The 57671-nt window shown below is 61.1% G+C and carries 52 protein-coding genes, 2 tRNA genes and 4 pseudogenes (2 of these 58 only partly in view); 41 read left to right on the top strand and 17 right to left on the bottom strand.

The window, feature by feature from the left end; translation table 11 throughout:
- On the bottom strand, positions 1-202 hold the start of the coding sequence (locus tag A3A9_RS0124375; protein ID WP_033838768.1) for a Y-family DNA polymerase. 1319 nt of this gene lie to the left of the window's left edge; only the first 202 of its 1521 coding nucleotides appear in the window; it begins with the start codon at positions 200-202; the stop codon falls past the left edge of the window.
- Positions 117-878, bottom strand: coding sequence for an ImuA family protein (locus A3A9_RS0124380; protein WP_027061119.1), 762 nt, complete (start codon positions 876-878; stop codon positions 117-119). Before A3A9_RS0124380 ends, A3A9_RS0124375 begins: the two co-directional genes overlap by 86 nt.
- 267 nt (positions 879-1145) lie before the next feature.
- On the opposite strand from A3A9_RS0124380, the gene dinB reads away from it, so the two are divergent.
- The gene (gene dinB / locus A3A9_RS0124385; protein ID WP_082222204.1) at positions 1146-2186 is read left to right on the top strand and encodes a DNA polymerase IV; all 1041 of its coding nucleotides are present in this window, start codon (positions 1146-1148) and stop codon (positions 2184-2186) included.
- 12 nt (positions 2187-2198) lie between these two features.
- Here the strand turns inward: dinB and ligD are convergent, their stop codons facing one another.
- The 3 genes and pseudogenes from ligD to A3A9_RS46520 all read right to left on the bottom strand — a co-directional run.
- Positions 2199-3095: a non-homologous end-joining DNA ligase gene (gene ligD / locus A3A9_RS44880; protein WP_033838784.1), complete on the bottom strand. Its 897-nt coding sequence runs from the start codon at positions 3093-3095 to the stop codon at positions 2199-2201.
- 88 nt (positions 3096-3183) lie between these two features.
- Entirely contained in the window at positions 3184-3852 is a 669-nt protein-coding gene (locus A3A9_RS46325; protein ID WP_275451180.1) for a hypothetical protein, read from the bottom strand.
- A 70-nt stretch (positions 3853-3922) separates the two neighbouring features.
- A pseudogene (locus A3A9_RS46520) lies at positions 3923-4120 on the bottom strand (DNA ligase D); the annotation flags it as partial.
- Between the two features lie 114 nt (positions 4121-4234).
- On the opposite strand from A3A9_RS46520, the gene A3A9_RS0124395 reads away from it, so the two are divergent.
- From A3A9_RS0124395 to A3A9_RS0124465, 15 genes and pseudogenes are all read left to right on the top strand, one after another.
- Positions 4235-4432: a DUF3606 domain-containing protein gene (locus A3A9_RS0124395; protein WP_027061121.1), complete on the top strand. Its 198-nt coding sequence runs from the start codon at positions 4235-4237 to the stop codon at positions 4430-4432.
- 18 nt (positions 4433-4450) lie between these two features.
- Positions 4451-5228: pseudogene (gene xth, locus A3A9_RS41290) on the top strand (exodeoxyribonuclease III).
- 130 nt (positions 5229-5358) lie between these two features.
- Complete coding sequence (locus tag A3A9_RS0124405) at positions 5359-5868, top strand: hypothetical protein (protein WP_152536171.1); 510 nt, start codon at positions 5359-5361, stop codon at positions 5866-5868.
- A 33-nt stretch (positions 5869-5901) separates the two neighbouring features.
- Complete coding sequence (locus A3A9_RS0124410; protein WP_082222205.1) at positions 5902-7467, top strand: AAA family ATPase; 1566 nt, start codon at positions 5902-5904, stop codon at positions 7465-7467.
- Entirely contained in the window at positions 7467-8315 is an 849-nt protein-coding gene (locus A3A9_RS0124415; RefSeq protein WP_027061124.1) for an HNH endonuclease, read from the top strand. Before A3A9_RS0124410 ends, A3A9_RS0124415 begins: the two co-directional genes overlap by 1 nt.
- Complete coding sequence (locus tag A3A9_RS0124420) at positions 8312-9382, top strand: hypothetical protein (RefSeq protein WP_051371107.1); 1071 nt, start codon at positions 8312-8314, stop codon at positions 9380-9382. Before A3A9_RS0124415 ends, A3A9_RS0124420 begins: the two co-directional genes overlap by 4 nt.
- Positions 9383-9599: 217 nt before the next feature.
- Positions 9600-9803, top strand: a complete 204-nt coding sequence (locus A3A9_RS0124425) for a ribbon-helix-helix domain-containing protein (protein WP_027061126.1) — start codon at positions 9600-9602, stop codon at positions 9801-9803.
- Positions 9790-10959 carry a DNA cytosine methyltransferase gene (locus A3A9_RS39360; RefSeq protein ID WP_033838771.1) on the top strand — a complete coding sequence of 390 codons (1170 nt, stop codon included), beginning with the start codon at positions 9790-9792 and terminating at the stop codon, positions 10957-10959. The genes A3A9_RS0124425 and A3A9_RS39360 overlap by 14 nt, the downstream gene beginning before the upstream one ends.
- 72 nt (positions 10960-11031) lie before the next feature.
- Complete coding sequence (locus tag A3A9_RS41855) at positions 11032-11979, top strand: Eco29kI family restriction endonuclease (RefSeq protein WP_051371109.1); 948 nt, start codon at positions 11032-11034, stop codon at positions 11977-11979.
- Complete coding sequence (locus A3A9_RS39370; protein ID WP_082222206.1) at positions 11951-12412, top strand: very short patch repair endonuclease; 462 nt, start codon at positions 11951-11953, stop codon at positions 12410-12412. The genes A3A9_RS41855 and A3A9_RS39370 overlap by 29 nt, the downstream gene beginning before the upstream one ends.
- Before the next feature lie 24 nt (positions 12413-12436).
- A complete protein-coding gene (locus A3A9_RS0124445; protein ID WP_027061127.1) occupies positions 12437-14788 on the top strand; it encodes an ATP-binding protein in 2352 nt (783 codons plus the stop codon).
- Positions 14785-16461: a DEAD/DEAH box helicase family protein gene (locus tag A3A9_RS0124450; RefSeq protein ID WP_027061128.1), complete on the top strand. Its 1677-nt coding sequence runs from the start codon at positions 14785-14787 to the stop codon at positions 16459-16461. Before A3A9_RS0124445 ends, A3A9_RS0124450 begins: the two co-directional genes overlap by 4 nt.
- On the top strand, positions 16458-16988 hold the full coding sequence (locus tag A3A9_RS0124455; protein ID WP_027061129.1) for a hypothetical protein: 531 nt from the start codon (positions 16458-16460) through the stop codon (positions 16986-16988). The genes A3A9_RS0124450 and A3A9_RS0124455 overlap by 4 nt, the downstream gene beginning before the upstream one ends.
- Positions 16989-16990: 2 nt before the next feature.
- Positions 16991-18121, top strand: a complete 1131-nt coding sequence (locus tag A3A9_RS39375; RefSeq protein WP_051371124.1) for a PIN-like domain-containing protein — start codon at positions 16991-16993, stop codon at positions 18119-18121.
- Positions 18090-19181 carry an HNH endonuclease gene (locus A3A9_RS0124465; protein ID WP_245279114.1) on the top strand — a complete coding sequence of 364 codons (1092 nt, stop codon included), beginning with the start codon at positions 18090-18092 and terminating at the stop codon, positions 19179-19181. Before A3A9_RS39375 ends, A3A9_RS0124465 begins: the two co-directional genes overlap by 32 nt.
- Here the strand turns inward: A3A9_RS0124465 and A3A9_RS0124470 are convergent.
- From A3A9_RS0124470 to A3A9_RS0124485, 4 genes and pseudogenes are all read right to left on the bottom strand, one after another.
- Positions 19178-19549: pseudogene (locus A3A9_RS0124470) on the bottom strand (tyrosine-type recombinase/integrase); the annotation flags it as partial. The gene A3A9_RS0124465 and the pseudogene A3A9_RS0124470 overlap by 4 nt on opposite strands.
- On the bottom strand, positions 19550-20791 hold the full coding sequence (locus tag A3A9_RS0124475) for a tyrosine-type recombinase/integrase (RefSeq protein ID WP_027061132.1): 1242 nt from the start codon (positions 20789-20791) through the stop codon (positions 19550-19552).
- Between the two features lie 674 nt (positions 20792-21465).
- Positions 21466-21897 carry a type II toxin-antitoxin system VapC family toxin gene (locus A3A9_RS0124480; RefSeq protein WP_202596407.1) on the bottom strand — a complete coding sequence of 144 codons (432 nt, stop codon included), beginning with the start codon at positions 21895-21897 and terminating at the stop codon, positions 21466-21468.
- Complete coding sequence (locus A3A9_RS0124485; protein WP_027061134.1) at positions 21897-22196, bottom strand: hypothetical protein; 300 nt, start codon at positions 22194-22196, stop codon at positions 21897-21899. The genes A3A9_RS0124480 and A3A9_RS0124485 overlap by 1 nt, the downstream gene beginning before the upstream one ends.
- Positions 22197-22593: 397 nt before the next feature.
- Between A3A9_RS0124485 and A3A9_RS45315 the strand changes: the two genes are divergently transcribed.
- A complete protein-coding gene (locus tag A3A9_RS45315; RefSeq protein WP_063827790.1) occupies positions 22594-22842 on the top strand; it encodes a hypothetical protein in 249 nt (82 codons plus the stop codon).
- A 21-nt stretch (positions 22843-22863) separates the two neighbouring features.
- Positions 22864-23961 (top strand): annotated as a pseudogene (locus A3A9_RS45845) (recombinase family protein); the annotation flags it as partial.
- A gap of 24 nt (positions 23962-23985) precedes the next feature.
- On the opposite strand, the gene A3A9_RS45850 reads toward A3A9_RS45845, so the two are convergent.
- Positions 23986-24342 (bottom strand): hypothetical protein, encoded by a 357-nt coding sequence (locus A3A9_RS45850; RefSeq protein ID WP_027061137.1) that lies wholly within the window; start codon positions 24340-24342, stop codon positions 23986-23988.
- Between the two features lie 153 nt (positions 24343-24495).
- Positions 24496-24570, bottom strand: a tRNA-Asn gene (locus A3A9_RS0124505).
- Between the two features lie 222 nt (positions 24571-24792).
- On the opposite strand from A3A9_RS0124505, the gene A3A9_RS0124510 reads away from it, so the two are divergent.
- From A3A9_RS0124510 to A3A9_RS0124530, 5 genes are all read left to right on the top strand, one after another.
- Positions 24793-25080 (top strand): hypothetical protein, encoded by a 288-nt coding sequence (locus A3A9_RS0124510; protein ID WP_027061138.1) that lies wholly within the window; start codon positions 24793-24795, stop codon positions 25078-25080.
- 478 nt (positions 25081-25558) lie between these two features.
- Positions 25559-25632, top strand: a tRNA-Cys gene (locus A3A9_RS0124515).
- A 91-nt stretch (positions 25633-25723) separates the two neighbouring features.
- On the top strand, positions 25724-26392 hold the full coding sequence (locus tag A3A9_RS0124520) for a protein-L-isoaspartate O-methyltransferase family protein (RefSeq protein ID WP_027061139.1): 669 nt from the start codon (positions 25724-25726) through the stop codon (positions 26390-26392).
- Positions 26393-26561: 169 nt separating this feature from the next.
- Positions 26562-27962: a TolC family outer membrane protein gene (locus tag A3A9_RS0124525; RefSeq protein ID WP_202596408.1), complete on the top strand. Its 1401-nt coding sequence runs from the start codon at positions 26562-26564 to the stop codon at positions 27960-27962.
- Between the two features lie 272 nt (positions 27963-28234).
- The gene (locus tag A3A9_RS0124530) at positions 28235-29095 is read left to right on the top strand and encodes a PopZ family protein (RefSeq protein WP_027061141.1); all 861 of its coding nucleotides are present in this window, start codon (positions 28235-28237) and stop codon (positions 29093-29095) included.
- 59 nt (positions 29096-29154) lie between these two features.
- Here the strand turns inward: A3A9_RS0124530 and A3A9_RS0124535 are convergent, their stop codons facing one another.
- On the bottom strand, positions 29155-29787 hold the full coding sequence (locus A3A9_RS0124535) for a bleomycin resistance protein (RefSeq protein WP_027061142.1): 633 nt from the start codon (positions 29785-29787) through the stop codon (positions 29155-29157).
- Between the two features lie 265 nt (positions 29788-30052).
- On the opposite strand from A3A9_RS0124535, the gene A3A9_RS0124540 reads away from it, so the two are divergent.
- The 5 genes from A3A9_RS0124540 (at position 30053) to A3A9_RS0124560 (ending at position 38882) form a co-directional block, all read left to right on the top strand.
- Positions 30053-32836 (top strand): valine--tRNA ligase, encoded by a 2784-nt coding sequence (locus tag A3A9_RS0124540; protein WP_027061143.1) that lies wholly within the window; start codon positions 30053-30055, stop codon positions 32834-32836.
- Positions 32837-33193: 357 nt separating this feature from the next.
- The gene (locus A3A9_RS0124545) at positions 33194-34411 is read left to right on the top strand and encodes an OmpP1/FadL family transporter (protein ID WP_027061144.1); all 1218 of its coding nucleotides are present in this window, start codon (positions 33194-33196) and stop codon (positions 34409-34411) included.
- 385 nt (positions 34412-34796) lie between these two features.
- Complete coding sequence (locus A3A9_RS0124550; protein WP_027061145.1) at positions 34797-36029, top strand: OmpP1/FadL family transporter; 1233 nt, start codon at positions 34797-34799, stop codon at positions 36027-36029.
- Positions 36030-36319: 290 nt separating this feature from the next.
- Positions 36320-38044 carry a dihydroxy-acid dehydratase gene (gene ilvD / locus A3A9_RS0124555; RefSeq protein WP_027061146.1) on the top strand — a complete coding sequence of 575 codons (1725 nt, stop codon included), beginning with the start codon at positions 36320-36322 and terminating at the stop codon, positions 38042-38044.
- The gene (locus A3A9_RS0124560) at positions 38031-38882 is read left to right on the top strand and encodes a tetratricopeptide repeat protein (protein WP_027061147.1); all 852 of its coding nucleotides are present in this window, start codon (positions 38031-38033) and stop codon (positions 38880-38882) included. The genes ilvD and A3A9_RS0124560 overlap by 14 nt, the downstream gene beginning before the upstream one ends.
- Before the next feature lie 102 nt (positions 38883-38984).
- Here the strand turns inward: A3A9_RS0124560 and A3A9_RS0124565 are convergent, their stop codons facing one another.
- The 5 genes from A3A9_RS0124565 to erpA all read right to left on the bottom strand — a co-directional run bounded on the left by A3A9_RS0124565 (position 38985) and on the right by erpA (position 41452).
- Positions 38985-39302 (bottom strand): hypothetical protein, encoded by a 318-nt coding sequence (locus A3A9_RS0124565; RefSeq protein ID WP_027061148.1) that lies wholly within the window; start codon positions 39300-39302, stop codon positions 38985-38987.
- A 90-nt stretch (positions 39303-39392) separates the two neighbouring features.
- Positions 39393-40187 (bottom strand): exodeoxyribonuclease III, encoded by a 795-nt coding sequence (gene xth, locus A3A9_RS0124570; RefSeq protein WP_027061149.1) that lies wholly within the window; start codon positions 40185-40187, stop codon positions 39393-39395.
- Positions 40188-40193: 6 nt separating this feature from the next.
- Positions 40194-40586: a VOC family protein gene (locus A3A9_RS0124575; RefSeq protein WP_027061150.1), complete on the bottom strand. Its 393-nt coding sequence runs from the start codon at positions 40584-40586 to the stop codon at positions 40194-40196.
- 1 nt (position 40587) lies between these two features.
- The gene (locus A3A9_RS41860; RefSeq protein ID WP_027061151.1) at positions 40588-41100 is read right to left on the bottom strand and encodes a hypothetical protein; all 513 of its coding nucleotides are present in this window, start codon (positions 41098-41100) and stop codon (positions 40588-40590) included.
- A 4-nt stretch (positions 41101-41104) separates the two neighbouring features.
- Positions 41105-41452, bottom strand: coding sequence for an iron-sulfur cluster insertion protein ErpA (gene erpA / locus A3A9_RS0124585; RefSeq protein WP_027061152.1), 348 nt, complete (start codon positions 41450-41452; stop codon positions 41105-41107).
- A gap of 76 nt (positions 41453-41528) precedes the next feature.
- Here erpA and A3A9_RS0124590 point away from each other — a divergent pair, with 76 nt between their 5' ends.
- The 13 genes from A3A9_RS0124590 to A3A9_RS0124650 all read left to right on the top strand — a co-directional run.
- Entirely contained in the window at positions 41529-42743 is a 1215-nt protein-coding gene (locus tag A3A9_RS0124590; protein WP_027061153.1) for a deoxyguanosinetriphosphate triphosphohydrolase, read from the top strand.
- Between the two features lie 62 nt (positions 42744-42805).
- The gene (argS, locus tag A3A9_RS0124595) at positions 42806-44563 is read left to right on the top strand and encodes an arginine--tRNA ligase (RefSeq protein ID WP_027061154.1); all 1758 of its coding nucleotides are present in this window, start codon (positions 42806-42808) and stop codon (positions 44561-44563) included.
- Positions 44564-44666: 103 nt separating this feature from the next.
- Positions 44667-48131 (top strand): SPOR domain-containing protein, encoded by a 3465-nt coding sequence (locus A3A9_RS0124600; RefSeq protein ID WP_027061155.1) that lies wholly within the window; start codon positions 44667-44669, stop codon positions 48129-48131.
- A gap of 165 nt (positions 48132-48296) precedes the next feature.
- On the top strand, positions 48297-49316 hold the full coding sequence (gene nagZ, locus A3A9_RS0124605; RefSeq protein ID WP_027061156.1) for a beta-N-acetylhexosaminidase: 1020 nt from the start codon (positions 48297-48299) through the stop codon (positions 49314-49316).
- Between the two features lie 62 nt (positions 49317-49378).
- Entirely contained in the window at positions 49379-50203 is an 825-nt protein-coding gene (locus tag A3A9_RS0124610) for a segregation and condensation protein A (protein ID WP_051371126.1), read from the top strand.
- Entirely contained in the window at positions 50176-50940 is a 765-nt protein-coding gene (gene scpB, locus A3A9_RS0124615) for an SMC-Scp complex subunit ScpB (protein ID WP_027061158.1), read from the top strand. Before A3A9_RS0124610 ends, scpB begins: the two co-directional genes overlap by 28 nt.
- A 181-nt stretch (positions 50941-51121) precedes the next feature.
- On the top strand, positions 51122-51343 hold the full coding sequence (locus A3A9_RS0124620; RefSeq protein ID WP_013895102.1) for a twin-arginine translocase TatA/TatE family subunit: 222 nt from the start codon (positions 51122-51124) through the stop codon (positions 51341-51343).
- A 31-nt stretch (positions 51344-51374) separates the two neighbouring features.
- Positions 51375-52202 (top strand): Sec-independent protein translocase protein TatB, encoded by an 828-nt coding sequence (tatB, locus tag A3A9_RS0124625; protein WP_027061159.1) that lies wholly within the window; start codon positions 51375-51377, stop codon positions 52200-52202.
- Complete coding sequence (gene tatC / locus A3A9_RS0124630; RefSeq protein WP_027061160.1) at positions 52199-53074, top strand: twin-arginine translocase subunit TatC; 876 nt, start codon at positions 52199-52201, stop codon at positions 53072-53074. Before tatB ends, tatC begins: the two co-directional genes overlap by 4 nt.
- A gap of 104 nt (positions 53075-53178) precedes the next feature.
- Entirely contained in the window at positions 53179-54483 is a 1305-nt protein-coding gene (serS, locus tag A3A9_RS0124635) for a serine--tRNA ligase (RefSeq protein ID WP_027061161.1), read from the top strand.
- Positions 54483-55241, top strand: a complete 759-nt coding sequence (gene surE, locus A3A9_RS0124640; protein WP_027061162.1) for a 5'/3'-nucleotidase SurE — start codon at positions 54483-54485, stop codon at positions 55239-55241. The genes serS and surE overlap by 1 nt, the downstream gene beginning before the upstream one ends.
- Positions 55238-55891: a protein-L-isoaspartate(D-aspartate) O-methyltransferase gene (locus tag A3A9_RS0124645; protein WP_027061163.1), complete on the top strand. Its 654-nt coding sequence runs from the start codon at positions 55238-55240 to the stop codon at positions 55889-55891. The genes surE and A3A9_RS0124645 overlap by 4 nt, the downstream gene beginning before the upstream one ends.
- 281 nt (positions 55892-56172) lie before the next feature.
- Positions 56173-57671 carry the 5' portion of a peptidoglycan DD-metalloendopeptidase family protein gene (locus A3A9_RS0124650; protein WP_027061164.1) on the top strand. Its footprint extends 22 nt past the window's final position, so only the first 1499 of its 1521 coding nucleotides appear in the window; its start codon is at positions 56173-56175; its stop codon lies off the right edge, out of view.

Here is a 57671-nt window from a genome sequence, read left to right on the forward strand (position 1 = left end):
GGACCTGCGCCTTGCTTGCGGGGATGCCGACGCGCAGGCCAGCCGCGCGCGCCGCCGCATCCACGGCCAGCACGAGGCGCCGGTTTCCCTGCCGGCCGAGCATCACGATCGGGGTCTCAGCCGAGGGCGCGGACTGGCCCAGGGCGCGCCTTAGGCGATCGGTCGGCCAAGTCGGAAAATAGAGCGAGACGACCCTTGTCATCGCAGGCTTCCACTTCAAAGTCGGCGCTTTCTCCAGCCCGCACCCGGATCAGCTCGAGTTGCCAGCGCGCGCGGCCGACGCCGGGGACTGGCAGGGGGCGGGAGGGAAGCGCAGTGACGCGCCAGCGGCTGACCGCCGCGGTCGGTTGTCCAAAATCGGTTGCCTCGGTCTGCCGGCGCCAGCGGCGGATGGCGATGCCGATGGCGCCAGAGGTTTCGGCGGCCAGTTGCAGTCGACGGGAGGCGGTCATCGAAAGGCGGGCCAGTTCGGCCACGACGCATCCTAGGCCGCCATGGCGAAGCCCCTCCTCGAAACAGGCGAGCACCGAAGCCTCGTCGCCCGCCTCGACATAGACGACGCGGCCGGGCAGCAGCCCGGCCTGGGCGAGGGCAGGGGCGAAGAGATCCTGCCGGGTGACACACCAGAGCACCTTGCCCTTGGTGCGCGCGGCGACGCCGGCGGCGAACAGCGCCGCCGCAGCCCCATCGATCGCCCCGTTCCGGCCGCCGGCAACCTCGTGCAGCGCGCCGAGCGCCAACCCGCCTCCCGGCAGGACCTTGTCGATCGAGGCGACGCCGAATGGCAGCGTCGCGCGGTTACGCGCCGGCCCGCCTTCGAGGCGCGCGATTCGCTCGCGAAGCGCGGCGATAGCAGGGCTGGCGGCCGGCTGACCCATGAACGAAACACTCTCAAACTGTCTTCCCAATGGATTTTCGGGGCTGATATGTTCCTTATTTGTTCTCTTTGGTGTCCGAGAGTCAATCGGACTCGTTGCGCCGCTCCGAGAGTTGATCCCAGACTGTCCTTGATCGAGGTGCGGTCTATCTTGATATGCCACAGGTGATGCAGGGACGGCGAAGTGGGCGAGCAAAGCGATAGAGACCAACAAGTTGATGCGCCGGGGGAAGGGACGGCCATCCTTCGCAGGATCATCCATGTCGACATGGATGCCTTCTTCGCCTCGGTCGAACAGCGCGACAATCCGGACCTGCGCGGCAAGCCAGTGGCGGTCGGGGGCTCGGCGGCGCGCGGTGTGGTGGCGGCTGCGAGCTACGAGGCCAGAAAGTTCGGGGTGCGATCGGCCATGCCCTCGATTACCGCGAAGCGTAAATGCCCAGAGTTGATCTTCGTGCCGCCGCGCTTTGACGCCTACCGGGCCGTCTCCCAGCAGATCCACGCGATCTTCGCCGAGCACACGCCACTCATTGAACCGCTCTCACTCGATGAGGCCTATCTCGACGTCACCGACAATCTGCAGGGCATCCCCGTCGCCACGACGATCGCGGAAATGATCCGCGCGAAAATCAAGTCCGAAACCGGCCTGACGGCCTCGGCCGGCGTTAGCTACAACAAATTCCTGGCCAAGCTCGCCTCCGGCCAGAACAAGCCCGATGGGCTGTTCGTCATCACTCCGAAGCAGGGTCCCGCCTTTGTCGAGGCCTTGCCCGTGCGGAAGTTTCATGGCGTTGGCCCGGCGACCGCAGCCAAGATGGCTCGGCTCGGCATCGAAACTGGTGTCGACCTGCGCGCAAAGAGCTTGGCCTTTCTGGAGGAGAAGTTCGGGAAAGCGGGTCCATACTATTACTGGATCGCCCGCGGCATCGACGAACGCCCGGTGCGGGCCGACCGCGAGCGCAAGTCCGTTGGAGCCGAGGACACCTTCGCAAGCGATTTGTTCGATCTCGAAAGTGCCCGCAAGGAGCTGGCGGCATTGGTCGCCAAGGTCTGGCGATATTGCGAGGCAAGATCGATCCAGGGTCGCACGGTGACATTGAAGGTGAAATTCGCCGACTTCCAGCAGATCACGCGCAGCCGCACGATCGGGGGTGTCATCGAGGGCGAAGCCGACCTGGCGACCGTCAGCGGCACCCTCCTCGATCAGGTATTTCCTGTCAGCAAGGGGATCCGCCTGCTCGGGGTGACACTTTCAAATCTCACCGGAACGCGAACCGAGGCCGATCGGCAGATGTCGCTGACGATCTAGGACTGGCTGCACCTATCGGACTGCTTTTCGGATCCGCTCTGTCAGCGTTTGTTCGACATCGAAATAGCCCTCCCAGGCGTCGGACTTCTGAGCCCGGGCGGCGGCAGCGAAAACATCAAATGCGCTGGCGCTCTCGAATGTCGGCAGTTCATCCCAAGTGACGGGCACGGCGCATGACGCACCGGATCGCGCCCGGGTCGACCACGGGCAAATTGCCGTGGCGCCCTGTCCGTTGCGGAGATAGTCGATGAACATGCGGCCTTTGCGTCTCGCCTTGCTCATGTTCGCGACGAAGCGGGACGGATCCGTGCGGGCAAGCAGTTCGGCGAAGTCCTGGCAGAAGCTCTTGACCGCTTCCCAGTCGGCCTCGGGAACGAGTGGAACGACGACGTGGACACCCTTGCCACCGGACAGCAGCGGCCAGGATTGGAGGCCGAGGGCGTCCAGAACGCCGTGGATGTCGAGTGCGGCCTCCTTGACGTCAGCAAAGCCCAGGCCCTCGTCGGGGTCGATGTCGAAGATTATCCGGTGCGGCAGGCTCGGCTGCTGGCGCAGGCTGCCCCAGACGTGGAATTCGAGCACGTTCATCTGGACGCCGGCGATCAGCCCTGCCAGGTCGTCGACCCAAACGATCCGGCTTTCCTTGCCGGACATCTTCTCCAATTGGCCATCATGGATAGCCTTGGGCATGCCAGGCAGCTTGTGCTTTTGAAAGAAAGTCTTTTGCAGGTCACCATCGGTGTCGCGTACGAGCGACAGGGGCCGATCCTCGATGTGCGGCAGCATCTTCTCGGCCACGGCGGCGTAGTATGCGGCGAGCGCGGCCTTGGTCACCTCAGTGCCGGGGTACATGACTTTGTCAGGATGGGTCAGCGTCACGCCGACCGCACCAGCGATCTCCTTGCCCATCGCGGGATCAAGATTGGCGCCGGCGGTGGCCGGCGCCCTCGGCATTTCCATCACGACCTGGTCAGCGCGCTTGTCTTCGCGCATGCCCTCAAAGCTGGGGTGCCGCAGGCTGCCGTCCGGAATAGGTCACCTCAGCAACGAGCTCGGGTTTGACCCACACGGCGCGGCGCGCAATGTCGCGTGGCACGGATGCGAAGGCGGGTTTGTCGAGGCGGCGTTTCTCCAGCTGCGCGAGGATGGCCTTGCGCATCGCCTGGGTAAACCCGGTGCCGACGCGGCCCCGATAGATCAACTTGCCGTTCTCATAGGTGCCAAGGATCAGCGACGCCATCCCGTGGCCAGTGTCGCTTGGACGATAGCCGCCAACCACGAATTCCTGTCGTTTTGTGCACTTGATCTTGAGCCAGCTCGCGGTGCGGTCGCCGACATAGCGGCCGTCCGCGCGCTTGGCGATGATGCCCTCATGGCCGCCGGCGCACATGGCCCCGAAGACTTGTCTGCCATTGTCAGCGATGTGGCTGGAAAACTGCAGGCTGTCGTCGGAAGCCCGCTCGCCCAGTAGCGCCGCAAGCCGTTCCTTGCGCTCGAGCAGGGGCCGGTTGGACAGGTCCTTCCCGTCCAATTCGAGCAAATCGAAGGCATAGAACTTGAGCGGCAGGCCAGCAGCGATGCCCGTCTTCAAAATGGAGAAGTTGGTGCGGCCTTCGCTGTCGATGGCGACGATCTCGCCGTCGATCAACGCTGCCCCTTTGGTCAATGTCCGACGGCGGCAGGATCACCTTGAACTGGCGCGTCCAGTCGTGGCCGTTACGGGTATAGACCACGACTTCCGAGCCGGAGACGGCGACCTGCGCGCGGTAGCCGTCGAACTTCATTTCGAAAAGCCAGTTGGCGCCCACTGGTATTTCGCCGGTCAGGGTACAGAGCTGGAACGGGCGAAACTTGGGGAGGGCGTATCGCGGGGTAGATTCTGAGTCTCTGCGCGGTGTGCGCTTCTTGCTGGTGGTAGCCTCTACGGCCGACATGGTAAACTCAAATACATGGTGCGATTCAATACTCCCGGCTGTGATTTTGTTCCACAGGCGCGTTGATGCATCGAACCGGAAGAGTTCGGTCGCGTTGTTCGGGACTGGAACCCAATCCTTGGAGGACGAAATGGCTACTACTCAAACAACTCGTGGCGCAGCCAGGACCGCGCGAAGGTCGCTGGCGGGCAGGATCATGAGGTGAAATACGAGGCGGGCAAGACCGGGGCCAGCAAGGCCGACGTGAAGTCGGCGGTGAAATCGGTCGGCAACAGTCGCAAGAAGGTCGAGGACAAGCTGCGCAAGAAATAAGTCCGGCCACACCGGCGGATGGTTCGCATCGCCACCTTCAATGTGAACGGCGTCAACGGTCGGCTGCCGGTGCTCCTCAAATGGCTGGCGGCCACCAACTACGACATCGTGTGCCTCCAGGAACTGAAAACGTCCGACGAGAAGTTTCCGATCGAGGCCATCCGCGAGGCTGGGTACAGCGCCATTTGGCACGGACAGAAATCCTACAACGGAGTGGCCATTCTATCCCAGGGAACAGACCCGGTCGAACGCCGGCGCGGCCTTCCCGGCGACCTCGATGACACCCATAGCCGCTACCATCGAGGCCGACGTCGACGGGCTCGTTGTCGGCTGCCTCTACCTGTCGAATGGGAATCCGGCGCCTGGTCCCAAGTTCGACTACAAGCTGCGCTGGTTCGACCGTCTGATCACCTACGGACAAGAGCTGCTCGAATCGGGGGCGCCGACTGTGCTGTGTGGAGACTACAATGTCGTTCCAACCCCCATCGACGCGGTGGCGCCGCGACGATGGCTCGGCGATGCGGTCTATTTCCCCGAGAGCCGACAAGCCTATGCCGAGATGCTTGACGATGGATGGACCGACGCGGTTCGGCCCGTCCATCCGGAGAAGGGCGTCTACACCTATTGGAATTTCTCCTTCGGCGGCGGCTACGACAGGAGCTCAGGCCTGCGAATGGACCATCTGCTCTTAAGTCCGTCGTTGACACCGCAGCTACGAGGGGCCGGGGTGGATGACAAAGTGCGAGGGTGGGAAAAGCCAAGCGACCATGCCCCTACATGGATCGAACTCGACTAATCTTACGAGGCTGTGCGGGTGCGAATAATGCTTCCAGGCGCCGTGCCGTACGACCCGACTGAAACCCATTTCTTGCCGTGGTATGCTTTGAGTGCTCTTCCCGAGCATAGGCAGTCATGGGGCCGTTTCATTGACAACAAGCGAAAGCATCGAACTTCATTTCAACGACGCGGATAGCAAACTCTACGGCAAACTGCATGCTGCGCGGCACGACTTGGCTGCTGCTCAGAGCTACGGGCTGTTTCTCCTAAAGAAGCGGTGGAAAGCTAAACCTTGGAGTCGCGGATCCACATACCTGCAGCAATCCGCGTTCGTGACTGCGATGGTTACCTCGTATGGTCGCGCGTTCGGAGGCAGCAGAGGATGGCCACAATTTCCCAAGGAGCTTCTGGATGCCTACGACACCGCAGAAGGTGCTCTGCACAGGAATGTCATCCGCCTGCGTCACCAGGGTTACGCTCATTCTGACTCGCAGAGCTATTTTGTTCGACCGTGGCGGTCGGACTACCATACCGACATCGAGCAGGTGCCCATCTTGGAGTTCGATGCGGCGAGTACCCAAACGCTCGTGACGATGTCTCAGAAGATGATGGCAGCCGTCGGCACGGCGATGCATCGAATAAAGGATCGGTATCCCTAGATCCGTCCCTGCCTTTCTTGTCGAGATGCTGGTATGAATTTCTATTCGCGGCGGGGGGAGAGCGTGTTTTTTACAGTATTGCCAGTCGGCGGCCGGCCACCGACCAACGCTCGATCGCGCGCATTTCTTGTCACCGACAATTGGGACGACTGGTTCGAATTTGCGACCATGTATTTCCTGACCTATGTCGACGCCGATGGTGAGCGTCAGGACGTCGGGTCGGTGAAAATCGGCGAACTCGGGATGGGGAAATCTCAGCGGCGTCCCGACATTCCAGAGCGCTTCGATGCCTTGGAGGAGCAGTTCTTCTCTTTGGGGCAAGACGATACCTATTATGAGGCATTGAACGAACTCGGGCCCGATCTTCGCGACCGGATTCTCGAAGGCCTCAGAGACGTCGCTCTCGATGCAGATCTTTTTGAGCGCGCCCTGCAAGAGCGTGTCACTGGATTATCGCTGCTTCGTTCCGTGTCGCCACAGGCGGTGCGTGGGCAGTACCGCCGGATGGCAAGCGGTGGGGCTCGCGTTACACCTTTCGAATTCTCATACCGGATGGCTCGCGATCGCAGGTCGTCCGCGAGGCGAATGGAGCTGACGTTTGGGGTTTTTCCCGAAGCTCAGCCACCGACCAACATCCATGTCATCACAGGTCGGAACGGGGTGGGCAAGACGTACCTGCTGAACTCGATGACGGAAGCCTTCTTGGACAGTGAGGATCGCGCAAAGGGGCGCTTCGTGGTCAATGACGAAGACGAAGCCGCCGGCTCGTTCACAGGGCTCGTGTCGGTCAGCTTCAGCGCGTTTGACGATTTCACTCCACTCAGCGTTCCGAGAGACAGATCTTCGGGTCCGCAATATTCCTACATTGGCCTCAAGCGGATCGGAGTGTCCTCCAGCGGCAGGCCATTGGCACCGAAGAGCCCCAACTACCTGGGTCGGGATTTCAGTGAAAGCGTCCAGATTTGTCGGCAGGGCGCCAGGGTCTCCCGTTGGAGGCGAGCCCTACAAACCCTGGAAGCGGATCCCATCTTCAGAGACGCGGACGTCGCCCAGCTGGCAACTGAGGATGAGGAGGACATTGCTCCAGAGGCGTCGCGTCTGTTCGCAAACCTCAGTTCCGGGCACAAGATCGTTCTGCTGACGATTACGCGTTTGGTCGAGACGGTCGAAGAGCGGACCCTGGTGCTCCTCGATGAGCCTGAGGCACATCTCCATCCACCGTTGTTATCCGCATTCATTCGCGCGGTCTCGGACTTGCTGATCAATCGCAATGGCGTGGCGATTATTGCAACGCACTCCCCCGTCGTGTTGCAGGAAGTGCCGATGAGTTGCGTCTGGAAGGTTCGACGCAACGGACGCACAGTCGTCGCCGAACGGCCGGAGATTGAGACTTTTGGTGAGAATGTTGGAATATTGACCCGCGAGGTCTTTGGTCTCGAGGTGACGGATTCGGGCTTCCATCGCATGCTGCGAGATCAGGTGGCATCGGGCGGCGACTTCGACGAGATAATCGAACACTTCGGCGGCCAACTTGGACTCGAGGGGCTGGCGATCGTTCGGGGCCTGATCGCTGCGCGTGACGCGAATGGCGATGACTGATGTGGAAATTGCCAAAGCCCGAACAAACCGCCGAAGACGTGTTCACGACGACGATCAGCAAGGTGGCAAATGCAGACCTCAAGCAGCGTCTCACCGGCATTACCGCCGCAATCGTCGAGGCATCGATTGAGTTCGATGACGCAGCCTCCAGCAATGAAATTCACACCATTGCCCCAAGCACCAACATTGGCCTTGTAACCGTCAAGGAAATGTCGCGAGTCTACTCGGGGAGGCTCGCGGCGAAGGGAGCTCCTGGGCGGGAAATCTACGATGCGTTGATGGCTGTGCCAAAGCACGGTCGATGCCCGCTCTGTGGCCAACACGTGGTCTCAACGCTCGACCACTACCTGCCGAAAACTCAGTTTCCGGCGCTCGCTGTAGCTCCGTGGAATCTAATTCCGGCCTGTCATGATTGCAATAAAGCTAAGGCGGACGTTCGGCCGTTGACGGCGAGCGATGAGACGATTCATCCCTATTACGACGATATTGAGGGTGAGCGCTGGCTTGTCGCTGAAATCGTAGATGGCACCCCCGCCGCTCTACGGTTCTTCGTTTCTCCACCGGCCGGCTGGAGCGAAGTTTTGACTGCTCGAGTCCAACGCCAGTTTCAGATGCTCAGTCTTGCGGCTCGATACGCCGCGAAAGCGGCCCAGGAACTCACCGAACTGAGCGACCTGATGACCACAAACTACGCAGATGGCGGGGTGGACGAGGTGCGTTCGCTTCTGCAAAAGACGGCAAATAGCTGTCGGTTAGTGAATGTGAATGGCTGGCGCACGGCCTCCTACCAAGCTCTCTCCGACAGCGACTGGTATTGCCAAGGCGGCTTCGCGATGAGTGCGGCATGAGAAGGATTATCAACGGGGTCGTGTACGATACTGACACTTCCAAGCGATTGGCTCGAGGCGATCATGGCGACGACAGGTCGGATGCGTCCTGGACGCTTTATCGGACGCCGACCGGCGTATTCTTTGAGCTGGTGGCAGGTCATGATGGTGTGTTGGAGGGGTTCTTTCCGCTAACCGACCAAGAAGCGCGCAAATTTCTAGAACGCCATGCCAATGATCGGGTCGAGGAGTATTTGGGACCCGCTCGCGAGGCGGCCCGACCGCTCTTTTCCCGCAGGACGATTATTGCGGCGGCCGACGTTCTGGAAAGCCTCACCCAGGCTGAAATCAGTGCGCTGCTCACCGATTTTGGACCGAGTGTCTATGAGCACATCGGGGGTGGGAGCGCTAAAGCGCGCATGGTTGAGTTGAAGCGGTTTATCGATAGAAATCCGAGACACTCGGTTGACGATGGACTGCTTGAAAACGTGCTGGTAGAGCGCGCGACCGCGCGCCTTCCAGCAATTGAGCCGGAGTATGAATGGTCGACGGCGAGGGTTGAAAGGCCTGAGTTTCAGAAGCTGCGCTACGCCCTGGAGCAAGACGGGTATAGGATTGTGGGTGGCACGCTCCGCCGCAGCCTCCCTAGCGATATTGGACTCCCACAAACCGACTCCGAGTTGGTGGCGCTTCTAAAGAAGCATCGGTTCGAGACGTCCCTCGGTCATCTTGTTCAAGCACAGGATGCCCACGCCCGTGGAAACTGGGCATCCGCGAATGCTCAGCTCCGATCATTCTTCGAGGGGCTGCTGAACGAGATCGCCACTGGCCTAGACGCGAAGGTGGAAGAGTTGAAGGAGAGTGAGAACAAACGCGCATATCTGGCAAAGGTTGGCTTCTTGGCCGAGGACCTCAACGAGTGGGGATCAAACGGAAAAAACTTTACGAACGGTCTTCTTCGGCGCCTTCACCCGGAAGGATCTCATCCAGGACTGTCAGGCAAGGACGATTCCACATATCGGCTGCACCTAGTGCTTTTGACCGCTGCCCTGCTCATGCGTCGGTATGATGGCTGGCCGCGCACGTGAGGGTGCAACAACGTTTGAGCCGCCATGGTGGCGCCGCACTGGGCCTCACACCCGCTTGACCAAAAGACCAAGGAGCAATATGTTCCGCATTTGTTCTTCTCCCGGATGCTTGAGTCGAGGATAAGGCAGCCACGACAACCCGCGTGGGTTGAAAAATTAGCGATTCGGCGTCAAGATAATGTGCCGCGGATTGCCGCGGATTGCCGCGGAGACCGGTTTGGGTAAAGACGGTCGCGACGCCGAGCGTGTAACCACTACGTTGACGCGCGCGCAAAAGGCAGAGCTCGATCGACTTGCGAAGGCGCAAGGCGTGAAAGTTGCCTGGCTGGTCCGACGATCGGTCGAGAGGTTTTTGGAAGAAGCCGCTGGCGGGCCGATGTTGCCGCTGGACTTTAAAGGGGGCGAAGATGCAAAGCGCTGAACTCTTCGCCGGCTGTGGGGGGCTGGCCCTCGGAATGTCCCGAGCAGGATTCCAGCACCAGCATATGGCGGAATTTGATCAGGACGCTGTGGCGACGGTCCTGCACAATAAAACAAAGGGCGTGGAGCACGTCCGAGATTGGCCGATGGGTCTTCAAGATGTGCGGGAGATCGATTGGACGAAGCTGACCGCGCTCGATTTGGTTTCGGGTGGGCCTCCGTGCCAGCCTTTTGGAATTGGCGGAAAGAAGCATGGTCAGGACGATCATCGCGACATGTGGCCGGAAGCTATTCGAGCGGTGCGGGAGGCAGGGCCTCGATCATTTCTCTTCGAGAATGTCAGGAACCTTGCTGGTCCGCGTTTCCGCCCGTACCTCGAATGGATCATCGCCCATCTAGAGCGGCCAGGGTTGGTCCGGACATCGAACGAGTCGCATGCTGAGCACCGCGCGCGACTGGCAGCGTCCAAGTCTCGCAAGGAATTCAATGTCGTGTGGCAGCTTGTGAATGCTGCTGATTATGGCGCCGCGCAAATTAGGCATCGCGTTTTGATCTTTGGCATCAGAAGCGACCTCGATGTTCCCCCCGCGCTTCTGATTCCGACCCATAGTCGCGATCGGCTTCTCTGGGAGCAATATGTTACCGGCGAGTATTGGGTGCGGCACGGCCTCAGGAAGCGCCAAAGTCCCATACTCCAACAGGATCGCGCACGCGTTGAGAAATTGAGGCGGTCCAACATCGAGCCGGTCGGATCCGCTTGGATCACGGTTCGTGATGCCTTGGATGGTCTCGGTGAGCCGGACGGAAGGAGCAACCATATCCTTCAGTTGGGCGCGCGGGTATATCCAGGCCACACGGGAAGTCCTTTGGACCTGCCCGCGAAGGCGCTCAAGGCTGGAGACCATGGTGTTCCTGGCGGCGAAAACATGATGGTCCGAGATGACGGGTCAGTTCGCTATTTCACCACGCGTGAAGCTGCGCGGCTGGTGGGGTTGCCGGACGACTACGAGTTTCCGCGTTCCTGGACAGAAAGCATGCGGCAGCTGGGTAACGCGGTCCCTGCTCCCTTGGGAGCGGCGGCGGGTCGCTGGCTTGCCACACAGCTCGACCACGCAAGGGCCAGCGACGGCCTAGCTTCCACACGTCGCGCCGCGTAGCATTGATTTTTGTATCAGCCGGAGGGCGAGTCGCAGCCGCTAGACCTCGTTCGGCTACGAAGGGGTTAGTGGATGGCGTTGGCACCAGATCGAGCCGCCATAAAGGCACTTGAGGACGCGCTCGCGGCGGTGCTCTTGGCTGCCGGCGGCAATCCTCCTCAAGCGGTGGTTCGTCGGATCCGTGAAGGTTTGGCCGCACACGCCGACGCGGTTGAGGCCGTGCGCTCGTCTACAGATCCAATACGCATGCCTCGCGCGACCTTCGACCCAGCCGACCCAAAGGCGATTGGGCGAATGGTCTCGATCGCGCTCATTGCGCAGCCGCTGGTCGCGCTAACTGACGTCCGGCCTGCCTACGGCTCGGGTGTCTACGCGATTTACTATCGCGGCGATCACCCGCTCTATGGATCCATCTCAGGATCTGAAACGCCGATCTATGTTGGTAAGGCCGATCCGGCGAAAGATGATGCCAGCACGACGCGGGAGCAGGGCGCGAAGCTGACAGCCCGCCTGTTGGAGCATGCGGGGACAATCGGGACCGCGGAGGGCTATTCTGACAAGCTGCCGGCCCATCTATCGCTCATAAAATTGGCGGACTTTGTCTGCCGCCGCCTTGTGTGCGCGACGAACTCCCAACTGGTAGCCGAGAAGCATCTCATTCGTACCTTTTGGCCGATCTGGAACTCAGAGACCAAGGCCTGCTGGGGAATGAGCAAGCACGGCGACGCGGCTAAGACGCGAGCCAACAAGCGCTCCCCATGGGACGTCGTGCACCCGGGGCGTCTCTGGGCATTGGATGAGCGGCTGATAGACTCCCTGACGCCGGATGAGATTTCCAAGCGGATCGCCGCGACCTTGGAGCGTGTGCCACCGCGACAGGATCACGCAGCGTTACTGGAGGAGATGCTGGCCGGGTTCCGCCAGGACGACGCAGTGTTGGCGAACCCCGATATTCCGCCGGTGGGCGAGGAGGTCGCGGGTCCCGAGCCGGATGAGGCTGGTGGTGTCGACGACGAGTGAGACGGAAGCCGCAAGAAGCGTTCAGATGTCGCGCATTCGAGGGCGGGACACGAAGCCGGAAATGCGCGTGCGCAAGGCGCTCCATGCGGTGGGATTGCGATATCGTCTGCATGCGGGGGATTTGCCCGGAAAGCCTGATCTTGTGTTTCGAAGCCGACGGATAGCCCTGTTCGTGCATGGATGCTTCTGGCACCAGCATCCCGATCCGAATTGCAAGCTCTCAAGAATGCCAAAGTCGAAGCTCGATTTCTGGCGCCCAAAACTCGAGGGCAACAGATTGCGCGACGAAAAAACGCGATCCGCCCTAGAAGCGCGAGGTTGGACCGTCGTCGAGGTTTGGGAATGCAAGATTAAACCTGATGACTTGCGGCAACTGGTTGCTAGACTTCAGATAACAAAGCCGCTGAGCGCGGCGGAGAAAAAACCCGATTGAAAGTCGGGTAGTAGGGGCGGGGAAATGACTCAGGAACTGGATCTTACACCGGCGCCGCGCGTGCTGCAGATGCTCGGCGAGATCAATCTTGAGCAATGGCGATGTCTGGCCGAGCTCATTGACAATTCTATTGATGGTTTCATCGATGCTGCCAGAGCCGGGATACTGATCGCCCGGCCTGAAATCACGGTCGCCATCCCAACCGCCGACACCGAAAACGCGCGGGTGTCCGTCAAGGACAACGGGCCCGGCATGTCCCTGGAGACGTTAGAGAACGCGCTTCGGGCGGGTTGGTCGGGAAATGATCCACTGTCAAAGCTCGGCCTATTCGGTATGGGTTTCAATATCGCCACCGCGCGTCTTGGTATCGTAACAGAGGTCTGGACCAGCCGGCGGGGGGATCCGGAACAAGTCGGTGTTCGCATCGACCTAGAGGAACTGCGAGCATCCGGAAATTACAAAGTGCCCCGTCAAGTGCGAGCCAAGTCGAACCATGAGGATCATGGGACCGAGATCGTGGTCACTCGGCTCAAGCCCGAACAACGCGCCTATCTGGCAAGAGCGAACAACCGCACGACCATCAAGAAGCATTTGGCCAAAACATACTCCGCGTTGTTGTCGAGTTCAGAAGCGGGTGTGATCCGGCTGATGCTGGGCGGCGTGAGGGTCACGCCGCTCCGCCCTTGCGTCTGGGATTCGAGCCGATCGGTTGAGCTACCTGATGGCGCCGTCGCTAGCGCGGTGGAGCAGTTCGATGTCGCGCTCGCCCCGCGGCGATATTGTGAGCACTGCATGCGCACGTTAGCGAGCGATCAAGAACAATGCCCCACCGGAAGCACGCATTGCGCGATCGTCGAGACCCCGAGAAGAGTTAAAGGTTGGGTCGGCATCCAAAGATACTTGGACAAGACCGACTTCGGAATCGACTTCATCAGAAATGGTAGAAAAATCGAGATCGGAAGCAAGGACCTCTTCATATGGAACGATGGGGAGACACAGGAGGTCGAGTACCCAATCGATGATCCGCGAAGCCGAGGTCGCTTCATTGGAGAAATCCACCTCGACCACTGCCAAGTGAGTTACACCAAGAATCGCTTCGAGCGGGACGATCCGGCATGGAATGAGATGTTGCGCGTGGTTCGCGGCGAGGGACCATTGCGGCCCAACACCGCGCGCCAAAAAGGCTTCGATGGCAACCAAAGTCCTCTGTACAAGCTGTTCCAGGCGTTCCGCCGCACCAGCCCTCAAGGTAAGAACGGATTGTGGTCCAGGATCATGGTGGTCCAGGACAATGATCGCGCGCTGCAGATGGCCGGGCAGTTCGCGAACGCGGACCCCGATTACCTAACGGATGAGCGCTGGTGGCAGCTCGTCGAGGAGCAGGACGCGAAAATTCTCGGTGATACACCGGGTTCCGGCGATGGCGCCGCTATCCCGGAGGGCTTCCTAGGTGGTGCCAACCCCGAGGACCCAGCCGCTGGCGTTGGTGGCGGATCCCAACCGGGCGGAGAACAGCCAGCCGCCGCTGGTCCCGTAGCGCCCGAGCCCGCCACTCCACCCGCGCGGCGACCGATATTTGACCTCACTCGCAAGTATGTTCATCCTACATATCGCGCGGAGTTCGACGTCGAGGCATTCGCGGTCGATCCAGCCGATCCGCAATTGCCCTCGGGCCAGCCGTGGGCGGTTCGCTTGGATAATGTGGCGACGCGTACCTATTCGTATCTCGTCGATACGACACACAACGTGTTTCGATCCTCGACGATGACGCCGATCGACGCCTTGCTCGTTGACCTGACCTACCGAACTATCGAGTTCCTCCGCGGGCACAGCCAGGAAGCGACAGCGGCGAGTGTCCTCGCGGATTTTCGCGCTGAGTACTGCGGCGACACACGATTGGACGAGCAAGAGATCATCGCCCTCGCGGGGAGTATCCTGAGCGATATCTGCCGGTCGGTGGCCGGCCTTGTGGGAGAACAATCGGCCGAGATGTATGGCGAGCTATCGAATCGCGAGAAAGAGGGCATCGCGCGGCGGATGGCAGGCCGCGGTGTCGCCGACCCACGAGCGTTAATTGACGATGGTCGATACTGGGACTATGCCGACGGAAGCACCGTCCGCAGGCTATTCCTGAGGCATCCCGAGCTATTTCTTGATGGAAGCTACTGGGAGGATGCCTATGCGGTCCTCGACTTCGGCGCTCCCGACGTGACGAACGATGCCAAAGCGGCGACGGTCGCCCGCTATGACGCATACCTCGGGGACGCCATTTGGCTTGCCGATCAAACGCCAGCTGACCTGGCGCGCGCGTCGCGGGACACCGTGATCCGAGCGACGTGTTCGCTCCGGCTCCTCAGACCGGATGTTGTGGTGTGACCGCAGAGCCCTTCCTCCACGCCCAGCGACTGCTAAGGGGACCATGGCAAGCCTTCGAACGGGATGTTGCTCGGCTGCTGGTGTGCAACGGGTTTGAGGACGTCCGGCTCATTGGTGGTTCCGGTGACGCTGGCGCCGACATCCTCGGCGTCAAGAATTCTGAACTGTGGGTAATCCAGTGCAAGTTCACCACCGGCGGTTACCCGTCGCCGACGGCCGTGGACCAAGTCGGCGAGGCGGCGCGGTATTATCAGGCCGACCGACTCTACGTTGCCACGAGCCGCCGCGCCGGGCCCGCGATGCAGGCCTCGGTCCGACGTTGGGCCGCTCTTGGCGTCGAAATTGGTGTTCTGGAGCCGGCGACGTTGCTGGAGATGGCGAGGCGCAGTCCGGAATATCCGCCGAGCAGGCGGGATCTTCGCGACTATCAACTCGGGGCTGTCGAACGGTTTGTCGGAGCCTTGCGCGAAACGGGCCGCGGGCAGGTGGTCCTCGCGACCGGACTTGGGAAGACGGTGGTGCTGGCGGAGAGCCTAGCCCAACTCTTTCGCGATGAGGCGATCCCCGGAGGGCGGGCTTTGGTGCTCGCCGGCACGAGGGAATTGGTCGATCAGCTGCAGAGGGCATTTTGGGACCAGCTTCCAAAATGGATTCCAACGCACCGCTTGATCGGCGGCGAGTCTCCGAGCGAGTGGAATGGCATCACGTTCGCGACTGTTCAAAGCGCGGTGTCGCGGCTCGACGACTTGCCTGACTTCGGAGTCGTGCTGATCGATGAGGCGCACCATGTCGGCTCCGACACCTTCCGCCGCGTCACGGATAAAATGACGGAGGCGATGATCGGCGGCGTCACTGCCACCCCGTGGCGGGGCGATGGCTACGATATTGACCACCTGTTGGGCCCGCCCGTCATTCGGATCGGTATCGCGGAGGGTCTGAGACGAGGATTTCTTTGCGAGGCGGATTACCGGCTGCTCGCGGACAACATTGATTGGTCGTTTGTGCGATCGCACTCACGCAACAGCTATTCGATCAAGCAACTCAACAAGCTCTTGCTGCTACCAACCCGTGATGAGGAGGCGGCGCGCGCGATCCGAGACACATTCGATAAGGAGGTCCGACGCTCGGCGATAATATTCTGTTCCTCGGTGACCCACGCCAAAAGTTTCGCGGCCATGCTGAGGTTGTTCGGTTTTCGCGCTGAGCCGATCACCGGTGACATGGCGCCTCGGGAACGAGATCGGACCATGGCCGACTTTCGAAAGGGGACGCTCGACGTTGTTACCACTCGCGACCTTTTCAACGAAGGCGTTGATGTGCCGGACGTCGACATGATCGTCTTCATGCGTGTCACGCACAGCCGTCGGATATTCGTGCAGCAGTTGGGTCGGGGACTGCGCATCAGCCCGAGGAAGAAGAAGGTCGTCGTTCTAGATTTTGTCAGCGACCTGCGGCGCCTAGCGGAGGTTGTTGAGCTCGAGAAAGCCGTACGAGGGGACGTCGAGCGATTGCGTCTACCAGGTGTCATCCAGTTCCGCGACGAAGGTGCTGGCACATTCATGCTCGATTGGATGAAGGACCAGGCAGACCTGTTCACCCGTGAGGGGGATCCAACACTAGAATTGCCTGCCTTCGATTTCCCGGCGCCTCATACCAGGGGCGGAATTCAGTGACCGGAATATCAGCAGCTCTACGCGATGCCCTACAGGACAGGCTCTGGCAGCAGTGCGACGATCTCGGATGGATGTCACTCCAGGACGTTGAGCGGGCGCGCTACTACGAGCTCTGGACGCGAGACGCATCAATTGGTGGGCAGCTGGCCCACGTGATGGATGCCAGAAAAGTGCGCGTCTACATCAAGGATTCCCTTGTGAAGCCATATGTTCGCGCCCGCCTGTCTCTAAACGAGGGCGAGGTCTGGCGCCTACTTGGACTCACCCCTGCCGATCGCGTCGTTCACGTCTACATCAAACCACACGGGCGCAGGACTGACGACGGTAGGGTTATCGGGTGGGGTCGAAGCCGCGATTGGAAGTCTGTGTTAATGGCGGTCTTCGAGCGCGGTCGCGCACAAAGTTCATTCACGTCGTTCGGTGTTGTTCTGCTTGAGAGTGGGAAGACCGAGGCGGAACGATCCCGGACCCTCGTTAAAGAGGCCGCGCGGAGACTCGGAATTGAGAAATTAGCCTGGTTGGAATGATGATGAGAGAAAAGTATCCAGGCTGGTATCCAAAGTCGGCGGCTGAGGCCTCGGCCTTGTGGGACAACGCTATTTTTGTCCCGGATGCGAATGTCCTGCTGCACTGCCTCCGTCATCCCGCCGCCGTTAGAGAGGAACTTCTGCGCCTGTTCGACGCGCTAAAGGAGTCTCTATGGATTCCGTACCAAGTTGGGCTGGAGTTTCATCGCAATCGTCTGGATGTCGAGCTTGGCGCGCAGGATGCCTACGACGCCTTGATCAAAGACCAGGAAGCGACGATCGAAAAGGCGCGGGAGCGGCTGAGGCAGCTCCGCGCCCATCCAACGATAAGTGTGCCCAAAGAATTGGCCGCCTTGGATATGTTCTCGGCGGATTTTCGTTCTCGAATGGCGGCCTCGCAAGCGGCCCATCCGACTGAGGATATCGCGGCTTCTGTCACGCGCCTTACGCAGCTTCTGGATGGTCGAATTGGGGACAAGTGGAAGGTCGAGCAGCTAACTTCCCTCAAGAAGGAGGGCGATGATCGCTATGCGAAGAAGGTTCCGCCCGGATACAAGGACGCCAAAAAGGACGCTGGCGAGTTCGACAAGTATGGTGATCTAATTATTTGGAAGGACATGATCGGCAAGGCCAAGGCGGAGAAGCGACCGATCATTTTCATTTCGGATGACGCCAAGGAAGACTGGTGGTGGATTCACAAAGGTCGGAAGTTGGGTCCTCGCCCTGAGCTGATAGAGGAGTTTCAAGCCGGCTCGGATCAAGACTTCCACATTTACGAGTTCGGCCAGTTCTTAAGGTTCGCGGCGGAACGCTTCCCGGAGATCAAGGCGGGCGTGGATCAGGTCGAAAAGAGTCTGCAGGACGACGTACGTGCTCGTCGGAAGCAGAGCGAGGCCGCCGAAGCGAGCGTGACACGAGCAAGGGCACGAGAACTCGAGGACGAACGGGACCATATTGTAGGCCTGTTGTCGGGGGCTCCGGGCGCAACGGTGCCTGCTGCGACCGCTGACCGCTCGGTTTTGAGGGCGCGGCTCAGCGAGCTGAACGGCGAACTGCAGTCCTTGTCACTGGCGAGCTCCGCCCCTCCCGAAGACCAGGACGATGGCGGAACGCCAGCGAGCCAAGAAGCATGACGAATTCCGCCACGGCATCACGGGTGCCCCGGTCGCCGCAGCCACGCTCAACCGTTCGATTTTACTCGATCGTGTTATTCACGCCTCGGGTGGGGGACGTCGCACGCATAAAAGGCCTTCAGGCCTCTCGGGCTCTCTGGAGCTCATTGGTTTGAAAGGCATTTTCGATACCAAGGCGAACTCGGGGTACGATGACGAGATCACACGCCGTTATCACTTCCCGCCGCAGTATCGAGCGATAGCGGAGCGACTTGTCGGCGAGTGGATCGTTTATCGAGAGCCACAACGCAACCGAGGTCGCCGCGCCTACATCGCTGTGGCCAGGGTATTGCGGATTGATCCCGATCCGGGGCGGCCTGGCTACTCTTATGCGCTGGTTGAAGATTACCTTCCCTTCGACCGGCCCGTCCCATTTTCCGGCGCCTTTTATGCTGAGGCGGCCTTACGTGAGATCGGGAATCCGAGCCGCGTCGGCGCTTATCTACAGGGCAAATCGATACGGACAATTTCTGAGGCAGACTTCGCCGCAATCGCGCGTGCTGGTTTCGATGAAACCTTGGCGCCCGAAAACGCAGTTCGTTTGGAGCTTGATTATCGCCATGTTGATCCCGAGACCTTGGATCTTTTACGAGCGCCGCCCGAGGATCAGGCGAGACGGATCGAGCAGATACTCGTCAACCGGAAAGTGCGAGACGCAAATTTCCGCCGCCAGATTTGCGAAGCCTACGACAACCGATGCGCCGTGACCGGGCTGCGCATGGTAAATGGTGGCGGCAAGGCGGAGGTCCAGGCGGCGCACATTTGGCCTGTCGCGTCAGGCGGGCCGGACGTCGTGCAGAATGGCCTAGCACTTTCCGGAACCGTGCACTGGCTTTTCGACCGACACCTAATCTCTCTCACGGACGACTATCGCCTGCTTGTTTCCCACAACAAGGTGCCGGACGAGCTGCGCAGCCTTTTCGCTCTCCAGTTGGATCGCATTCATCTACCGCAAGACCCGAAGCTCTGGCCGCATCCCGGCTACGTTGCTAAGCATCGAGAGGCATTTAGCGGAGGTTAGGCGGCCGTCCAGTTCCGGTCGGAACGCCGTCGGCGTGGGAATTGGCCGTGCCTGACGAGTTTCAGAGTGGGGTCCTTCTTCGTCACCTCGGCGAGCCACTTCCAACCGTCGTACTTGTCTCCGGTTTGGCGCAGGTGTGTGTAACGCTTGAGCGATGTCCAGGACCGGTGTCCTGAATTTGAGGCGACCCGTGGGATGTTAAGGCCAAGCTCGAATAATCTCGAAATGCCATCGTGCCGCAGGTCATCAAAACGAAGGTCGTCGATTCCAAGCCGCTTAAAGGCGCGGGTGAAGGAGGCGCTGATCGCGTCTGTCGAATACGGGAAGATTTGTGCTGCAACCTTGGGCATTTCCGAGAGGATACGCATTCATGCCGCCAGCGTGAATGTGTTCCGTGCCAGCATCTTTCTGACATATGCGTCCCATTTCTTCATCGCTGCGCGCTTCTCAGGCATGTAGGTCCAGCGATCGTAGCTCTTCGAACTGACATCCTGTAGCGCATGGTTCTGCAGGCGGTCGCGGATTTCCTTCGAGATGCCGGCTTTGCCCGCGAGGGTTTTGAAGGTCCGCCGTAGGTCTCGGTTGGTCGCGAAAGGTATGACCCCGCGGTCCCGTTGCCGCCATACGAAACTGTAGAGCGAGCCGTGGCTGACCGGCCGGAATGGATCGTTCGCCGATGGGAAGTACCAGCCATACTCGTTCGGAGTGATGGACCCGATGAGTTCTGCAGCCAGGGACGGTACGGGCGCGGCGTGCGGCTGGTCGTTTTTCGTCTTCGACCAGTCTATTATCTTTTCGGCCGCATCCCATTGTTCCACATGGAGACGGGCGATCTCTTCAACGCGTTGCCCGGTGAGCATGATGAGTTGGATTGCGCGCGGATAGGAGGGGTGGACCGGGACGTCAGGGCAGTCGAGCCACCAATAGAGACGGGGGAATTCGGCCTCATCGAGCCAGCGTGTGCCCCGCACCTTCGGCTCGGTCGGAATCGCGGAAGCGGGATTGAACGGAATCCGGAACCTGCGCGGTGATGAGTTCCGGTAATCGTGTTCGGATTTCATGCCCCAGCTATAGGCGGCGTGGACATAGCTTCTGACGTGGTCCGCCATGGCGCTGGCGCCTCGCTCATAGATCGGCCGGATCACCTCCACAATTTCCTCAGGATCAATTTCGCGGGCAAGCCGGTGGCGGCCGAGCGTGTTGGCTATTTTGTTGAGACCCTTTTCCGTCTCTTTCCAGGAGGGCTTGCCCGCGCTCTTGAGGGCGGCGACATAGCCTGAGAAAAGGTCTTGGACAGTCCCGGCCCGTGCGTCGGTCGCGATCTTGATGCTCCGGCCCTTCTGAATAAGTCTTGCAAAATCGCGGTCGAAAATCTCGCGCGCCGTGGCGAGAGACATCGACGGGTAGGATCCGATCTTCTTTTTGACGCGCTTCTTGTCGCGCCATTGTTGCGCCATCCAATCGGCCGTCACGCGAGTCGGCATGGGCTTGAGAATGAGTATGAGCCGGCCGGTGCCGTGCCCGTCGCCATCAACAAGCGTTTCCTGCTTTGCACTTTGTTCGATCCGCCTGATTGCGGCGCGTATTTCTCCGTCTGAAATAATCGGCATGCTTGTTCTCCCTTGGGTTGAGAGTGGGCTTTGCCGACGGATGAGGAGTGGGGTTTATACCCACCAAAAAATAAGGGCCGGCAACTCGGGTCTGAAGGGGTTTTGATCCCCTGAAAACCACCCCGTATCTGCCACACTAGCCGGGCCTGCGACAAGTCAGAAAATACAGATGAATCAGCGGGATAGAGCGTGATCCTGCGGGAGCGAAATAGGCATTTTTGGATGGTTGTGCATCACGCTCAGGCTACTTCTTGCGGCCTGCAACTTGATGCTGGGCTCCTTGCCGTCTGCGGTCAATCTTCGGCACAGCCGGCGCCGCCTTGGCGGCCGTAAGAAAAAGGGCGCACAAAGCGGAGGCGATGAAATGTACGTGAGACGGACAAATCCATTTCGTTGCCGGAGCAAGTTCGTGACCTCGAGACCGGTTAGCCGGGCGCCGAAGGAGCGTCAGCATGGCGACGCCGCAGGCGGGACGCGGGGCCGCCGCCCCCGGCGAGGGGTGCCGCTTGAGGGCTGCTGGTTCGCCAGAGCACAGGGTTGAACATCGGGATTCTGACTACGCTCGAGCCAAGGCATTATCATAGCGTGTGCCGGCATGCTCAGGGCGTAGCGGCTTCGCATGCCTTGGCGTTGGTCGACAATCTACCCGACTTCGTGTCGGCAGTTATTTCCCGCTAGGCGCCGCCGTCCCTAATAGGGTTGACGATCTTGATGTCGAAAAAGTCTTTTTCGTTGTCGGTCACGACGACGCAGTCGTTGGCTTCAGCAACGGCGGCAATGATCGTGTCGAGTGCGCTTCGAGGGCGGCCTTTCGCCCTACCGTCGGCCATCAGCCGCGCCCAAATCAGTCCGGCTTTCTCGTCAAAAGATAGGACCCGACCCGAAAAAAGCATCTGCGGACCGTCCGGCCCCGAGAACCACTTTTCGAGTTCGTCCCGCCGTTTACCCGACGGCTTCTCAAGCACACCGCAGCGAATTACTGCGACTGTGAGCGAGGCGATGAAAAGATCATCGTCCTTTTGGTCGGCCATCCACGCGAGCAGGGGCTCGGACGGGGTTGGTTTTGTAATGTTGCTAATGATGTTCGTATCAAGCAGATATCGCATCAAATCTCCACCTTGCGTCCTTCTTCGCGAGAACGGCTAAGGTCGAGATCGGCCCCGACGAGCGGGGATCGGCGCAGCGCGGCAAGGATGCCACCTTTCTTCGGCGGCTCGCCGGCGATGGTCTGGCTGACAGCCGCGCGAAGGCGCGAGGCATCGGGGCCTTCTTCTGCCAGCCGGCGAGCCAATGAGCGGATGAGGTTGCGATCAACATCACGACCAAGCACCTCAAAGCGCGTCAGGCCGCGCTCGCTAAGGCGAGATCGATAATTTTGGATGGCGCGTTTTTGCGAGATGCCCACTGAAACCTCCGACTATGCCCAGTAATATGGCCGGAAAACCTTGTTTAGCAAGACGTAGCCATCGGGCTGCGGCGTCGTTCCGGTCTTTTGGATGGATGTCGCCCGCATGTTTGTTTGAACAATCGGCATATGCTGATTGACCCCCTAGTTGTTACCGGTAATATTTCCAGATGGCGGTGCTAGGCTTATCAGACGCTGAAAGGAAGCCATCGGTGGGTAGATCCAGTCATGTGCCGCGTCGGAGCGCCGTTTGCGGGTTTTTCCGCTACGCCGTGGCACGAGGCAGCCCGCCAAAATTGTTGGATCTTGCCGAGCCTGTCCGGTACTGCGCTTTAAAGTCTGCCGGTAACCGACTGGCACGGTTAAGTTTTGTTTGGATTTTGCCCACAATAGCGGGATGCCGGTCAATAGCCCCCCATTTTCTGCGCCCCAGGACGAAGTCGATCTCTTTGACTATGTCCGCAAGCCGCGCGCTCGTCGCCATGCCAGGTCGCGGGTCCTCGCACGAAGGGCAATCGAGCACACTTGGGACTTCAGCATTTCCGATGACTGGCCGGACCGCATTCCCGTCTCTGATGCCGAACTCGATGTGTTCGAGGTTCATTTCGGGCCGTTATTGGACGAACTGCTCAGCCAAACGTATTGAAGCAACAAAAGGAGGTGTCGCATGACCCTCACAGTGAATCCCGCCTTGGTGTCGCCTGGGCGCGCGGCTTTGTATTTGAGAGTGTCGACGGGTCGGCAGGCGGAGCACGATCTGTCGATTCCAGATCAGCGCCGTCAGCTTCAGGCCTATTGCGATGCGAAGGGGATTTCCGTCGTTGCGGAGTTCGTTGAGGCAGGTGCATCGGCGACAGACGACCGCCGGCCCGAGTTTCAACGCATGATGGACGCAGGGGCGCAGAAGCCCGCACCGTTCGAGTTCATTATCGTGCATTCGTTCTCGCGCTTCTTCCGCGACCAATTTCAGCTTGAGTTCTATGTGCGTCGGTTGGCCAAGAACGGCATTCGGCTCACATCCATCACGCAGGATCTTGGTGACGATCCGATGAGTGTGATGATGCGCCAGATCATGGCGCTCTTCGACGAGTATCAGTCGAAGGAAAACGCCAAGCACACGCTCCGTGCAATGCGAGAAAATGCCCGGCAGGGCTATTGGAACGGATCCCGGCCGCCCTTTGGATATAGGATCGTCGCTGCCGAGCAGCGTGGGTCGCGCACGAAGAAGAAGATCGAGCCGGATCCCGCACGAGTCGATACTGTCCGACTGATGTTCCGCCTCGCGCGCGTCGGGGCGGACAATGGCCCCATGGGGGCGAGGCAGATCGCCGACTTCTTGAACATGCGAGGCATTCGGACCCAGACCGGTGGGCGCTGGGGTGTTGGCGCGGTGCATCAGATTCTCACGCGCGAGACGTACATTGGGCGCCACCGCTTCAACGTCTCCAGTTGGCGCAAGAAACGGCAGAACCCCGACGACGAGGTGGTTGAAGTGATCGTCGAGCCGATCGTCGACCCAGAGGAGTTCGCCGAGGTCCAGCAAATGATGCGTTCCCGAAGCCCGCAGTTGAAAGCGCCCCGATTCGTGAGTGGAGGCACGTTGCTAGGTGGCGTCTGCTTCTGCGCCGACTGTGGTGGGGCGATGACCCTGCGTACATCGGGTAAGGGGAAACAATATCGCTACTACACCTGCTGCACGGCAGCGCGTCAGGGGAAGACCGGATGCCGAGGACGCACAGTCCCGATGGAGGAACTGGATACGAAGGTCGTTTCCTACATGGAGGACCGGCTACTGGAGCCAACTCGCCTGGAAGATCTGCTGTTTGGGTTGATAAGGCGTCGCGACCAGCAAGCAGAGCGGCAAAAAGGCCGAGTCACCGAGCTGAAGAGGCAGGCGGCGGACGCTGAGGCCAAGCTCACGCGATTGTACGAGGCGATTGAAAATGGCCTCGCCGACTTGGGTGATTCCAATCTCAAAGGGCGCATCAGTGAGCTGAAGCGAGTCCGAGATGCTGCACGAGCCGACGCCGAGCGTGCTGAAGAGCGCAGGGAAAGTGGAGAAACCAGGATTACGCCGGAGTTGCTTCACCGCTTTGGCATTGAGGCGCGAAAGAAAATTCGAACGGATGGTGGGCTCAGCCGTCACTATTTGCAGGCGCTAGTGCAGAGGATTGAAGTGGGAGATGCCGAAATACGGATCACTGGCTCCAAAATCAAACTCCTTGAGACGCTCGCCACTGAGCAAGGCGGCTCTGGAGTGGAACCGGGTGTGAGCGGCGTTCGCAGTTTTGATCTGAAGTGGCTCCCCGGGCCGGATTCGAACCAGCGACCAACCGGTTAACAGCCGGTTGCTCTACCACTGAGCTACCGGGGAACGGAGGCTCTTTGAGCAAGTGGCGCAGCCTATAGCAAACACCTTTCGGCTTTGCAAAGAACCATTTCGCATTTTTCCGAGACTTTTTCACCCAGGCGTTTCTCGCAATCGACGGGGTCCACCCTCATATTAGCCGTCTTGGCGATTGGCGCGGAACCGAAACGGCGGTCGCGGCTTTCGTAAACAGGTATTTTCGAGCGACCATACGGGTAGCCATAGGCGATGACGGCAGCAGACGAAAACCGGATACCGGCACGAAAGATCTCGATTTTTGGGCGTGAGTTCACCATGCCGCAATCGCGCGGCCTCAGAATCACGATCGGTATTCTTTTGACCATCGGCGGCATTCTCGGGTTCCTGCCGATTCTCGGCTTCTGGATGGTTCCGATCGGACTGCTGGTTTTGTCCTATGAATTCGCCATGGTGCGCCGCCACCGCCGTCGCTTCGTCATCTGGTGGGAACGGCGGCGGAGGCCGGATCAAGCGGCAGGCCCCAAGCCGCAGGTTTGACCGCATCGTCCTTTGGATGCGCTAAAGTCTTCCTCGGGTTGAGGATTTTCGAGAGGCCGCCTTCCGGCCAGTGTCTCTTTCCAGGCCATCACGAATATCCCCGAGGACGACGGTTGCCGAGGCAAGGCGCGCCCGGTCGCGGGGTGAAAGCATGCCGTCTATTGCAAGGCACTCGATCGCATAGCGCAACAATTCCCCGCATCCCGCTCGCGACCGACCTCCCCAGGCGTTTGTTCCCTTGTTTTCTGGCCTCATGGCGCAGTCCTCCTTGCTCTCAACGGCGGCCAGCGCTCTGAGTTTCTCGCGATTGCCACCCATGCTTAATCTTTGGCTAACGTATGCGGCGGCAGTTGCGGCCGCAGCGCGCGATGCTGCGGGTGGAATTCATGCTGAGGAAACCGCGCCGAATGCGTGGAGGCCGCTTGACGCCATTTTCGCCGCAACCTATTGGAACCGGGTGGAACGCCGGGAGCAACGAGGCCTCGTGGCGGAGTGGTTACGCAGAGGACTGCAAATCCTTGCACCCCGGTTCGATTCCGGGCGAGGCCTCCAATACCCGAGCTCCCGCGCATCCGCGCTGGGAGCTTGAAGTTCCGGTCGAAGTGTACCGCGCTTTTGACGCGGCAAGCGGATTGGTTGGGACATGAGCGCTGATTTCTCCGAGCTTCGCGTCAAGATGGTCGATGGCCAGGTCCGCACCACCGACGTGACCAGCGCGCCGCTGCTGGACGCCATGCTTTCCGTGCCCCGCGAGCTTTTCGTCGGCGATCGCCAACGCGAACTTGCCTATATCGACGAAGACATCCGCATTGCCGACAGCGCCGACGGCGCACGCTACCTCATGGAAGCATCGCCGCTGGCCAAGCTGATGCAACTGGCCGAGATCAACACAACCGATTCGGCGCTCGATGTCGGCTGCGGCACCGGTTACGCGTCGGCCATCCTGTCGCGATTGGCGAAGTCCGTCGTGGCGCTCGAAAGCGATTCTGCACTGGCGCAGACCGCGGCTTCGACCCTTTCAGGCCTTGGCTACGGCAATGTGACCGTTGTCCAGGGCGCGCTGGCGCAAGGTCATGCCGCCAAGGCACCTTATGACGTGATCTTCATCGGCGGCAGCGTCGAGAAAGTGCCGGTGCCGCTGCTCGATCAGCTCGCCGAAGGCGGCCGCCTGGTTGCGGTCGAAGGGCAGGGCAATTCGGGCGTGGCGCGACTCTTTTTTAAGGCTGGGGGGGTTGTAACCGGGAGGCGGGCATTTAATGCGGCAATTAAGCCACTACCCGGATTCGAACGTGAGCATGCTTTCGAATTCTGAATGATTTGGCCTTGCAGCGAAGGCTTTGTCATGGTCGCTTGCATTTGAACAAATCGTCGCTCATCCCAGACTGGGGGCACTTTGGGACCGAGCGACAGGGAACATCAAACACGCCACGCTGGCTGCTCTTAGGGAGAAGCTGGCGCGGCGCGGTTCTCATGGAAAACGAATGAGGGATATACCCGTGCCGTCTGTATCCAAGAGTCTCTTTGCTGCCGTCCTTGTTTCCGCGACCACGCTCTCGCCCCTGGCCGCCTCAGCCGAAACCATCTCCGGCGCGCTTGCAAAGGCCTACCAGTACAATTCCACGCTGAATTCATCCCGCGCCGGCGTGCGTGTCACCGACGAGGGCGTCGCCATCGCCAAGTCGGGCTGGCGCCCGACGATCACGGGATCGGCCAACATCGACTATACCAACACCCGCCAGGCAAATGGCGGCGGCAACTCGAAGCTGACGAGCGGAAGCTACGGCATTCAGATTAATCAATCGTTGTTCGACGGCTTCCAGACCAGGAACAACGTGGCAGCTGCCGAATCGCAGGTCAAAGCCTCGGTGGAGAGCCTGCGCAACACCGAAGAGAACACGCTGTTCAACGCGGCTTCGGCCTATATGGACGTGATTCGTGACCGCCAGATCGCGGTGCTGACCGAGCAGAACCTGCAGTTCCTGACCGAGCAGGCGCGTGCTGCGCGCTCGCGTTTCGAGGTTGGCGAGGGCACGCGCACCGACGTGGCCCAGGCTGACGCGTCGCGCGCTTCGGCTGTAGCCTCACTCAGCGCCGCGCGCGCGCAAGCATTGGCCAGTGCGGCAACCTATCACCAGGTGGTCGGCGACGAGCCGGGCAAGCTCAAGCCGGCCTCGCCCTTGGGCAGATTGCTGCCGTCGAGCCTCAATGCGGCGATTGCCATTGGTTCTGCCGAACATCCGGCCATTCTCGCCACCCAGCATCTTGTCGACGCCGCCGCGTTTTCCGTGAAATCGGCCGAAGGTGCGCTGTTGCCGCAGTTGTCGGCGTCGGCCGGTGTTTCGGAAAATTACCGCAACGCCATTCCAGACGTCAGCGGTTCCAACGGCAATTCGACTTCGGCCAATATCGGCGCGACGCTGACCATTCCGATCTATTCGGGTGGTCGGACCTCCGCGGTCGTGCGCCAGAACAAGGAATCGCTGGGCGAGGCCCGCATCCAGGTCGATGTCAGCCGCGACCAGGTTCGCCAGGCCGTTGCCACGGCATGGTCGCAATACACAGCCGCGCAAGAGAGCGTCTCCGCCAACAGGCAAGTGGTCGACGCCGCGCAGCTGGCGCTGAATGGCGTCATCGAAGAGCGCAATGTCGGCCAGCGGACCACGCTCGACGTGCTCAACGCGCAGGCCACCGTCATCACCGCCAAGATCAATTCTGCCAATTCCGAGCACGACGTGGTGGTGGCGAGCTATGCCATCCTGTCGGCGATGGGGCGTCTGTCGGTCGACCGGCTCGCCTTGCAGGTGACGAAGTACAAGCCTGAAGAGCACTACAACGCCGTCAAGGACAAGTGGATCGGCGTGCGCACACCGGATGGCCGCTGACAGCAGGGAAGCGACGGTGTGATCGCATCGTCGGAAGCGGCTCGGCATTTGATAGAAAAAGCCGGGCCGGGCCGTTTTTTTGTTTTTGCGCAATCGCGGACAGCAACCTGTCACACGCCTTTGCTGAAATTGCTCTAATCTGTTGAAATCCCACAAGTCCCCAGATTGGGGATTCTCGCGCGGCGATCCGTCGGCTACGCTGTCGCCATGATTCGAATCCGGCTTTGCCGGAGCGGAAGACTACAGAGGTCACAAGGGCGGCGGATGTGACGATGGCAACGGCAAGCAGCGCACAGCGCGAACCTTCCATGGAAGAGATACTGGCTTCCATCCGGAGGATCATCGAGGACAGCGACAACGGCCGCAAGCAGCCTGATGAGACCGATGAGCTGCGGCAGGATCTGGAGCCGGCACCGGGCGCTCAAGGCGCTGACGTCGACGCTTTTCGCGCCGAACTGCACGCAGCCCCCGAAGTCCGGAAACCGGTCGTTCTTGCCGAAGTCCAGGCGCCGTCGCCCGAGCCCTCGCGCATGGAATCGCAACCGCGCACCGATCCTGCGCCGGTCAAGCCGTCGATGACACTTGCCGAGGTCAGCGCCAGGATCGCCGCCGAGCCGGTGCCCGCCGCCAGGACCGCGGCGCCAGTGATCCCGCAGGCTGAGGCGTCGCTGGCCAGTGCGCCACAGGCCAGCGCGACAAGCGATACCATCGTTGCCGATTGGCGGCGCGAGATCGCGGCGGTCGGCGAGCAGGCGAAAGCGATACCGGACCGGAGCATCCGCAGGCCAGCCGCCCAGCCCGAGGCGCCGGCGAGCCAACCGGTTGTGGAGGCTGCATTCGAGCGGCCTTCTTCAAGCGACGCTTCAGCAAGCGCCACGCCAGCGCGCGCGGCGGCAAGCGAGGCGCCCGCGGCGCGTCCGGCAATCCTTTCCGAACACACGGGCCGGCAGGTTGCCGCGGCTTTTGGCGAATTGTCCGACGCCTTTGCCAGCCGCAGCAAGAAGACATTCGACGAGATGGCCGAGGAAATGCTGCGGCCGATGCTGCAGGACTGGTTGGACAACAATCTGCCGACACTGGTCGAAAGGCTGGTGCGTGAGGAAATCGAGCGCGTGGCGCGCGGCGCGCAGTAATCTGCTCCAACAATCGCTCTCTAAACGCCGCCCAGGAGGCGGCGTTTTTGTTGATGAGGTCAGCCCACGCTGGTCGCGAAGCAGATGAGGTTGCCGTCTGGATCCTTGACGATAAACGTGCGGGCGCCCCAGGGTTCGGTCCGCAATGTCTGGTGGAACGGGGCCGTGGCCGCCTGATACTCCACAAACAGAGCCTTGATGTTGTCGACAATGATCGTCGCCGCCAGTAAATCGTCGGTCGAATTGGCGGCGAATGGCGGCTTGTCGACATGGCGCAAATTGAGCCGCGCGCCATCGCGGATGATCTGTGCGTAGAAGGGCGGTTCGCCATAGGTGAAGCGCGTCCCGAAGCCGAGCTTTTGCCGGTAGAAATCGCAGGTCGCTTCGATGTTGGAGACAAAGAGCTGCGGTTCGGCAAAGGCCAGGTGCGGTTTTGTAGGATCTGTTGCTGCGCGGTCGGTCATGGTTTGAAGGCCTTCCTTCAGCGCCTGCCAGCTCTCGAAACCTGACTTCCTGGCGACGAGTTCCTGGGCATCGGCAAGCTTGAAGCCGTTGTCAAGGATCTGGCTGTCGCTCAGATGGCGAAAACGCGGCAAGATCCATCCAATCACAGCGGCGACGGGGTAATACCGCTCGCGGTGCCATTTGAGATAGAGTTTGGCCTGCTTCTTGTGGTGTTCGAGGGTCGGCATGGGCGCGTTACGGGGTTGAGGTGGCGTAGGCGGGCAATGCCCCTCCGGCCGGAAGCCGATGCGCCCTACAGCAGCGTTGGTATGGTATTGGCGAGACGTTCCCGGGTCAAGGCGCGAGCGCCAGCAGGATCGCCCTCCGTTGAAATGAACACAGGCACGCCTATCTGCTTCTCATGACCCGAGGCGGCCCTTGCGGTTGACTTGGCCAAGACCTTCCGATTTACACCGAACCAGCAAAAATCCCGACAGCGCGGACCATTTTCCCATGCTTGAAAAGACCTACGACGCAAAGACCGTCGAGCCGAAGATCGCCAAAGTCTGGGAAGAGGCCGACGCGTTTCGCGCCGGTGCCGGCGCCGAGGAGGGGGCCGAGGCCTTCACCATCGTCATCCCGCCGCCCAACGTCACCGGCTCGCTGCATATGGGCCATGCGCTCAACAACACGCTGCAGGACATTTTGGTCCGCTTCGAGCGCATGCGCGGCAAGAACGTGCTGTGGCAGCCCGGCATGGACCATGCCGGCATCGCCACGCAGATGGTGGTCGAGCGCCAGCTGATGGAAAAGCAGATCCATCGCCGCGACCTGACGCGCGAGCAGTTCATCGAGAAGGTGTGGGACTGGAAGGCTGAATCCGGCGGCGCCATCTTCAACCAGCTGAAGCGGCTCGGCGCTTCGGCCGACTGGTCGCGCGAACGCTTCACCATGGATGAAGGCCTGTCCAAGGCCGTGCTCGAAGTCTTCGTCACCCTCTACAAGGAAGGCCTGATCTACAAGGACAAGCGCCTGGTGAACTGGGACCCGAAACTGCTGACCGCGATCTCCGATCTCGAGGTCGAGCAACAGGAGGTCAACGGCAATCTCTGGCACTTCCGCTATCCGATCGAAGGCGAGACCTACGACCCGGAAAATCCGAAAACCTTCATCATCGTGGCGACGACGCGTCCTGAGACGATGCTCGGCGATACGGCGGTCGCGGTGAATCCGGACGACGAGCGATACCGGCATCTGGTCGGCAAGAACATTGTTCTGCCGATCGTCGGTCGGAAAATCCCGGTCGTGGCGGACGCGTATTCCGATCCCGAAAAAGGTTCTGGCGCGGTCAAGATCACGCCGGCGCATGACTTCAACGACTTCGAGGTCGGCAAGCGCCACAAGCTGCCGGCGATCAACATCCTCACCATCGAAGCCGCCATCAAGTTGAAGGACAATGAGGACTTCCTCGCCGGCCTCGATGTGACGCCGGAGCGCCAGGCCATATGGGACGAACTCGACGGGCTCGACCGTTTCGTCGCGCGCAAGAAGATCGTCGAGCTGATGGAGGCCGGCGGCTTCCTCGACAAGATCGAACCGCATCGCCACGCCGTGCCGCATGGCGACCGCGGCGGCGTGCCGATCGAGCCGTTCCTGACCGAGCAGTGGTATGCCAATGCCGCCGAACTCGCCAAGCCGGCGATCGCCTCGGTGCGCGAGGGCCGCACCAATTTCGTGCCGAAGAATTGGGAGAAGACCTATTTCGACTGGATGGAGAACATCCAGCCCTGGTGCATCTCGCGCCAGCTGTGGTGGGGTCACCAGATACCGGCCTGGTACGGGCCGGACGGTCGTGTCTTCGTCGAGAAGACCGAGGAAGAGGCTCTGGGCGCGGCGATCGAATATTATCTGGCTCTCGAAGGCCCCTGGAAGGCCTGGGTCGAGGACAAGCTGGAGAACTTCAAGCCCGGCGAGATCCTAACCCGTGACGAGGACGTGCTCGACACCTGGTTCTCGTCGGCGCTGTGGCCATTCTCGACGCTGGGCTGGCCGGATCAGACGCTGGAGTTGAAGACCTACTACCAGACCGACGTGCTGGTGACCGGCTTCGACATCATCTTCTTCTGGGTTGCCCGCATGATGATGATGGGCCTGCACTTCATGGACGAGGAACCGTTTCACACCGTCTATGTGCATGCGCTGGTGCGCGACAAGAACGGGCAGAAAATGTCGAAGTCGAAAGGCAACGTCATCGACCCGCTCGATCTGATCGACGAGTTCGGCGCCGATGCGCTGCGCTTCACACTGACGGTGATGGCGGCCCAGGGGCGCGACGTGAAGCTCGATCCGGCGCGCATCGCCGGCTACCGCAATTTCGGCACCAAGCTCTGGAACGCGACGCGCTTTGCCGAGATGAACGAAGTTGCCCGCAATGACGATTTCTGGCTGAACGACGCCAAGCTGGCGGTCAACCGCTGGATCCTAACCGAGCTGACACGCGCCGCGCGCGAGATCACCGACGGCATCACCTCATACCGGTTCAACGAGGCGGCAGGGGCGGCCTACCGCTTCGTCTGGAACCTGTTCTGCGACTGGTATCTGGAACTCCTGAAGCCGGTGTTCATGGGCGCGGATGAGGCGGCCAAGGCCGAGAGCCGCGCCTGCGTCGCCTTCGTGCTCGACGAGATCTACAAGCTCTTGCACCCGATGATGCCGTTCATGACGGAAGAGCTGTGGGCGCAGACGGCGGGCGAGGGCAAGGAGCGCTCTTCGCTGCTGTGCCATGCCGCCTGGCCGTCGCCGGACTTCGAGGACGCGCAAGCCGCCGCCGATATCAACTGGCTGGTTGATCTCGTCTCCGGCATCCGCTCGGTGCGCTCGGAGATGAACGTGCCGCCGGCGGCAATCGCGCCGCTGGTTGTGGTCGGCGCCAACGAGGTGACGCGTGAACGGCTGGTGCGCGAGGAGTCCGCGATCAAGCGGCTGGCGCGCGTCGGCGACATCTCATTGGCTGACGCGGCACCGAAAGGCTCAGCACAGATCGTGCTCAACGAGGCGACGATCTGCCTGCCGCTCGGCAGCCTGATCGACCTCGCCGCCGAGGCTGCCCGGCTGCAGAAGGAACTGGCCAAGGTCACCGAGGAAATCGCGCGCCTGCACAAGAAGCTGTCCAACGAACGCTTCGTCGCCAGCGCGCCGGCCGAGATCGTCGACGCCGAACGCGAAAAGCTCGCCGAATATCGCGACGCTCAGGACAAGCTTTCGGTGGCTTTGACCAGGGTTCGCGACGCCAGTTGAGGGGGATTCGGAGCCCTTCGGTCTGCCATCAGGACAGGCTGCTTCTGCCTTCAAAACAGGCATTCCGTTGCGGTAATCTTGACGTAAAAGGAAGTTTGCGCCCCATTGTTGCCATAATGTAACAATGGGGCGTTATACCTGCTAAAACAGCCTTTTCCTGGCCTGTTTTGGGCAGTTCTCGCTGATTTAATCTGTCGATTTGCGCTCAAAAGCCGGTTTTTAGGCCTATGGCGAGCGCCTGCACTTTGTCGAAAATACCTTCAGATCACCTGTGCGTGTACGCCTCTTGAATTCGTTGTTGCGCCGTTAACCTGAATTGGTTCTAGGTTGATGCACTGATGTTCGGGGAGGATTTTCATGAACAATTTGCGACTGAAAGCATTGGTGGGGGCAGGCTGCTTTTCACTGGTGGTATCGGCGGCAAGCGCTGGCGGCTTCGATCGTGGCGGCGTCAATATCGATCAGTTGTTTGATGCATCGCCCTATTCGTTCGACGCCGGAGTGACGTACGTGTCGCCACAGCGCAAGCTCAAGAATGTGAAGCGTCTAGATTCTCCTCCATTTCCGGTCGCTCTGTCATCTTCTTCGGTGGACGTTGGCGGCGATTACGCGGTGCCGCATATCGGGATAAAGGCCAACCTCTTTGAGGCGGTCGACTGTCTTGCGACCTATACGCGGCCCTATGGTGCTGATGCGGATTACGGAACGAACAACGCCTATTCGCCGACTGCGGTCAAATATTCAGTCAAGACAAACGACTATGGTCTCACCTGCTCCTACAAGCTCAATGTCGGCAAGGGCGACCTTCGGTTCATCGGCGGCGTTTCCTATCAGGATGTCGACGCCTTCTTGTCCCGTCAGACCCTATTGGCTGTTGGAAATACTGGCGTCGGGACATTCAAGCTATCAGACTCGGCGTGGGGATGGCGCGCTGGCGCCGCCTATGAAATCCCGGAAATCGCACTGCGCGGCAGCCTGATGTATTATTCGAGCTACAAATACGACGGCCTGTCAGGCACCGTCGATACCACCGGCTTTGCCGGAAAACCTTTGGGCAACGTTACTGGAATGTTCCCAGTGTCCGCTTCCGCAGAGATCCCCCAAGCCCTTGAGTTGAAGTTGCAGAGCGGTATCGCTCCGGGCTGGCTCGCGTTCGGCTCTGTGCGTTGGCAGCAGTGGAGCAAGCTCGGCATCATTCCTATCAGCGGTGTGCGCAGCCCTATTACCGGTCTGCCTTCAGCCACCTCTTTCGACTTGCTTTACCGCGATGGGTGGACGATTTCGGGTGGCATCGGTCACAAGTTTACTGACCAGATATCGGGTCTGGTTTCGCTGACATGGGATCGTGGAACCTCGACGACGTCCGGTTATCAATCAGATACTTATGCCTTGGCTACGGGCATTTCCTATTCGCCGAACGACAAGGTGGAAGTCAGGCTTGGCGGCTCGATCGGCGTGCTGACCAGCGGGTCATCGACCTTTGCAGGCGTGGGCGATGGTGCAAATGCCATTACTTACACTTACGGGAACGATCTGCTCCTGGCAGGCTCGGCTTCGGTCAAGGTCAAATTCTAGGCTTTTCAAATTCGCTTAGAAGGCCGGGTACTCTCCCGGCCTTTTTGTTTGCCGGCCTTCCGATTGGTTTTCCGAAAATCAGCGCACGCATTCCGTTGCGTCACAATTGACGTTAACGGGAGTTTTGGCCGTATTGTTGCCATAATGTAACAGCGGACAAATTAGCTATTTGAGATGTTACTCTTTGGGCTGTTCGACTGATTTTATTAGTTTTTTTGCCAATTTTTTGTGCGCCAGATGGGCATGCCAACTCGGCGGCGTTGGCTGCCTCATGAGGAAATGCACTTTCCAAAAATATGTACAAGTACGCCTCTTGAAATCGTTGTTGCACTACCCAAGCAATTGGTTCTTGCTTGGGTTGTATTCGAATTCGGGGAGGCGATTCATGAACAATCTGCGTCTTAAAGCGCTGCTGGGGGCAGGGTGCTTTTCGCTGGCTTTGCTCGGGACGGCGGTGAACGCGGCGCATGCCGGAGGCTTGGAGCGCGGCGGCTACGACGTCGACCTGTTGTTCGATCCGGCCCCATTCGCTTCGGACGTCAGCGGGACTTATGTCATGCCGGAGCGCAAACTCAAGAATGCGGTGGACACCGCCTTCGGCGGACCACCCCTGACGGTTAGTAGTACGGCCAACAACACCGAGAGCTACTGGGTGCCTTATGTTGGCGTCAAGGCGACACTTGGTTATGGCGTGGATTGTATGCTTGATTACTCGCAACCGTGGGGTGCGAGTTCAAACCCTGGCATCTGGAACGGCTCCTATTCCAACATCAACACCAACATCAAAAGCAACAATTACGCTGGCACGTGCTCCTACAAGATGGATGCCGGCAAAGGGCAGCTTCGCTTTATCGGCGGCGTTTTCTACCAGGAGGTCTATGGCTTCAAGGAAAGCTATGCCAGCCCGTTCCTGGGCACCACAATTGGCCGTGTGGACCTGACCAGCAGTGGCTGGGGCTGGCGCGCCGGTATCGCCTACGAAATCCCCGACATCGCGCTGCGTGCCAGCCTCGTCTACAATTCGCAAGTGAAGCTCGACAATATCGCGGGCACCCTGAATGTCGGCGGCAACGTCAGCAACATCTATGCTCCAACACAGTCGATGCCGGATTCACTGGAACTGAAACTCCAGTCCGGCATCGCGCCCGGCTGGCTTGCCTTCGGCTCGATCAAGTGGGTCAATTGGAGTGTGCTGCAGAGCGTTCCGATTTGTTCTACGGACTCTCAACCGTTTGCAACTTGCTCAAGCGGCGTTACGAATCCGCTGATCAGGCCGACTTCGCTCGACCTGATGTATCGTGACGGTTGGACGGTCACGGCGGGCCTCGGCCACAAGTTCAGCGAGCAGTGGAGCGGCGCCGCGCAGATCTCATGGGATCGTGGTACCTCGCATGGCTATGGCGATCAGACCGATACCTGGACGCTGGGCGGTGGTGTTGCCTATACGCCAACTCCCAATATCGAACTGCGTCTGGCCGGCGCCATCGGCGTCCTGACCAACGGCCATTCCGGTACACTGACCGACGAGAATGGCTATGTGGCCGGTACTGACGTCGCTTACGACTTCGGCAATGATCTGGTCACGGCAATATCCGGCGGCGTCAAGATCAAGTTCTAAGCTTTTGAAAGCTTTAGTAAAAGGCCGGGCGGTTCCCGGCCTTTTTCGTTTGCGCCGGCGTCGCCGATGCTCCAGTCATACAAGCTGCGTTGCATATAAGCCGCACTGGGGTCGCCTCGTGCGATTGTGACGTTTTGGCAACACTTTCTGAACAACCCCTGCGCTAGAAGTCAGGCCGGGGAAATTGCCCATTTCCCGCCATAAACCCGGCGCACCTCGAACCTGTCTCGGGACACGCGCCAAAAGGCTCGGCGATGGGACAGGCCGCACCGCCCGCGGCAAGGAAGAGAATGGACGCCAAAGTCATTTCCAAGGCTAAGCTCCCTAGCCGCCATGTGACTGTCGGTCCGGCGCGTGCGCCGCACCGGTCCTATCTCTATGCCATGGGGCTTTCCGCCGCCGAGATCGCACAGCCGCTGGTCGGCGTCGCCTCCTGCTGGAATGAAGCGGCCCCCTGCAACATCTCGCTGATGCGCCAGGCGCAGGTGGTCAAGAAGGGGGTAGCTGCCGCCAACGGCACGCCGCGCGAATTCTGCACCATCACCGTCACCGACGGCATCGCCATGGGTCACCAGGGGATGAAGTCGTCGCTCGTGTCGCGCGAGGTCATCGCCGATTCGGTCGAGCTCACCATGCGTGGCCATTGCTACGATGCGCTCGTCGGCCTCGCCGGCTGCGACAAGTCACTGCCCGGTATGATGATGGCCATGGTGCGCCTCAACGTGCCGTCGATCTTCATCTATGGCGGTTCGATCCTGCCTGGCAGCTATCGCGGCCGTCAGATCACCGTGCAGGATGTGTTCGAGGCGGTCGGCCAGCATTCCGTAGGCACGATCAGTGATGCCGAACTGCTTGAAATCGAACAGGTCGCCTGTCCCTCGGCCGGCTCCTGCGGTGCTCAGTTCACCGCCAACACAATGGCCACCGTCGCCGAGGCGATTGGTCTCGCGCTGCCCTATTCCTGCGGCGCGCCGGCGCCTTACGAAATGCGCGACCGCTTCAATTTCGCATCTGGCGAAAAAATCATGGAACTGATCGCCAAAAACATCCGGCCGCGCGACATCGTCACGCTGAAGGCGCTGGAGAATGCCGCGACCGTGGTTTCGGCCACCGGAGGCTCGACCAACGCAGCGCTGCACCTGCCGGCGATCGCGCATGAAGCCGGCATTAAGTTCGATCTCTTCGACGTGGCGAAAATCTTCGAGAAGACGCCTTACATCGCCGACCTCAAGCCGGGCGGGAAATACGTCGCCAAGGACATGTTCGAGGCCGGCGGCATCCCGCTTTTGATGAAGACCTTGCTCGACCACGGCTACCTGCATGGCGACTGCCTGACGGTCACTGGCCGCACTTTGGCCGAAAACATGGAACATGTTGCCTGGAATGAACAGCAAGACGTGGTCCGCCCGGCCAACAGACCAATTACCCAAACCGGCGGTGTCGTGGGGTTGAAGGGAAACCTTGCCCCCGAAGGCGCGATCGTGAAGGTCGCGGGCATGGCGGAGTTGAAATTCTCCGGCCCGGCGCGCTGCTTCGATTCGGAAGAGGAATGTTTCGAGGCGGTGACGCATCGCAACTACCGGGAAGGCGAGGTTCTCGTCATTCGCTACGAAGGACCGCGTGGCGGTCCGGGCATGCGCGAGATGCTGTCGACGACGGCGGCTCTCTATGGCCAGGGTATGGGCGGCAAGGTGGCGCTGATCACCGACGGCCGCTTCTCGGGCGCGACGCGCGGCTTCTGCATCGGCCATGTCGGGCCGGAAGCAGCCGTGGGCGGCCCGATCGGTTTGCTGAGGGATGGTGACGTGATCTCGATCGACGCCGTGAAAGGCACGATCGAAGTGGCGTTGTCCGATGAAGAACTGGCGGCGAGGGCAAAGACATGGAAGGCGCGCACGACCGACTATCAGTCGGGCGCGATATGGAAATACGCACAGACGGTCGGGTCTGCCCGCGACGGCGCGGTCACCCATCCGGGCGGTGCGAAAGAAACACACTGCTATGCGGATATCTGAGTTGTTGAAGTCAACACCAGAGTTGTTGAGGTCATCTGTCCTTTCGGCACTGGTCGCTGTTGCGATCTTTGGCGCCGTGGGCCAGGCCATGGCCTTCGACGACAAGGTGTTCGACGACAAGACCGGCGTGAAGCCGCAGTCGAGTCCGTGGGCGGTGTTCCAGTTCGGCTTTTCCGCCTACAAGAGCGGCCACAAGGAACAGGCTGCCGAAGCCTATAAATACGCCGCCGAAAACGGCCAGATCGGCGCCACCTGGAAGCTTGCCCGCATGTATGCCGAGGGCGACGGCGTGGCGCGCGACGACTATGAGGCGTTCAAGTTCTTCTCCGAGATCGTCGATCAGGATGTCGAGCCGGGCTCACCGGAAGAAAGCTACGTGTCCGACGCGCTGGTGGCGCTCGGCGATTATCTGCGCACGGGTATTCCCGGCAGCCCCGTCACCGAAAACGAGGTGGCTGCCCAAGAATACTACATGCGCGCCGCAGCCAACTACCGCAATCCGAATGCGCAGTTCGAGATGGGCCAGATGTTCCTTAAGGGCGAGGGCGGCGTGAAGGCCAGCGTCAAGCAGGCCGGGCGCTGGTTCCAACTCGCCGCCGAAAAGGGCCATGCCGGCGCGCAGGCGACGCTTGGCCATCTCTTGTTCCAGAGCGGCAAGATCGTTCGTGGCCTGGCGATGATGACCGCGGCGCTCGAACGCGCCTCGCCGGCCGATCAGCCCTGGATCCGCGGCATGCAGGAAGAGGCCTTCGCCGCCGCCGGCGAAGCCGACCGCCGTACCGCGATCTCGCTGGCGGACGACATCCTGACCAAGGGCACCGCCAACACGGACCAGTAGGCGCCAACGTCCCGCTGCTGGTTCCTGGCGAAAACGGGCAAGCGATCCTTCGCGTCTCTGTGCGCCGGACATTTCTTCAGAGAGATCAGCTGATCAGATTAATCAGTTCTCGGTCGGCTCCGTCGGCACCATGCTGGGGGCGGGCGTCGAGATCGGGGTGACGTGCAGGTGCGGCGCCATCGTATTTCCGGGGCAACTGTCACCGATCTTCGTCCAGGATGTGTTGTTGAGCACCATCTCGCAGCGGGCCAGATGGCTCTGATCGGCGATCATCAGGCATGCAACTTGACCAACGGGATAGGATTTTCCGTTGGCGAGGCATTCCTGAGCGGCATAGGCCGGCACGATCGCGGCCACGGCAAGTGCCACGCCGATCGGAGAAAGAGCAAATCGAATGGTCATGGGAACCCCGGCCGCCATGATGATTGTCCATCATGCGCCTGATTTGTGGCGATACAAGGTCGTTGTGGCGATGCAGGGTCCGGGCGATCGCCGGCAGAAGGATTTCCGTCAGGCCGGCCGCAGGGCGAGGTCGATTGCAACCGGCACGTGATCGGACGGCTTTTCCCAGGCACGCACGTGCTTTTCGATCGAGGCCGACGAGAACCGGTTGGCAGCTTCCGGCGACAGCAGCAGATGGTCGATGCGGATGCCGTTGTTCTTCTGCCAGGCGCCGGCCTGATAGTCCCAGAACGTATAGGTGTCCGGCGCATCGGTGACAGCGCGCACCGCCTCGGTGAAACCGAGGTTGAGCAGCCGCCGGAAAGCCTGCCGCGTCTGCGGCTGGAACAGCGCATCGCCCAGCCAGTTCTCCGGAAACCGCGCGTCGATCGGCTCGGGAATGACATTGTAGTCGCCGGCCAGCACCAGCGCCTCTTCCAGTCTCAGGCGCTCTTCGGCCCAGCGCTCCAGCCGCGCCATCCACGACAGCTTGTAGGGGAATTTTCTCTCGTCATCGATCGGATTGCCGTTCGGCAGATAGAGCGAGACGACGCGCAGCGCGCCCTTGTCGGTCGAGAACACGCCTTCGATGAAACGCGCCTGTTCGTCGGTGTCGTCGCCCGGCAGGCCGCGGTTCACTTCATCAAAGCGCAGCTTCGACAGGATGGCGACGCCATTAAAACCCTTCTGGCCATGGGTTTCGACATTATAGCCAAGCGCCTCGATCTCGGCGCGCGGGAACTGCTCGTCGACCGTCTTGATCTCCTGCAGGCAGACGACGTCGGGCGCGCTTTCGGTCAGCCAGTGGGTGAGGTTGCCGATGCGGGCGCGCACACCGTTGATGTTCCAGGTGACGATTTTCATGACGGGCTATTCTTCCTGCGGCGTGTGGCGTTCGACGAGGCCGATCGTATTGCCAGCCGGGTCTTTTAGAAAGGCCATCCATTCGCTTTCCCCTGCCGGACCGAACGTGCCTTCGGTGTCGCGATGGACGAGAGAGGGCGGGGCAGTGAAGGGGACGCCCGATGCCTTGGCGTCGGTGTGGAAGGCTTCGAGGCCTGCAATATCGAGATAGACCGTGCCGGCCGGAACGCCGTCGGTGAACAGCAGGCGCACATCGCCCGCCATGATGAAGGCGATGCCCGGTGGATCGTAACGGGCGTGCGCGGACATGCCGAGCACATCGCGCCAGAAAGCCAGCGTCGAATCAAGGTTGCGTCCGGCCGCCAGCGCGACCTGACGGACCGCGCCGATGGCAGGCATCTCAGTTGGACCGGTGTACTGGGATCTCGCCATTGTCCGCGATTACTTGCTTGATCACGTCACCCAAATGCGATGCTTGCTCGCGCGTCGTGCGCTCATCCATCCAGTCACAAGCATTGTAGAGATCGCCAAGCCAATGCGGGTATTCGTATGTTTGCTCGATGTGAGAAACCATCCGGCAAACATGGAAGGGTGCGATGTCGTCTTGCAGGTATTCGCGCAGGCGTCGAAGAAACACCTCTCGCGCCATTTCGCTGGCTTGCTGCGACCTGTCGTTGAAATCGGGAAATTGCCGCGCGATCAGCGACTTCAAATGACCATGAGCCTTCCCGAGAGCAACAGCGTTTCTTGGGTTGGACCGGACGAGTTGCTGATAGTTGAGATCGTCGGCGTAGCCAAGTGATGCGGCGTGAAGCCCAGCCCAACCGATAATGTCAGCATTAGAAATTGCCTCTATCTCGCGAGCGACAAGAACCTTCCTGGGATCCTCGCTGCCGTCGAGAAGCGGTGTCATGCCTTCAAATGCTGAAACTGGTGCCGCAGCCGCAGGAGGCGACCGCATTCGGATTGCGGATCTGGAACGACTGGCCCATCAGATCGTCGACGAAGTCGATCACCGAGCCGCCCATATAAACCAGCGACAAATCGTCGATCAGCACCGTGGCGCCGTCCTTCTCGATCGCGACGTCATCATCGTTGCGCGCATCGACCAGATCGAACTTGTAGGAAAAGCCGGAGCAGCCGCCGCCTTCGACGGAAACGCGCAGCGCCGTCTTGCCGGCCTCGCCCGAGACGATTTTCGCGATCCGCTTGGCGGCGGAGTCGGTCATTTCGACTTTCATGGTGGTCTTGGCATCAGCGCCCATGGGCGTCACCTTGCTTTCGGTTTCACATGATAGGTATGAAGCGCGAGGGGCCAAGTCAACTGCGGCAGCATCAGCCATGACCAATGAGTTGGGCGACATCGGATTCGGCTACCGGCCACGCGCGGCCTATGCCACCGATCCGGCGCGCTCGCGCGGGCGGCTGTTCGATGAGGTCGAAAGCCCAACCCGCACGCCGTTCCAGCGCGACCGTGACCGCATCATCCATTCGACCGCGTTCCGGCGGCTGAAGCACAAGACGCAGGTCTTCATCGCCCATGAAGGCGATCATTATCGCACAAGGCTGACACATTCGATCGAGGTGGCGCAGATCGCGCGTGCCTTGGCGCGAGCGCTGCGCGGCGACGAGGATCTCGCCGAGGCGGTGGCGCTTGTGCATGATTTCGGTCACACCCCCTTCGGCCACACCGGCGAGGATGCGCTGAACGAGAAGATGGCCGCCTGGGGCGGTTTTGATCACAATGCGCAGTCGCTGCGCATCGTGACGAGGCTGGAGCGCCGCTATGCCGAGTTCGATGGGTTGAACCTGGCCTGGGAAACGCTGGAGGGCCTGGTCAAGCACAACGGCCCGCTGACGGACGCTGGCGGCAAGGGCCTGAAGGGGCCGGTGCCGCAGGCGATCCGCGATTACTCGGAGCTGCAGGATCTTGAGCTGGACCGGTTCGCCGGCATCGAGGCGCAGTGTGCCGCGATCGCCGACGACATTGCCTACAACACGCATGACATCGACGACGGCTTGCGGGCAGGGCTGTTGACGCTCGACATGCTGGAGACGGTTTCGCTGCCGGGAACGATTCTGGCCGGCGTGCGCGAGCGCTACCCAGCGCTCGATGATGTCCGCACCGGGCATGAGCTGATGCGGCGGCAGATCACCGCCATGGTCGAGGACGTCATCGTCTCCACGACCGCCAATCTGGAGCGTGTCGGGCCACTGAGCGCCGATGCGGTGAGGGCGGCGGGCGAGACGATGGTGACCTTTTCCGCCGAGATGGCAGCGGCCGAGAAGGAACTGAAGGCCTTCCTCTACAAGCATCTCTACCGGCACAAGGAGGTGATGCGCGTGCGCGCTGACGCCGAGCGGATCGTCCGGGACCTGTTCGACGTCTATTTCGCCGACCCGCGCGCCATGCCGGACGGTTGGCGCGAGGGGCTGGATCGGGCCGAGGACCGCATCAAGGCGCGCAGCGTAGCGGACTTCCTGGCTGGCATGACCGACACCTACGCGCTCAAGGAACACCGGCGTTTGTTTGACCATACGCCGGATTTGAGCTAGGGCGGGCGCGATTTTGCCGGCCAACGAGCCGGATTCGCCATAAAGCCGCCAGAGCAATACCCATGAACATCTTCGCCGATTTCACCGCGCGAGTCATAAAGGCTGTCGAAGCGCTTGATCTGAAAGACAAGGACGGCGTTTCGCCCGACCTGTCGCGCATTGCCGTCGAACCGCCGCGTGACGCCAGCCATGGCGACCTCGCGACCAACGCGGCGATGGTGCTGGCCAAGCCGACCGGGCAGAACCCGCGCGCGCTGGCCGAAAGGCTGGCGCTGGCGCTGCGGGATGACGAAGATGTCGCTGGTGCCGAGGTCGCCGGTCCCGGCTTCGTCAATCTCAGGCTCAAGGACGGCTTCTGGCACGCCCATCTGTCGGCTCTTTTGGGCGAAGGGCGCAATTATGGCCGCTCGACTGTTGGGGCCGGCAGGAAAACCAATGTCGAATATGTTTCGGCCAACCCGACAGGGCCGATGCATGTCGGCCATTGCCGGGGTGCAGTGGTTGGCGATGCACTCGCCAATCTGATGGCGTTTGCCGGCTACGACGTGACCAAGGAATACGTGATCAACGACGCCGGCTCGCAGATCGACATGCTCGGCCGCTCGGTCATACTGCGGTATCGGGAGGCTTTGGGCGACGAGATCGGTGAGATTCCAGCTGGCCTTTATCCTGGCGATTATCTGGTTCCTCTTGGCCAGGCGTTGGCAAAGGAGTTCGGCCGCAGCCTGCTCCAGATGCCGGATGACGAGTCGCTGGCCATCGTCAAGGACCGCGCCATCGACGCGATGATGGCGATGATCCGCGAGGATCTGGCGCTAATCAACGTGCACCACGACGTGTTCTTCTCCGAGCGCACGTTGCATGCCGACAATGCCAGGAAGATCCGCTCGGCGATCAACGACCTGACGCTGAAGGGCCATATCTACAAGGGCAAGCTGCCGCCGCCCAAGGGTGAGAAGCCGGACGACTGGGAGGACCGCGAGCAGACGCTGTTCCGCTCGACCGCGGTCGGCGACGACATGGACCGGGCGCTGGTCAAGTCCGACGGTGCCTTCACCTATTTCGCCGCCGATGTGGCGTATCTGAAGGACAAGGTCGATCGCGGCTTCGTCGACCTGATCTATGTGCTTGGCGCCGACCATGGCGGCTACGTCAAACGGCTGGAAGCGCTGGCGCGGGCAATTGCCGGCGACGAGGTCAAGCTTACCGTCCTGTTGTGCAACCTGGTCAAGCTGTTTCGCGATGGCGAGCCGGTCCGCATGTCGAAGCGGTCTGGTGATTTCGTGACGTTGCGCGAAGTGGTTGAAGAAGTCGGCCGCGACGCGATCCGCTTCATGATGCTCTACCGCAAGAGCGATGCGCCACTGGACTTTGACTTTGCCAAGGTGACCGAGCAGTCCAAGGACAATCCGGTGTTTTATGTGCAGTACGCTTCGGCGCGCTGCCATTCGGTGTTCCGGCAGGCGAGCGAGCAGTTGGGCGAGGCGAATTTCGATCGAAGCAGCCTAGCGGCGGCGGTGGATTTGCTGACTGACGAGGGCGAGCTTGGCCTCATCCGCAAACTCGCCGAATATCCACGCCTGATCGAGTCCGCCGCTCTTGCGCTGGAGCCGCATAGGCTGGCATTTTACCTCTATGATCTGGCTTCCAGTCTCCACGGACACTGGAACCGTGGCACGGATAATCCGGACTTACGTTTTGTTAAGGTTAACGATCGTAAATTGACGCATGCCAGACTAGGGCTGGTGCAGGCTGTTTCGGACGTTCTCACGTCCGGCCTGACGCTGATCGGAGCCGCTGCGCCCACCGAAATGCGTTAGGTTTGACTAAAAAACCTGTCACCTTTTGCCCACATTGCGCTGGTATGGGCCAACCCTGCGCGACGTCCATGGCGTCCGAATGAGTGCGAGTTCGGGAACAATAATGGCAGACAGAACCCAGCTGAGAATAGCCGACAACAACGACATCGCCGCCGATGATCCGTTCGCGGAACTGACCAGGATCATGGGCTTTGACCCACGCCAGCCGGTCAAGCCGCAGTCGCCCGCTCAGCCGAAAGCCGATCAGTTGGCACAAGAGGGCGATTTCGACATCGACCTCGAAAAGGAAATGATGGGCGAGTTCGACGCTGGTGACAGCGCCGCCGCTCCGCTTGTCGAGGCTCATGAGCCGGCATTCGAAACGGCCGCCGCCGTTGCGGCGGACGACGATTTTGCCGTGTCGCTCGATGATGATTTTCATCTGGACTTCACGGGTGCCGATGACCATGCGGTCGATGCCCGCCATGCGATCCCTGATGCGGTCGAAACCGCGCCGGTCGTCGAACCTGCCTTCGATGCCGATTTCGACAATGCCGTCGCCAGTTCGCTCGAAGACGTGTCGCCCTTCGAGGACGATCTGCCGATCGAGGACGAGCTAGCCGCGTCGCTCGATCACGATTTCCACATCGAGGTCGAGGCCGAAGAGCCCCAGCAGGCCGCTGCCGAAGTGCCGGTGGCTGTTGCCTCGGATCATGAATTCGACGACGCGGTCGCGATTTCGCTCGAAGACGAGCTGATGCTTGACGACCATTCGCTTGACCACCACTCAGCGGATCAGCGCCATGCGGCGGCGACCGCGGTCGACTATCCGGAGCCGGTGCCGGCCGCCACGAATGAGGCACAGGCAATTTCCGACGAGGATTTCGCGGGTCACTTCGACGACGCCCTGGCCGATGTCGATATGGATTTCGACGTTCAGGCGGACGAGCCGGCGGCCTTTGACGGGGCGCAAACGCACGAAGTTTTCGCCGATGCCGTGGACGCGAAGGCCGCGATTTCAGACCCTGAAGCCGTGTTGGATGATGCCTTCGATCTGCACCTCGACGACGCGTTTGCCGAAGAGCCGGTCGCCGAAATTGCTGCCGCCGAGGTCCAGCCGGTGGCACCAGAGGCTCCGGCAGCATTCATAGCCGAGCCGGTGCGGGCGCCCGTGGCGAACAAGCGGAGCCTCGAGGACGAGTTGAATGCGCTTCTGGGCGCCATGACCGCGCGCACGCTGCCGTCGGCCAAGGAGCCTGTCGTTGCTCAGCCGGTCATGGCTCAACCCGTTATGGCTCAACCGGCTCTTGCTCCTGTCCAGCCAGCTGTCGCCGCGCCTGCAAAGGCTGCCGAGGAACCTGCCGATCTTGTTGGCGATCTCGACTGGGATCTCGATGAGCATGCGCCCGGGGATCTGCATGCCTCCAGCGCCGCTCACACCGATGTCGATCTCGACAATCTGCTGCTCGATGAGCTCCAGGGCCATGATCTTGGCGCCGATACCGCTGATGTCGATTTCGACAATGACGCGTTCGACGCGGCCTTGGCCAGGAGCCTCGATCCGCGCGACGCGGCAGCCTCCCGGCAGGACCAGGTTGATTCTCTTGATTGGCTGGCGGAACGTTCCGCGCCGACGGAGCCGACCCGTTCGTGGAGCCGCGTGACGCCGGTTCCCCAGCAGCCGGCATTTGCCGCGCAGCCGGCCGCTTCGATGGCGGCCAGGACCGTCGCGCCGGCAATGGCTCCAGCGGTCGCCCCGGCAGTCGCTGTGGTGCCGCCCTACCGTGCGCCCGAGCCGGTTGCGGCTGCCCCCTATGCAGCCCCCGTATCCGCACCGCAGACGCGACAGCCCTCGCGCTATGAAGAAATGCCCGATGTCGAGACCGTCGATGTGCCGGAGCGTGTCGTGGCGCTGGCGGACGATCTCGACATTCCCGAACTGCATTTCGAGGAAGATGAGCCGGCCGCATCAGGCTATGACGATCTTGACGCCGAATTCGCCAGCCTGCTGACGGAAATGAATTCGGTGGAAGTCGCGCCTGCTCCTGCTGCTCCCGCGAGCAATGCTGCTTATGCCGATGACTCCTACAATGCCGGATTCAATCCGGGATATGCGGCGGTCAATCCGGGATATGACGCGGTCAATCCGGGCTATGACGCAGTCAATCCGGGCTATGACGCAGTCAATCCGGGCTATCAGGCGCAGGCATATGAAGCGCCCAAGCCGGGTTATGACGGGGTCAAACCGGCCTATCAGCCGGAAGCGCGGACCTATGCGGCGCGACCGGCGGAAACGCCGGCCCGTGCTGCAGCGAACACAGGCTATGCAGATGCCGCCGACGGCTTTGATCTCGATAATCTGCCTGGCAGTCAGCCAGTCTCGCAGGCGGATGATTTCACGGTCGACGAGCTCGACTATGATCCCGAACTGGACGAGGCAATGTCCGTTCCGGGGCTCGGCGAACGCGAGGCGGCAAAGCCCGCGCGACGGCGCGGCCTTTTGATGGCCGGGATTGTCGGCGCTGTCGTGGTTGCCGGTGGCCTCGGTGCCTTCGCCCTGTCCTTTGGCGGCAAGCATGGCAGCGAAGCTCCTGTCATCGTCAAGGCCGACAATTCGCCGATCAAGATCAAGCCGGAAAATCCGGGCGGCACCGTGGTGCCGAACCAGGACAACAAGGTCTACGACGCGGTGATCAAGGGCGCCAAGCCCGCCGAGCCGGTCCAGCAAAAACTGGTCACCAGCACCGAACAGCCGGTGGATGTGCAGGCAAAGAACCCGGCCCGTGCCATCGATCTTTCTGGAGACCAGAGCGCTGCCGCAGGCGGAACGGATGACGGCAATGCCGTGTCGACCGCTGGCGTCGCGCCCACCGACAATGCCGCACCCGCGCCTAAATCAGAGGATCGCATTGCGCAGGTGCTTCAGGACACCGACAAGGGCAACAGCACCGATGTCGTTGCCGTTGCGCCGCGCAAGGTGAGGACCATGGTGGTCAAGTCGGACGGTTCGCTTGTGCCACGCGAGGATCCGGCACCTGCCGCCCCGCAAGCGGCCGCCACCGAGCCGACCGATCCGGCACCGCAGCATGTCGCCCCCTCGACGCAGGCCGATGCCGACCAGACCGGCACGGTGCCGACCGCTCCCGCCCAGGCGGATGACGAGCCGGCCCTCAAGCCGGCAGCCAAACCCGCTGCTGCGCCCAAAGCTACCGCCAAGGCACAATCCGCTAACACGCCCGCCAAGGTTGCGGTCGCGCCGCAACGCCCGTCCGACCAGCCGGTCGATGTCGTCGGCGAGGTCAAGCCCGATCAGGTGGCTTCCATCGATCCGGCCGCGGCCGGTGGCGGTTCGTGGTCGATGCAGGTTGCGTCGCAGCCGACGATCGAAAGCGCGCAATCGAGCTACCAGGATCTGCAGCGCCGCTATGGCAGCGTGCTTGCTGGCCGCACCGCCAACATCGTCAAGGCCGAGATCGCCGGCAAGGGCACGTTCTATCGCGTCCGTGTCGTGGCCCAGTCGCGCAACGATGCCATCAATCTGTGCACCAGCTACAAGGCTGCCGGCGGTAACTGCTTCGTCTCGCGCTAAACGCCGATCAACATCAAGCCGGCGCGGCCCAAGGCCGCGCCGGCTTTTTCATGTGCCCAACTTTTTCATGTGCCTGAAGTTTTTCATGTGGAAGCACTTCTGGCGCTGGACCGTCTACGACCCGAGACGATTCCCTTTGGTCGCGCGAAGCCCTAGACTCCAGGTATGACCGAATCAAAATCCATGATCCTCGGCTGTGCCGGGAAATCGCTCACCCGCGAAGAAATCAATTTCTATCGCAATGAATGCCCGTGGGCGTTCATTCTGTTTGCCCGCAACATCAGCGAGACCGAGCAGATTCGCGATCTGGTAGCCGAGATGCGCGACTGTATCGGGCGTCCGGATGCTCTGGTCTTCATCGATCAGGAAGGCGGCAGGGTGCAACGACTGCGGCCGCCGCTGGCGCCGAACTATCCGGCGGGTGGGGCGCTTGGCGCGCTGTGGCGCGACGATCATGATGCCGGCGCCCGTGCCGCATGGCTGATGGCGCGGCTGCACGCCTTCGACCTCTTACGCTACGGCATCACGGCGGATTGCCTGCCGGTGCTCGACGTGCCGATCGAAGGTGCCAGCGACGTCATCGGCGCGCGCGCCTATGGCAAGGAGCCGAGACCGGTGATCGAACTCGGCCGTGCGGCGGCCGAGGGGCTGATGGCGGGTGGTGTGCTGCCCGTCATGAAGCACATTCCAGGCCACGGCAGGGCTTTTGCCGACACGCATTTCGAGCTGCCGATAGTCAACGCCTCGCTGAGCGATCTGCAGCGGCATGATTTTGCCCCGTTCCGCGAGCTCAACCATCTGCCGATGGCAATGACGGCGCATGTCGTCTATAGCGCCATCGACCCCAACAATCCGGCGACCACCTCCGGCAAGGTCATCGATGAGATCATCCGTCGCGAGATCGGGTTCGATGGGTTGCTGATGAGCGACGACACCTCGATGAAGGCACTTTCTGGGGATTTCCCGACAAAGGCGGCCTCGATCCTTGCGGCGGGCTGCGATCTGGTCCTTCACTGCAATGGCGTTTTCGAGGAGATGGCGGGCATTGCCTCGCGCACCAAGGGGCTTGAAGGCCAGTCACTGGAGCGCGCAAAGCGGGCACTGACCTATATAAAGAAAAGCGACACGGTCGAAGAGACCGAGATACGCGCTGAATTTGCCACCTATTTCGATGCGGTGGCCTAACCAGGGGAAGTAACAGGGCTGTGGCGGAAACATTGGAAAGCAAGGCCGCGAAGGCCGCACCGATGGACCGTCTGTGGGCCGAAAATGACGATTCACGCGTCACCGGCGATCCGTCGCTGGTCGTGGACGTGGCCGGCTTCGAGGGCCCGCTCGATCTTCTCTTGCATCTTGCCCGCACCCAGAAGGTCGATCTGGCGCGCATTTCGATCCTGGCACTGGTCGAGCAGTATCTGACCTTTGTCGAGACGGCGAGGGCGCTGCGGCTCGAACTCGCCGCCGACTATCTGGTGATGGCGGCGTGGCTGGCCTTTCTCAAATCGAAGCTTTTGATTCCCAAGCAGCCGGGTGAAGAGGGCGAAAGCGGCGAGGAACTGGCGGCGGTGCTGCAGTTCCGGCTGAAGCGGCTGGAAGCGATGCGCGATGCATCGGCGCGGCTGGTCAACCGCAACCGGCTCGGCCGCGACGTCTTCGCGCGTGGCATGCCCGAAATGGTCATCATCGAGAAGCGCAACGCCTACTCGGCGTCGCTCTACGATTTGCTGACCGCCTATGCCCAGCAGCGGCAGAAGCAGGCGATCAACAATGTGACGATCGCCAGGCGCGGTGTCTGGTCGCTGAAGGACGCGCGCGACATCCTGACCCGGCTGGTCGGGGCCGTAAGCGACTGGACGACGCTGGAAAGCTTCCTGATCGTCTACATGACCAGCCCCGAGGAAAGGCGCACGGCTATCGCCAGTTCCTTCGCGGCAACGTTGGAACTGGTGCGCGACGGCACGATGGACGTGCGGCAGGATCAGACGTTTGCGCCGATCTATCTGCGCGGCCGCACGCAGTCAATCAAGGCAGTCGAGGTGGCATCATGCGCGAACGCGCCAACGCGTCCGTGATCCCGTTCAAGGTCGAGGATGAGCCGGATCGGGAGCTGTTTTCCGAGGAGGCGGCAGAGCCGGTGCAGAACCCTGGTGAGCGGCTGCACATGGCCGAAGCGGTGCGCATGGCCGAGGCGATCGTGTTCGCCAGTGCTGAGCCCGTGAGCGAAAAGCAACTTGCGGCGCGGTTGCCCGATGGCATCAACATCGCGGCGGCGATGGCTGATTTGCAGCAGATCTATGCGCGGCGCGGCGTCAATCTTGTGCGCGTCGGCGATGCCTGGGCGTTCCGCACAGCCGGTGATCTCGCCTTCCTGATGAGCCGTGACACGGTGCAGCAGCGCAAGCTGTCGCGGGCGGCCCTCGAAGTGCTGGCGATCATCGCCTATCACCAGCCGGTGACGCGCGCCGAGATTGAGGATATCAGAGGCGTCGAGACCTCGAAGGGCACGCTGGACACGCTGCTTGAGACCGAATGGGTGCGCATGCGCGGCCGCCGCAAAACGCCCGGCCGTCCCGTCACCTACGGCACCACCGAAACCTTCCTCGACCATTTTGCGCTCGAGGAAATCCGTGATCTGCCCGGCATGGAGGAGCTGAAGGGCGCTGGCCTGCTATCGGGCCGTATGCCGTCGAACTTCTCCATTCCGCAGCCGCCGGCCGATCCCGATGCGCTGACCGAGGACGAGGATCCGCTGACCGACATCGATCTGGAGGAACTCGGCCTGCTGACGCCGCGCGTCACGGAAGATTGACCCGTCGGCCTCTGTCCAAAAGCGCCGATAGGTCGTAGATGCGCCGATTGGTAGCGGGCCAGCGAGTCGAAAAAGCGTGACATCCGTCACCCTTTCAGAAACTCTGTCGCTGTTGTGTTTGAATCCCAACGCGAAAACGCATAGATCATCGCCAGGGAAAACATTCGAGAGAGATTTTGCTATGGGTTCATTTTCGATTTGGCACTGGATGATCGTGCTGGTGATCGTGCTGCTGGTGTTCGGCCGCGGCAAGATTCCGGAGCTGATGGGCGACATGGCCAAGGGCATCAAGAGCTTCAAGAAGGGCATGGCGGACGACGACGTGGCCGAGGACAAGCGCACCGTCGAACACCGTGCCGATGAGACCGTTTCGGCCGTGAAGGAAAAAGCCAGCAAGAGCTGAGCTAAAAAAGTTCTAGTCGGAACAGATTGCCATGTTTGAAGTCGGCTGGACCGAAATGCTGGTGATTGCGATCGTCATGATCGTGGTCGTCGGGCCGAAGGATTTGCCCAACATGCTGCGTACCTTTGGCCGCACGACGGCGAAGCTGCGCGCAATGGCGGCAGATTTCCAGAAACAGTTCAACGAAGCGCTGAAGGAAGCCGAGCTCGACGACGTCAAGAAGTCGGTTGACGAGCTCAGGGGCCTCAGCCCGGTTGCCGAGATCAAGAAGCAGCTTGATCCGTTCCATCAGGCGGCGGCCGATGTGCGTGCCGGCGTTGACGCTGCGATGAAGCCGAAGCCGGCCGCCGATCCATCGACACCCGCTGCGTCGACCCCACAGGCGGCCGAGCCGCTGAAGAACGGCGCGACGGAAATGCCTGGCGTGAGCGGGCCGCAAACCGCGCCCGCAACGCCCATATTCCCGGCGATGACTGATGAATCGGTGGTGACGGCATCCACGGAACCTGCAGTGACGCCGAAGGCGGCCCGGAAAGGTGCCAAGGCAGCGCCGGCAGCAAAAGCAATGACTTCCGCGAAGACAGTGACGGCAAAAGCCGCACCCGTGGTGAAGGCAAAGGCTGCACCCGTGGCGACGGCAAAAGCTGCGCCCGTGGTGAAGGCGAAACCCACGCCCGCGCCCAAGGCGTCGACAAAGGCCGTGGCAGCAGCAAAGCCTGAAACCGCAGCTGTGACGAAGCCCGTGGCCAAGACAACCGCCGCCAAGATAACTGCCACCAAGGCCGTGGCGAAAGCCGAACCGAAACCTGCGCCAGTGAAGAAGCCGGCGTCCAAGAAGACGGCGGGAGCCGCCAAGTGAGCGTTTCGGACAAGGAAAAGGACGAGATCGAGAAATCGTCGGCGCCATTGATGGAGCACCTGATCGAGCTGCGCAGGCGGCTTATCTGGTCGCTGGGCGGTTTCTTCGTCGCCTTCCTGGTTTGCTTCTTCTTCGCCAAGAGGCTGTTCAACCTTTTGGTCGTCCCCTTCAAATGGGCAACGAAATGGGCGGGGCTTGATCCGCACAAGGTCGAGCTGATCTACACCGCGCCGCAGGAATTCTTCTTCACGCAGGTGAAGCTTGCCATGTTCGGCGGCATGGTCATCGCCTTTCCGCTGATTGCCACGCAGATCTACAAGTTCATCGCGCCCGGGCTCTACAAGAACGAGCGCAACGCTTTCCTGCCGTTCCTCATTGCGTCGCCGGTCCTGTTCCTGATGGGCGCCTCGCTGGTCTATTTTTTCTTCACGCCGATGGTGATGTGGTTCTTCCTCGCCATGCAGCAGGCTGGCACCGACGATCAGGTGCAGATTTCGCTGCTGCCGAAAGTGTCGGAATATCTCAGCCTGATCATGACGCTGATCTTCTCCTTCGGCCTGGTGTTCCAGCTGCCGGTGGTGACCAGCCTGATGACGCGCGTCGGCATGCTGTCGTCCAAGGCGCTGGCCGAGAAGCGCAAATGGGCCATCGTCATTGCCTTTATCGTTGCCGCCGTGCTGACACCGCCGGATCCGATGAGCCAGATCGGTCTGGCCATTCCGACCATCCTTCTCTACGAGGTCTCGATCTGGGCCGCGCGCTGGATCGAGCGGGATCAGGAAAAGCAGCGCGTGGCGCGCGAGAAGGAAGATGCCGCGGAGACCGTGGCGGATAAAAAGCCGGACGAGCCCCCAACGCCGGCTGCTTCGTAAAGGCAACGGGCAGCTACGGAAAAAGACAGTCGCTGCCCAGTCTATCTTGCATCAATCAAGGATGCGGTTTACGCCCTCTGGCCTAGCTTGAGGACGGATAAACCATGCTTGACATCAAATGGATTCGCGACAACCCGAAGGCCCTTGTCGAGGCGCTGGTCAAGCGCTCGTGGTCGGCTGACGAGGCGCAGTCCACGGTCGATGATTTGATCGCCAGGGACGAGGCGCGGCGCGAGCATGTCACCGAGCTGCAGACCAAGCAGGAGCGCCGCAACGCCGCCTCGAAGGAGATCGGCAACGCCATGCGTTCGGGCGATGCCGCCCTTGCCGAAAAGCTGAAAGGCGAGGTCGGCGAGATAAAAACCTTCATCCAGAATGGCGAGGCGCGTGAGCGCGAGCTCGACAAGGCGCTGAACGATGCGCTGGCGGTGCTGCCCAATGTGCCGCTCGACGACGTGCCGGTCGGCAAGGACGAGCACGACAATGTGGTCAAGCACATCGTCGGCACGGTGCCGACACGGCCGAACTGGGTGAAGGAGCATTTCGAGATCGGCGAAGCGCTCGGCATGATGGATTTCGAGCGGGCGGCAAAGCTGTCGGGCTCGCGCTTCACCGTGCTGAGAAGCGGCCTGGCGCGGATGGAACGCGCCATCGGCCAGTTCATGCTCGACCTGCACACGACCGAGCACGGCTATGAGGAAGTGATCCCGCCGCTGATGGTGCGCGACGAGGTGTTGTTCGGCACCAACCAGTTGCCGAAATTCGAGGAAGACCTGTTCTTTGTGCAGCACGGGGAGGGCAGGCTTGGCCTGATCCCGACCGCCGAGGTCCCACTCACCAACCTCGTGCGCGAGGAAATCACCGCGCATGAAAAACTGCCGCTGCGCCTCACAGCGCTGACGCCGTGCTTCCGCTCGGAAGCAGGTTCGTCCGGACGCGACACGCGTGGCATGCTGCGCCAGCATCAGTTCTACAAGGTCGAACTGGTGTCGATCACCGACCAGGAATCCTCGCTCGCCGAGCACGAGCGCATGACGCAATGCGCCGAGGAAGTGCTGAAGCGGCTGGAACTGCCGTTCCGCACCATGGTGCTGTGCACCGGCGACATGGGGTTTGGCGCGCGCAAGACCTATGACATCGAGGTCTGGCTGCCCGGCCAGAACGCTTATCGCGAAATCTCGTCCTGCTCTGTCTGCGGCGATTTCCAGGCGCGCCGCATGGACGCCCGCTACAAGGATAGGGATGGCAAGGGCAACCGCTTTGTCCATACGCTGAACGGTTCCGGCACCGCTGTCGGTCGCGCGCTTATAGCTGTCATCGAAAACTACCAGAATGAGGACGGCAGCGTAACCATTCCTGAAGTGCTGCGGTCTTACATGGGCGGTCTGGCAAAGATCGAAGCGAAATAATGCGCATTCTTCTGACCAATGACGACGGCATCCATGCCGAGGGCCTGGCGTCGCTCGAACGCGTCGCCCGCACGCTGTCCGACGATGTCTGGGTGGTGGCACCGGAGCAGGACCAGTCCGGCTATGCGCATTCGCTGTCGATTTCGGAGCCGCTGCGGCTGCGCAAGATTGGCGAGAAGCATTTTGCCGTGCGCGGCACGCCGACCGACTGCGTCATCATGGGCGTGAAGAAGATCCTGCCCGGCGCACCCGACTTGATCCTGTCCGGTATCAATTCGGGCGCCAACATCGCCGACGACGTGACCTATTCCGGCACCGTCGCCGGCGCCATGGAAGGCGCGCTGCTCGGCATCCGCTCGATCGCGCTCAGCCAGGGCTACTCTTATGTCGGCGAGGATCGCGTCGTTCCCTACGAGACCACCGAGGCGTTGGCGCCGGCACTGCTGAAGAAGCTTATCGCCGCGCCGCTGCCGGACGGCGTGCTGCTCAACGTCAATTTTCCGAACTGCCTTCCCGAAGAGGTCGCCGGCACCGTGGTCACCTCGCAAGGCAAGCTCGTGCACAGCCTTTGGGTCGACGAGCGCCGTGACGGGCGCGGCCTGCCTTACTATTGGCTGCGCTTCGGCCGCGAGCCGGTCGAGGGCAAGCAAGGCACCGATCTCCATGCTCTGCGCAACCGTCTGGTGTCGGTGACGCCATTGCAACTCGACCTCACCGCGCATGAGATCCGTGACCAGCTAAGCAAGGCGCTTGCATGAACCACCCAGTCGATGATCGCGAGGGTTTTGCCGCTTTCCTGCTGCGCCTGCGCGGCAGGGGAAGGGTGCCGAAGGCACTGATCGCTGCTTTCGAGGCGACCCCGCGACGCGGCTTCCTGGCGCCCCACTTCCACCACATCGCCTGGTCGGATCGCATGCTGCCGATCGAATGCGGCGAGGCGATCGAAGGTGCGGACATGCAAGCGGCGGTGGTCGCCGCCCTTGCCATCGAGCCCGGCAACCGCGTGCTCGAGATTGGCACCGGCTCGGGTTACACGGCCGCGGTGATGTCGCGGCTCGCCGCGCGCATCGTTACCATAGACCGCTACAAGACCTTGACCGAGCAGGCGAAACAGCGCTTCGAAGCGCTCGGTATCGGCAATGCCATCGCGCGCCAGGCCGACGGTTCCGCCGGACTGCCCGCCGAAGGACCCTTCGATCGCATCGTCGCCTGGGCAGCCTTCGACAATCTGCCGCGCTTCCTGCTCGATCAGCTTTCGAGCGGCGGCATCGTGATCGCGCCGATCGGACCGGAGGAGGGCGAGCAGGTGCTGGCCAAGTTGACCAAGGTCGGCAGCCGTTTCGAGCGTGAGGACATCGGCATGGTGCGGCTGCAGCCGATTCTGCGCAGCGTTGCGGCCATTATCTGATAGCGAATGGGCCGGTTGTTCAAGCAATGATCGTCTGACGGCCGCATGCGCGGCGCGCATGGCCTTCCGTTGTAATCCCTTTTCACTAGCTCCCAAGGGCCGCTGCTGCGAGTTCGATCGGCTTCGCATGGGCTCAAGCGACGCCACGTCCGATTCCGTGGCAAGGTGAGCTCCAAATGTTTTAAGAAAATTTTCGTCGGATTCTAATGGGTTAACCGCCCAGTAACATTAACGCGCTTTAATCCTGTCTCAGTTGGTGAGAGTTTGTGCGGGTTAGTGCGATGCAACTCAGTGTTTTGAAGACAAACGGTCGCAATCTGGCGCGGGGCTGCGCTGTTCTCATGATTGCAGGCGCGGCCGCCGGGTGCAGTTCCCAGGCTTCGCGGTTCAACAGTGTCGATGATGTCTTCACGTCCTCGACCAACAATCAGCGCGCCATCATCAACAAGCAGGATGCCGTGCAGCCCTATCCGGGCGATGTTTCGGCTGCTCCGCTCGATGGCAGCCACACGCAGTCGGTCAGCCGCTCCAGTCTCGAACCGGTTTCGAGCCGGCCGTTGCCGCCGCCTGTTTCTGCCCAGGCGCAATCCGCGCCTGCCGCCAATCCGGTGCGTGTCGCATCGGCGCCGGCCATGGTTCGGCCCGCTCCCCATCTCGACAGGACGGCAACCGGCACTGTCGAGCCGGCTGCGAAGCCATTCAAGAATGCCCAGCCCGACGCGCCGAAGATGGCCGAAGCGGGCAGGCCGCACGCGACCGAAATCGTCGTCAGGGACGGCGAAACGATCAATGGCATCGCGCAACACTACAAGGTGCCGGCCGACGTCATCATGAAGGTGAACGGCCTGAGCGCAACCAAAGGGCTGAAGACAGGCCAGAAGCTGGTCATCCCGGCCTATGCCTATTCGAGCAAGGCAGAGCCCAAGGTTGCCGATGCCAAGCCGGCGAAGGACGGCAAGCACGACCTGCCGGCCACCGCGCCGGACAAGGTCGCCGTCCTGCCGCAGCAGCCGAAGCTGAAGGAGGGCAAGTCCGCCGCTCAGGTCGATGCTTCGGCCGCCGCCAGCCAGCCCAAGGCGCCCAAGCCCGCGCAGGTGGCCAAGGCAACAGGCGCCACCGGCACCTACACGGTCCAGTCGGGTGACACGATGTCCTCGATTGCCAGGAAGACCGGTGTCGGCGTCGTTGCGCTGAAGCAGGCCAACGGCATGAAGGATGGTTTGCTCAAGATCGGCCAGACCCTGAAGGTGCCGGCCGGCGGAACCGCGACAGTCGCCAGCGCCAAGCCAGCGAAGGTCGATCCGGTGACCACTGCCACTACGCAACCGGCCGCGAAGGCCACGCCTGCGGAAACGCTGGCATCATACACGCCGCCGAAGAAAGATTCGAAAGTCATCCAGCAGGCCGAGGACGACGACGCGGTGGCGCCGGATGCCACGGGCATCGGCAAAATGCGCTGGCCGGTGCGCGGCAAGGTGATCTCCAGTTTCGGGTCCGGCAAGGACGGCGTCGATATCGCCGTGCCGACGGGCACGCCGATCAAGGCGGCCGAGAACGGCGTTGTCATCTACGCCGGCGACGGGCTCAAGGAATTTGGAAACACGGTGCTCGTGCGCCACGAGAACGGCCTGGTCACCGTCTACGGCCATGCCAGCTCGATCGAGGTGCAGCGCGGCCAGAAGGTCAAGCGCGGCCAGGAAATCGCGCTGTCGGGCATGAGCGGCACGACAGACTCGCCGAAGCTGCACTTCGAAGTGCGCAAGAATTCGGCTCCGGTCGA

Origin of the sequence: Mesorhizobium loti CJ3sym, from assembly GCF_000472785.1 — a bacterium.
In the GTDB taxonomy this organism is placed as follows: Bacteria; Pseudomonadota; Alphaproteobacteria; order Rhizobiales; family Rhizobiaceae; genus Mesorhizobium; species Mesorhizobium loti_E.

Bases quoted from the DNA above. Each gene is read 5' to 3' on its own strand.
- ligD (WP_033838784.1), bottom strand. From the start codon at position 3,095: ATGGGCAAGGAGATCGCTGGTGCGGTCGGCGTGACGCTGACCCATCCT.
- nagZ (WP_027061156.1), top strand. From the start codon at position 48,297: ATGACCGAATCAAAATCCATGATCCTCGGCTGTGCCGGGAAATCGCTC.
- A3A9_RS0124510 (WP_027061138.1), top strand. From the start codon at position 24,793: ATGACGGCAGCAGACGAAAACCGGATACCGGCACGAAAGATCTCGATT.
- surE (WP_027061162.1), top strand. From the start codon at position 54,483: ATGCGCATTCTTCTGACCAATGACGACGGCATCCATGCCGAGGGCCTG.
- xth (WP_027061149.1), bottom strand. From the start codon at position 40,187: ATGAAAATCGTCACCTGGAACATCAACGGTGTGCGCGCCCGCATCGGC.
- A3A9_RS0124415 (WP_027061124.1), top strand. From the start codon at position 7,467: ATGTGGAAATTGCCAAAGCCCGAACAAACCGCCGAAGACGTGTTCACG.
- scpB (WP_027061158.1), top strand. From the start codon at position 50,176: ATGCGCGAACGCGCCAACGCGTCCGTGATCCCGTTCAAGGTCGAGGAT.
- A3A9_RS0124600 (WP_027061155.1), top strand. From the start codon at position 44,667: ATGGCAGACAGAACCCAGCTGAGAATAGCCGACAACAACGACATCGCC.
- A3A9_RS0124545 (WP_027061144.1), top strand. From the start codon at position 33,194: ATGAACAATTTGCGACTGAAAGCATTGGTGGGGGCAGGCTGCTTTTCA.
- A3A9_RS39375 (WP_051371124.1), top strand. From the start codon at position 16,991: ATGAGAGAAAAGTATCCAGGCTGGTATCCAAAGTCGGCGGCTGAGGCC.
- A3A9_RS0124465 (WP_245279114.1), top strand. From the start codon at position 18,090: ATGGCGGAACGCCAGCGAGCCAAGAAGCATGACGAATTCCGCCACGGC.
- serS (WP_027061161.1), top strand. From the start codon at position 53,179: ATGCTTGACATCAAATGGATTCGCGACAACCCGAAGGCCCTTGTCGAG.
- A3A9_RS0124540 (WP_027061143.1), top strand. From the start codon at position 30,053: ATGCTTGAAAAGACCTACGACGCAAAGACCGTCGAGCCGAAGATCGCC.
- A3A9_RS0124645 (WP_027061163.1), top strand. From the start codon at position 55,238: ATGAACCACCCAGTCGATGATCGCGAGGGTTTTGCCGCTTTCCTGCTG.
- A3A9_RS45315 (WP_063827790.1), top strand. From the start codon at position 22,594: ATGCCGGTCAATAGCCCCCCATTTTCTGCGCCCCAGGACGAAGTCGAT.
- A3A9_RS0124420 (WP_051371107.1), top strand. From the start codon at position 8,312: ATGAGAAGGATTATCAACGGGGTCGTGTACGATACTGACACTTCCAAG.
- A3A9_RS41860 (WP_027061151.1), bottom strand. From the start codon at position 41,100: ATGACACCGCTTCTCGACGGCAGCGAGGATCCCAGGAAGGTTCTTGTC.
- ilvD (WP_027061146.1), top strand. From the start codon at position 36,320: ATGGACGCCAAAGTCATTTCCAAGGCTAAGCTCCCTAGCCGCCATGTG.
- A3A9_RS0124620 (WP_013895102.1), top strand. From the start codon at position 51,122: ATGGGTTCATTTTCGATTTGGCACTGGATGATCGTGCTGGTGATCGTG.
- A3A9_RS0124565 (WP_027061148.1), bottom strand. From the start codon at position 39,302: ATGGCGGCCGGGGTTCCCATGACCATTCGATTTGCTCTTTCTCCGATC.
- tatB (WP_027061159.1), top strand. From the start codon at position 51,375: ATGTTTGAAGTCGGCTGGACCGAAATGCTGGTGATTGCGATCGTCATG.
- A3A9_RS0124525 (WP_202596408.1), top strand. From the start codon at position 26,562: ATGAGGGATATACCCGTGCCGTCTGTATCCAAGAGTCTCTTTGCTGCC.
- A3A9_RS0124410 (WP_082222205.1), top strand. From the start codon at position 5,902: ATGAATTTCTATTCGCGGCGGGGGGAGAGCGTGTTTTTTACAGTATTG.
- A3A9_RS0124560 (WP_027061147.1), top strand. From the start codon at position 38,031: ATGCGGATATCTGAGTTGTTGAAGTCAACACCAGAGTTGTTGAGGTCA.
- A3A9_RS41855 (WP_051371109.1), top strand. From the start codon at position 11,032: ATGGCGTTGGCACCAGATCGAGCCGCCATAAAGGCACTTGAGGACGCG.
- A3A9_RS0124530 (WP_027061141.1), top strand. From the start codon at position 28,235: ATGGCAACGGCAAGCAGCGCACAGCGCGAACCTTCCATGGAAGAGATA.
- argS (WP_027061154.1), top strand. From the start codon at position 42,806: ATGAACATCTTCGCCGATTTCACCGCGCGAGTCATAAAGGCTGTCGAA.
- dinB (WP_082222204.1), top strand. From the start codon at position 1,146: ATGGATGCCTTCTTCGCCTCGGTCGAACAGCGCGACAATCCGGACCTG.
- A3A9_RS0124380 (WP_027061119.1), bottom strand. From the start codon at position 878: ATGGGTCAGCCGGCCGCCAGCCCTGCTATCGCCGCGCTTCGCGAGCGA.
- A3A9_RS0124575 (WP_027061150.1), bottom strand. From the start codon at position 40,586: ATGCCTGCCATCGGCGCGGTCCGTCAGGTCGCGCTGGCGGCCGGACGC.
- erpA (WP_027061152.1), bottom strand. From the start codon at position 41,452: ATGGGCGCTGATGCCAAGACCACCATGAAAGTCGAAATGACCGACTCC.
- A3A9_RS0124590 (WP_027061153.1), top strand. From the start codon at position 41,529: ATGACCAATGAGTTGGGCGACATCGGATTCGGCTACCGGCCACGCGCG.
- A3A9_RS0124610 (WP_051371126.1), top strand. From the start codon at position 49,379: ATGGACCGTCTGTGGGCCGAAAATGACGATTCACGCGTCACCGGCGAT.
- A3A9_RS0124550 (WP_027061145.1), top strand. From the start codon at position 34,797: ATGAACAATCTGCGTCTTAAAGCGCTGCTGGGGGCAGGGTGCTTTTCG.
- A3A9_RS0124480 (WP_202596407.1), bottom strand. From the start codon at position 21,897: ATGCGATATCTGCTTGATACGAACATCATTAGCAACATTACAAAACCA.
- A3A9_RS39370 (WP_082222206.1), top strand. From the start codon at position 11,951: ATGAGGCTGGTGGTGTCGACGACGAGTGAGACGGAAGCCGCAAGAAGC.
- A3A9_RS0124520 (WP_027061139.1), top strand. From the start codon at position 25,724: ATGAGCGCTGATTTCTCCGAGCTTCGCGTCAAGATGGTCGATGGCCAG.
- A3A9_RS0124445 (WP_027061127.1), top strand. From the start codon at position 12,437: ATGACTCAGGAACTGGATCTTACACCGGCGCCGCGCGTGCTGCAGATG.
- A3A9_RS0124475 (WP_027061132.1), bottom strand. From the start codon at position 20,791: ATGCCGATTATTTCAGACGGAGAAATACGCGCCGCAATCAGGCGGATC.
- A3A9_RS0124535 (WP_027061142.1), bottom strand. From the start codon at position 29,787: ATGCCGACCCTCGAACACCACAAGAAGCAGGCCAAACTCTATCTCAAA.
- A3A9_RS39360 (WP_033838771.1), top strand. From the start codon at position 9,790: ATGCAAAGCGCTGAACTCTTCGCCGGCTGTGGGGGGCTGGCCCTCGGA.